This window comes from Paraburkholderia solisilvae (genome assembly GCF_902859875.1).
GTDB lineage: Bacteria > Pseudomonadota > Gammaproteobacteria > Burkholderiales > Burkholderiaceae > Paraburkholderia > Paraburkholderia solisilvae.
In genome coordinates this window covers 115,344-173,014 of record NZ_CADIKF010000006.1, presented here as the reverse complement: position 1 = coordinate 173,014, position 57,671 = coordinate 115,344, and the positions used below count along the sequence as shown (strand labels likewise).

The window sequence follows — 57,671 nt, the reverse complement described above, 5'->3', positions numbered from 1 at the left end:
CACGAAGCTCAATGATGCGCGCTCGCGAGCATCACCTTCGGCTGCTGCGGCGGGGCAACCGCTGCGGTCGCGCTGCCGGGCACCGGTATATTGAGCCCCGCGATTGCCGCAACGATATTCGCGATCGCCTGCTGCCCGCCAAGCGTCGGAAGCGGCTGACTGCTCGGCGCGACGTTCACCTGCGACACCAGCTGGTTCTGCGCATTGAACTCCTGCAAGGTCCCGCCGATTTCCTTTCCATTCGCGTCATAGTTGAAGTTCTCCACTAGCACGTCGCCGTTCTGCAACTGGTCCCGCACTTTTGCCAGTTCGCCACTCGTATTGAAATCCTCCTGCATCGCGGTGACGCCCTGCGTAAGGCCGCTATTGCCGTTGAACGCGTTGATCTGGATGTCGCCGTTGCCGAACACATCGATCGTCTCATCGAAGTTGCCGGTCCCATTCGGGCCGGTAAATTCCTTTACCGAAACAATCTCGCCAGGCTTCAATCCATCAGAGAGACTGAACTCGTAAGAGTCGCCCAGCGTCGTATCGACCGTGCCCGACAACGCCTTACCCGTTTCGTTGGGGCCACTGAACCTGACGTCGATCGACGTCACCAACGATGCCACATCGGGGATGCCAAAGGCCTGGCCGACCTGGCCGACGATCTTCTGGATCGACGCGGGATCGGCGTCAAACACTTCCGAAGTGCCGTCCGTCAGGTCGCTGAGCTGCAAGAGCAGCGTACCCGTGCCGTTCTGTCCCGAGAATTCCCGAACGACATCGTTGTTATTGCCGGACGTGCCTTCCGGGAAGATCACCGTCGAGGTGCCATCCGGATTGTTGGTAATCTGCTCTGGCACCTTCATCGGAGTCATGCCATTGCCTTGAGTGTTAGGTTGCATGTCGTTCATCTTGCGCTCCAGATCAAATGGGAAAAGTACTCGTCCAGGACATTCGGAATTGTGTCGATAATCGCCACAGGAAAATCCTGGAAATAACCACGCGATCAGGTTGCTTTGCCCGATACAAGCGGCGCTGCGCCGTTACGCGTAATCGTTAGTTAAACACCCCCACTCAAATCGATATTCCCGCGCACTAATTAAAATCCAAATGCGGGGCAATAATTCTTCGCCATATCCGTCGATTAACACGAAATTGAAAATTCCGGAAAACCGGAAATATTAATTGCGATTCACACGAAATGATTTCGCATTTCGACGCATAGCGAAATGCACGGCAAAATGAAATGAAACACGTATTCGCATAACGCGGCTCAGTCGCCCGGCAGGCTCCACATGCCTATTTCGCCGAGCCTCGCGGCCAGTTGCAGCCGCGCGGAACGCCAGTCGGTCAGCGCCTGGATGCGCTGCCGCTTCGCGCCCGCCAGCGCGGACTGCGCGTTGAGCAATTCGAGAATACTGCCGACCCCTACCGTATAGCGATGCTGGGCCGCCGCATACGAACGCGTCGAGATATCGAGCAGCATCGCGCTGTTATCGAGGATGTGAGTCGCGGTCTGCAGCGCCTCGTAACTCGTCCACACATCGAGACCGACCTGCTGTCGTGTTTCGTCAAGCGCGTCGCTTTCGAGTTGGGCGCGCGCCTGCTGTTCGCGTACCTGGTATGTCCTCAGGAACCCTGAGAAGATCGGGATCGTCACCTGAAAGCCCACGTACCATTCGCTGCCCGTCGTCGGAAGTTGCGGCTGCCCGATTTCGAAGCTGGTCGGCTCGTTGTTTCTGCTGTACTTCGCGACAAGGCTCACGCTCGGCAAACCTTCGGCACGCGTCTGTTTTATCTTCGCGAGCGCGGCTTCGACGCGCGCCTCGGCCGCCCGCACGCTTGGATGTGTGCGCTTCGCTTCGTCGATCAGATCGGCAATCGATCCATTGAACGCCTGATCCGGCATCACGCCTTCGCCTACGTCAGGCAATGTGATCGGCGCGTTCGGGTCGAGATTCATATCGTTCGCCAGCACGCCAAGTGCGTCCTGCCGGTCGCCCTGCGCTTTCGTCAGATTCACGACCGCCTCGGCATACTGCGTCTGCGCCTGCAATTGATCCGTGATCGGCGCGATGCCCTTGTCCGTGCGCGCGGTCGCTGCCTGCACGCTGTCGTTCGCGGTCCGCTCGATTTGCTGTGCGGCGGCGAGCGCGCCTTGCGCGGCTTGCGCCGCATAGTAGTCTTTCGCGACCTTGGCAAAGGCCATATCGAGCACGGCCTGCTGGTTCGCCTGTGCGGCCGCGAGCAGTTCCGTCTCGCTTTTGAGCGCCGCTGCGCGCCCGCCGAAATCGTAGAGCACCCAGCTCAGCGACACGCTTTCGGTCCGCAGAAAATTGCGGAAGTTCGAGTTGAACTGCGGCAGGTTGTCGATATCGGTCTTCTGATCGTCGCGCACACCCTGCCAGCTTCCGGTGATGTTCGGCAAATACGCGGCGCGCCCCTGCCCCACACGCGCGGCCTCGAGCTTGACTTGCCCCCATGCTTCGCGCGTCCGCGGATTATTGCAGAGCGCACGCTCGACGGCGTCCTGCAAAGGCAATGGGTCCGGCAACGCGCCGAATACGCAGACGTCCGCGGAGCCGTCGCCGAGCATGTTCGCGGCCGCCGTAGGGGGCACCGCAGAACCAGTCAGCAGCGGATCGAAACCCCATGCGGCAGACGAACCGCAGCAGAGCAACAGCGCGAGCGCCCCCCCTCGTCGCATCGACGTGCGGGACACGGTCCTAACGCTCACGCAGGCTCTCCTCGCCGGAACGGACGACGGGGTCCAGAAAATAGTCGGCGACGCTGCGCTTGCCCGTGTGAATCTCCGCGGTCACTTCCATACCGGGCGTCAGATGCACCCACGCGCCGTTCGCGCGAATCCGGTTCGTCGGCAAGTGCACACGCGTGACGAACATCAGGCCGTGCTTTCTGTCCTGCACCGCATCGTTCGAAACCGACACGACCGTCCCGGTCAGATACCCGAAGGTCGTGTATGGAAACGCCTTGATCTTGACGAGCGCGATTTGTCCGGGCCGCACAAATCCAATGTCCTTGTTCTCGATATTGGCCTCGACTTCGAGCGTATTGTCCGGCACGATTTCCATCACCGCCTGCGCGGCCGTCGCGACGCCGCCTAACGTGTGTACCGCGAGTTGCTGCACGGTGCCCGCGACCGGCGCGGTCACGCTCAACAGCTGCTGGCGCGTATCCGCCTTGGTTTCGTCATTGCGACTTTGCCGGTATTGTTGCGTGGCCTTGTCGAGCGCATCGAGCTGCTTGCTGCGAAATTCCGATGTGATCGACGCAAGATCCGCGCGTTGCTCGTCAACAGCGGCCATCAACTCGTGCGCGCTGCTTTCGCGCGCCGCCAGGTCGTGCTCCTGTTCGAGCGCGGCCTGCTCCTTGGTCAGATAGTCGGTTTGCGCGACGTATTTATCCGTCGCGAGCGCGCGATACTGGTTCGCCTGCTGGCGCGCGAGCGGCGCGGTCGCCGACAGCTTGCCGATCTCGACGCGAGTCGTCTGAAGCGCGGCCTCGCGTTTATGAAGCTCCGCCGCGGACGAGTTGAGCTTGTCCTGATACTCGCGATACAAGCCGTCCGCGAAATGCTGCATTTCCGCCTGCTGCACGGCCGACGCGCCATCGACCGGCGGCACCACCGGCGCATGCCCGGCGCTCTGCGCATCGAGCAATGCGCGCGAGCGCGCGGCCGCGAGCGCCGCGTCGATGCGCGAGGTCCGCGCACTGTCGGAATCGGCCGCGGCCTGGGTTGCATCGAGTTGCATCAGCAATTGCCCGGCCTGAACGCGTTGCCCGTCTTCGACAAGGATGCTGCGCACAACGCCGGTAATCGCGGGCTGAATGATCTTCACGCGCTCGTCCGGAATCAGCTTGCCTTCCGCGACCGCGACGATATCGAGCCTGCCGAACACCGCGAGCAGCAGCACCAGCGCGGCAAATGCGACCAGCACGCGCATCGCCCAGCGCGGTGCCGGATGCACGGGCGTTTCGACCAGTTCCAGATTGGCGGGCAGAAACGCGCGCTCATAGGCAAGTTTCGGCTCGCCGTCGAGTTGCGCGCGCATCGACCACGCGGCGCGAAACACCGCGCCGTAGCGTCGCAGCAGATCGCCGAATGCCTGCAATTGAACGAGCTTCATGATCGACCCCGCCGTGTCACGCGTTTTGTAGCGAAATCAGATGCGCGTAATACCCGCCGCGCGCAAGCAATTCCTCATGCGCGCCGCGCTCGACGATGCGTCCATGGTCCATCGCGACAATATGATTCGCATGTCTGACCGATGAAAGCCGGTGCGCGATGATAATCACCGTGCGGCCGTCGCAGATTGCGCGCATGTTCTGCTGGATGACGCGTTCGGTTTCGAAGTCGAGCGCGCTTGTCGCCTCGTCGAAGATCAGGATCCGCGGGTCGGTCATCAGCGCGCGAGCGATCGCAATGCGCTGGCGCTGCCCGCCGGAAAGGTTCGCGCCATGCTCGCCGACCACTGTGTCGTAGCCTTCCGGCATCTCGGAGATAAAGCCGTGCGCGCCCGCGAGTCTCGCCGCATAAATCACGCGATCTAACGAAGTGCCCGGATCGGTCACCGCGATATTGTCGCGAACCGAGCGATTGAAGAGCAGGTTCTCCTGCAGCACGACGCCGATCTGGCGGCGCAGCCACGCGGGGTCGACCAGCGCAAGGTCGATGCCGTCGACGCGCACCTGGCCCGTCTCGGGCATATACAGCCGTTGCAGCAGCTTCGTCAGCGTGCTCTTGCCCGAGCCTGAGCGGCCCACTATTCCGACCACCTCGCCCGCGCGAATCTCGAGCGAGATATCGTGCAGAACCGGCGCGCTGTCGGGCCGGTAGCGAAACCGCACGCTCTGGAAACTGATATGGCCTTTGATCGCGGGCAACGCCTGACGGCTTTGCGCAAGCTCAGTGCGCGTATTGAGCACGTCGCCCAGGCGCGCCATCGAAATGCCGATTTGCTGAAAGTCCTGCCAAAGCTGCGCGAGCCGCAGCACGGGCGCGACGACGCGCTCAGACATCATATTGAATGCAACCAGTTCGCCGACCGACATCTTGCCCTCGATCACGAAGCGCGCGCCGAAAAACAGCAACATCAGGTTCACGAGCTTGCCGACGCCCTGAATAAGCTGTTGCCCGATGTTGCCGAGGTTGCTGACGCGGAATCCGGCCGCCACATAGGCCGCGAGCTGATTGTCCCAGCGCCGTGTGAATTGCGGTTCGACGGCCATCGCCTTGACGGTTTCGGCACCCGACACGGTCTCGACGAGGAACGCCTGGTTATCCGCGCCGCGCGCGAACTTCTCGTCGAGCCGCGCGCGCAGCATCGGCGTGAACGTCATCGAGATGCCCGCATACATCGGCAGCGAAAAGACTACGATCAGCGTAAGCGGCACGCTATAAATCAGCATCACACCGAGAAAGATGACGGAAAAGAACATGTCGATGACGGCTGTGAGCGCTTGCCCGGTCAGGAAGCTGCGAATGTTCTCGAGCTCGCGCACTCGCGCGACCGTATCGCCGACGCGCCGTACCGCGAAATACGCAAGCGGCAACGCCAGCAGATGCCGGAAGAGCCGCGCACCGAGCTCGACATCGATGCGATTCGCGGTATGCGAGAACACATAGTTGCGCAGCCCGGTAAGCAGCACCTCGAACACCGTGCTCACCAGCAACGCAAGACAGACCACGTTCAGCGTGTTGAACGCACGGTTCACCAGCACCTTGTCCATCACCACCTGGAACATCAGCGGCCACACCAGCCCGAAGAGCTGCAGCACGGCGGAGACGATCAGTACTTCGAGCAATAGACGCCGGTACTTGACGACCGCCGGAATAAACCACGAGAAATCGAAACGCGCCATGTCGCCCGCAAGCGACGCGCGCGATGCGAAGACAAGCATCTCTCCGTCGCAGCGGGCGAACACCGTCTCGGGCGCGCTCATGGTCGGCGCGACCGTGCCGTGTTCGAGTATCAACGCCTTTTTACTATCGCAGCCCGCGACGATGAAATGCTGCCCATTCTTGTCGAGCGCGAGCGCAGGAAGTGGCGTCTTTGCGAGCCGGTCCGCGGATACGCGAACCTTGCGAGCCTTCAGTCCGAGCGAACGTGCGGACAGTACGAGGTCACGGTCGTCGAATTGCGTGGACTTCCCGCCCGCCGCGTGCCGAAGCTGTTCCGCTTCCGCCGGCAGCCCATGAAACCCCGCAATGATGATGAGCGCGGCGAGGCCCGGATCCGACTTCGCGTCCGGGTTCGTGCTCGTGTTTGTGCTCGCATTCGTCGGAGCGTGCAGTTGTTCGGTCTCGTCCATAGGTTTTGGAATCCGCGAGCACGCAGTCGATCGATTCGCTGCAAGAGAGACCTCTTCCGCTCATGTGTTTCACACACAACGAAAGAAGCCAACGTTGACAACTATCTTCAATCCACGACCAAAACACTCGTCGGTATGCCACTATTCCGGACTCGTGCGCCGAGCCCACCAGTCGCTCCTTACGAACGCGAAGACGTGAAAGCCGAATAGAATCGACAACGAAGATATGCGGTCATTGCCGAAGCATTGAATCGCGCCGCTTTATCCGTGATTACTGTCGCGCGTGGTTGCGTCGTCAGGAACACAATCGGAAAAAAAGCCCGCGTGTACCGTCACGAGTTGCGCATTCCTACCATCGCGCAACCAGCGAAGTCACGCCGCGCAGATTGCCGCGCTGATTCCAGCCAGGCTGGTCGAGTTCGGGAAGCTCGGGATTGGGCAAACGCTCGAGCAGCACATCAAGCGCCGTCTCGAGTTCGATCAGTGCGAGGCGATAGCCCAGACAGTGATGAATCCCTGCGCCAACCGTCAGCGCGCGCTTCGTCACGTTCGATAAGAAGTCGATCCGGCTGGGTGAATTTCAGCGGATCACGATCGGCCGAACCCGGCATCATAAAAATGTACGAGCCGCGCGCGAGTTCGACGCCATCGACTTCGATACCTTCCAGTGGCGATCGCACGCACGTTTGTACCGACCCATCGCACCGCAGGCACTCGAGCACCGCTTCGGCACTAGCGGCCTGTCGCGCTTCAACAACGCGAGCTGGTCCGGATGACGGTGCAGTGCGATCAGCGTATTGCCGATCATATTGGACGTCGTTTCGCGCCGACGCGCGCCAGCATGAGAAACCAACCTCTGTGAGATTCAGTCTGGTCCACTGCATGTGATCGCCAGCACGACATCGCTTCGCACAACCGTCGGCGGAGCCACCCGGCCCCGCCCCTCACCCTGCGTGTTTAATCCAGGCAGCACAAAACCCCAGCCCCAGCCTTCGAATAAGCTGCAAAGTCCGTGAGCCCCACCTCGCCATTCCGGGTGTAATAAGCAGACCGATCCGCCACAACCAACGGCCAACCGTTCCTAAGACGCTCGACAAGATCCGGATTACCAATATACGGCCGCCCCATCGCAACCAGATCCACTAACCCGGTATCGAGCGCAGCCTGAACCTTCTCAAGGTCCGTAAACCCACCACACCAGATAATCGCCCCCGGAAACGCCGCCCGCGCCTTAGCAAGCACAGCATGGTCGACATGAAGCTCCTTGAACTCGGCGCTCTCCATATTCCCCCGTGGCAGCAACTGATAAAGCACATGAATATAGGCCACCCCACGGCGTGCCAATTGCTCGCAAACGTACAGGAACGTCTCCTCGGCAAGCGGGTCTTCAGGCATCGAGTTATACGCACCGAACGGAGACAGTCGCACGCCTACGCGCCCCGGCCCCAACTCGCGCATCGCAGCGTCAACAACTTCCATCAGAAACCGCGTCCGATCTTCCATACTGCCGCCACCGTAGCGATCCGTGCGAGTGTTATGAACCGAGTTCGTAAACTGCTCGAACAGATAGCCGTTAGCCGCATGAATCTCGACACCATCAAAGCCGACCTCCCACGCATTAGCAAAAGCCTGCGCAAAAGTTCCAACCAAAGCCGACACTTCATCCGTACTGATGCGCCTCGGCGCCCCTGCACGCATATAGCGCAGCTTGCCATCCTCGCCATGCGCGAACACATCCGAATTCTCGGCCGTTTGCTCAGTCACCCCCCAAGGCGCCTCGCCATTCGGCATCAGTGACGGATGAGCCATCCTGCCAACGTGCCACAACTGCACAAATATCGTGCCGCCTTTGCGATGAACTTCATCGGTCACCAACCGCCAGCCCTGCAGCTGTTTTTCGCTGTATATGCCAGGTGTAGAGGCGTAGCCTTTGCTCGACGGCGCCACATCGGTCGCTTCGGTTATGATCAGACCGGCGCCGGCACGCTGTCCGTAATACGTCGCCATCATTGCATTGGGAACGTCACCGTCGGACGTCCGTGTCCGGGTCATCGGCGGCATGACAATGCGATTCTTCAGCGGGACAGTCGCGCCGAGCAGTTGAGGTTCGAACGGGTCTATCATGGATATTCCTTCGGTGAATTTGCTTACCCGCAGCTTATTCGCCTAAAGTCATTTCCATCCACACACGCTTTGGTTAGTGGTACGCGATGAAGATCATCAAGAGACTACCCGGCTTGCCCGTCGAGCGCGCGCTAGCCGTACTTTCTGGACGCTGGAAAGCGGTCATCCTTTACGTGCTGCTGGAAGGCCCGCAACGCACGTGCGAGCTGGAGAATCGCATTGCCGGCATCTCGCAGAAGGTGTTGATCGAGCAACTGCGAGCACTGGAGGAACACGGCATGGTGAGCCGGCAAGCCAGCGCCCGCGAAAGTCAGGGATACCGGCTGACTTCACTTGGCGAAAGCCTGCGGCCCGTGCTGTATTCCTTGATCGAATGGGGAACCCATCACGCTATCGAGCTTGACGAAGCCGATACGCTTCTGCCATGTAGTGCTGTCGTTCGAGATCGCGCTATCCAATAGGTCAGTAGAATCGGTGGGCGCCAACGTTGCATGGCGCGAACTCACCGACTGCACCCAAATCCGTCCTTCGCTTTCTGATCGGTCATCACCTGCGCTGTCATGCCGCTTCATGCTGATCTTCACTTGCTACTAACCAAACGGTGTGTAGAGACAAAGTGTGCCGCAACGTAACATTTCCGACCATAATCAACGGACGGAAGGTGCTTTGATGAACGGAACAGGACCTGGCGTGAATCTGAACGGAATCGACGTCGCAGCGCTCAACGATTTTGTCGAGGACGTGAGAGACAACGACGAAAAAGGCATAGCGGCTTTTAAAGTTAAGACCGAATGGAAGGGGCAGACGAGGACGGTGTCGACCGTGTCCGCATACGAGCTCAACGGCGCGACGTTCAACCGTCACTTTGAAATTCCCGCCGACGAACCGCCTGAACTCCTAGGCAGCAATACCGCAGCTAATCCGCAAGAGCTTCTGATGGCGGCGCTCAACGCTTGCATGTCGGTAGGCTACGCCGCCAATGCGGCGGCGATGGGCATCAAGCTCGACTCGCTCGAAATCGAAACCGAAGGCACGCTTGATCTTCGCGGGTTCCTGGGTCTCGATCCGGCAATCAAGCCCGGCTATGAAGTGGTCCACTACACGGTTCGCATCAAGTCGAATGCCCCGCGCGAGAAGGTGGAAGAATTGCATCAGCTGATCATGAAGACTTCGCCGAACTTCTCGAACTTTGCGACGAGCATCCGCATGGTGCCGAACCTTGTGGCCGAACGCGCGTAAGGCATCATTCCCTGACGTGAGTTTTTCGCAGGAAGAGATCCGTGCGCATCACGTTCAGCGTTACTCGGGTTTAACGGAACCTCACTCAAGGTATCGCCTCGACCGGATTCTCAGCTAGCTGCATGACAAGACTTCAGCGGATATGTTCCACATCGACGATCTGCCGATCCGGCAGATCGTCCGAAGCCGAATGGGCGCCTCGCCGAACCGTCACCGCCCAAAACACCAACGCCAGCAAACTCACCCCCGCCCCCAACGCACACACCCCACCCCAACCACTGCGCGCGTAAATCGAAGTCGACGCAATCGCGCCCAACCCACTCCCGACCGAATAAAACAGCATGTAGCACCCAACGAGCCGCGCATGCAGTTCCGGCCGCGCATTGAAAATCATGCTTTGATTGACGACATGAATGGCCGACCCACCGACGTCCAGCAGAACGATACCGACAATCAACAACGGAATCGATCGTGTCGTAAAGAAAAGAGGCGCCCACGCAGCAAGCAGCATGACGAGTGCGACAAACGTCGTGATCTGCCCATACCCACGATCGGTCAAACGTCCCGCGCGCGCAGCCGCCAACGCTCCCATCGCACCTACCAGCCCAAACGCGCCAATCTCCGTGTGCGACATCGACCACGGTGCAGCGCTGAGCGGTAGCACCAACGCACTCCAGAAGATGCCGAACGCCGCAAACATCAGCATCGCGAGCATGCCGCGTATCTGCAACGTCTTTTCGTGAAGCAGCAGCGAACCCATTGACCGCAGCAACGCGCCATACGCGAGTTGTGCACGCGGCGCATTCGACGCGGGTAGCCTTCGCAACAACGCAACCAGCATAACGACCGCGATGCACGCCGACATGAAGTACACTGCACGCCAACCCGCTACATCGGCAACGCAACCAGCAAGCGTACGCGCAAGCAGCAGACCGATCACAACCCCACCCTGCGCCGCACCCACCACACGCCCGCGCTCCGCCGGCGCCGCGAGGGTCGCGGCATACGCAATCAGACCTTGAGTCATCGCGGTCCCGAGCAGCCCCACGCAGACCATTGCTGCCAGCAGCATCCACGGCGATGACGACATCGCCACGCCAATGCAGGACAACACCAGCAAGATCAACTGCAACAGGATGAGCCGCTTCCGGTCCAGCAGATCCCCCAGCGGAACCACAAAAAGCAGCGCGATCGCGCACCCGAACTGCGTCGCGGTAATGACGCCTCCCACATCGGCATGCGTAATGCGAAAGTCCCGCGCGATGGCATCCAGCAACGGCTGCGCATAGTAGACGTTTGCGACACTTGCGGCACAGCACGCCGCAAGCAGCGCAACCTTTGCGGGAATCAGCGGGCCGTCGCCGAACCCCTGTTCTGTGGAATGTCTTCCTGCGGAAGACGAACGCGGATTACCCATTCTCGTGAATCCTCACACTAGTTGCGATTTGAAACTAGTGTGACTCTAGGTAAACTTGTTCTAAAATGCAACTAGTTTACCGAGGTCAGGATGAGGGAAACGTCGCGGCTCTTGCCGGGCGAGAGCGTGCAAGGTGTTGTGATGGAGAGAACAATGCGCAAAGAGAAACTACCGGGCGGTTCGGCCTGCCCGGTCGCACGGGCAGCCGACCTCGTCGGTGACCGGTGGTCGCTGCTGATCATCCGCGATGCATTCGATGGCGTGCGCCGATTCGGCGATTTCCGCGACAGTCTCGGTGTGTCGAGCAACATCCTGACGCTGCGGCTCAAGATGCTGGTCGACGAAGGAATACTGGAAATTGTGCCGGCGTCGGACGGCACCGCCTATCAGGAATATCGGCTGACAAAGAAGGGACAGGAATTCTTCCCGGTTGTCGTGACGCTTCGTCAGTGGGGCGAAGCCCACCTTTTCCGCAAAGGCGAAAAACACTCGGTGCTCATCGAGCGCGACACGGGCAAAGCCGTAAAGAAGCTCAGCTTGACGCGCAACGATGGGCGATCGTTAAAGGCATCGGAAACCGTCGTGAGAAAGCCGGCATCTGACAGCGACAAAACATAGCCAGTCTGCACGGCTAGACGACGGTGATCGGAAGGGTCCCCTCTGCTTCCAATATTTTCTGGGGAAGATCGGCAGAGCATCCCAAGGCCTTGCATCAAGGCGGCCTCACCCGCACAGCGAGAACGCCTCCCTGCGGGCAATATCTCCGTTTCCGTAAATCCCAACCAACGTGCAGTCCGCCGCAACACACTCGTATGTATTGTCTTGAAACGTCAGCACGAAGTGTCGCCACCCATCGGCAGCCGACGCTTGACCCCAGGTATCCAGCACCAGAGACGAGTTCTCAATCTCATGGGCGCAATATCGACGCAAGCCGTGTTGCGCTAGTGGATGCGCGTCAAGATCGTCGTCGTTGGGCGGCCCGAACTGATGAAACGCGGCTTCCGAAAACACAACGGCACAAAATGGGTCGTCGCCCTCGGCGAACGGTCCGAAGCGCTCGAACTCCGTCTCGTCAATTCGATATGCAACCGCCACTTGCCGTTCGTTCGCAACGACGAAAGGCTCCGACGCATCCGCAGCGGGATGCGGAACGGCGTTCAGCAGGACCGCTACGTCCCGTGGCTGCGTGTCGCTCGCGTGATTCATCTAGTGTTCTGCACTCCCTTATGTCGTCGCCTAAGCACCTGCAGATTGCGGCGCCTGTACACCAGCTGCGTTCTTTGCCGGCGCCTTCTTCGCGCGAACCCGGTTCGCGGCTGCGGGCTTCGTCACCGTTTTGATTGCCACACCCGCGCTTTCGCCGGCAACCTTCACTTTGCTCGCAGCACCATGGGTCAAGCCTAAGCCCTACCCGTGCTTACTGCACAGACGAGAGTCTACTGCGTCCCATGCGACCAGGCTCCACTTTAATGCGCCGAACCCGCGACCGACGCGACCGCGTGCATTCACATGCGTTCACACGAGGTCGAAACTCTTCGGCAACTCGCCCAGTTGTCGAAACACCGCCAGCCAATCCTCCAGATGCCACGTTTGGGCGATCAATCCGTCACGCATCCGGTGAAAAGAATGGATCGCGAAATGGACATGTTTTGACGTCGCCGCGATGCCGAGCAGCGTCCCCGTCTGCGTACCCGTCACCTCGGCGCGGACACCGACACGATCGCCGTGAACAAGAAGATCGAGGATATGAACGTTCATGTCCGGCAATGCGGTCGCGATGTTCTCGAAAATCTTGCTCATCTGATCGGGGCCCGGAACAGCGCCGGGAGGCTCAGGAATGTACTCCCAATCGCTCGTGACCACCTGGCGCAGCAGCGAGATATCTTTTGACGAAAATGCCTGATAGAAGCGCTCAACCGTTTCCTGAGCCGCTTGTTCACTGGGTATAGTCATGTCGTCACTCCATCGAGGACATACAAGATCGCGGCGTACCAGTCGACAGGACTGGCACGCCGCAGTCGGGTGTCGTACCAGGTTCGATCTCGCCAGCATACGCCGCGCCCGGCGCACTTGCAGCGGAGTCACGAATAACGTCGCCTGATAGACACCGACATCACTGTAGCCACGCGCGATCCGGCATATCAACGATGCAACCTGACTCACGCAAGACAGCGGCTAACAAGCCGGCGAACCCGCAACATTGTCGATGAGCAGCAGCAAGGCTTCCTCATCAGGCCGAGTACCCCATCGGCTATGTCCGCACACGGACGCCAACGCAATCCATGAATGAGGCGGAAACCACTCCAATCGAAGCGTGTCCCCGCCGACAATCCGCAGACGGCCGGTGTCACATAAAAACTCTGCGCTAACCATCTCGCCATCAACAGATTTGCTTGCAGTAACCGACATTGAATCGTGCATCCTGTCCTCCGGCATGCTGACTGACAGCCCCTGCTTCGCGAAAAGCGGCGGCGCGTCTCATGAGGTTCTCCGCGTCTGACCTGTTTTCACCGGTTGCAGAGCAGAGGAGATCAGGCGCATTCTAGGGACGACAGATAGAAGCAGGTGCGACGGAACATTCAGTTCTGTAACTGACGGTAACCCGAGACGCACTCCCTGAGGTAGTTGGCGAAAAAAACGCGAGGGACCTTGTATGGAACACGCTGACTTCGTGGCCGCGCTGCGACAACTGGCTGCGGCCGCCGAGATGCTGGCCACGAACGGCCCTGAAAACATGCGCGAAGACGCGTTCGAATGTCACGCATTCTTTCGCCGATTCGAGCAGCCCGGTGTCGGCATCGAACGAGGCAACGCAACTTCTGACGATGCGCTTTTCGTGCAAACGGCACACGCAGCCCTGACGATGGCAGGCCGTAACGAATATGCCGCGTCGCGCGCACTGCTCCAGCAGGCGCAGTCGCTTTTGCTTACTCCGTGACACTTGTACGAAGAAAATCAGGACAATCGCTGTCGCTTCTTGCCTCGTGAAAACGCTGATTCGAAAAGAACTACTGCGTACGTGTGACTTCACACGGCCTCAGTTTCACAGAGCCGACAGCGGTACCCGCACGCCAGAAAAGAAACACCAGCACAGCCACCATCGCTTGCGCACCTAAGACAAACGCCACACATCCCGGCCAGCCCCAATGCCGCCACCAGGGAACTGGCAGAACCGACCCGAGGCTCCCACCGAAGTAGTAAAACGACAGATAAACACCGATCGCCGTCGACCTCACCCCGGCAGCCGTCTGCGAGATAAACGAATTCGCCGACGCCTGCTCGACAAACACCGCTGTCGATCCAAGCGCAAGTCCGATCAGAATCACGCTGACGCTATCGGAAAGCGTCAACAGCGCACCTACGAACGCGAGCACAACCGCGGCAAGCGCAGTATTGCGCGGCCCATGTCGCGCCGCGACGCGTCCCGCAATCGGCGTCACAACAACCGCCACCAGAAACACCGCATAGATCGCCCCAATCTCAACCGTGTTGAAACGAAACGGAGCAGCCGCGAGGCGTAGCCCGACAAACGTGAACGTCGCAATCTGCGACGCGAGCACACACGCGCCGACCAGAAACGCAGCCAGCAACGGACGCCGCGTCAGCATAGCCCATCGTGAGCCACGCGCCCCCTCGTCATCCACACGCGCGACACCCGACGACGGCAAACACATATAAATCATCACACCCGTCGCAAGGCAAAGCAACGCGATCACATCGAGCGCATGACGCCAACCGATCAAGGACGTGAAGAGGTTAGTCACGAATCGCCCCGCGGACCCACCAAGCGTCGTGCCCGCAACAAACAACGCACTCATCTCCGTCGCCTCCTCACGCACAAACATCTCGCCGATATAAGCAATCGAAATTGCAAACACAAACGGCATCAACACGCCTGCGGCAAAGCGCGCCGCGAGAAACGATTCAAATCCCGCGGCATGCGCGGACCAGATAACCGGTAACGCCCCCACCATCGCCGCATACGCAATCACCTTGCGCCGCTCAAACCGTGCAGCGAGCGTGCCCACGAACGGAGCGATAATGGCAACGGCCAGCGTGGTCACGCTCACGCCTTGCCCGGCATGTTCCGCAGTCACGCCGAACGCGGCGGCAAGCTCACGCAAGATGCCTTGCGTCGCATAGAGATTGATAAATGCCGCGCATCCACAAAGAAAGAACGCGAGTCGAACTGTTCTTCTGTTCACTGGTATTGTCCTGCTTGCTAAACGGACAGTCTGACAACCCAGGCTCGCGCACGCCAATACCGTTTCTGTCGTCATTGATACCGGAAAGATAAAAATGCTCGACCTGCGCCGCCTGCGCTACTTCGTGACCGTCGCCGACGAATTGCACTTCGGGCGCGCCGCGTTGCGTCTGCGCATCGCACAGCCGCCGCTGACGCGTCACATCACCGCGCTCGAAGCCGAACTCGGCATTCGCCTGTTCGAACGTTCGACGCGCGCGGTCCGCCTGACGCCCGAGGGCACGCTGTTTCTCGAACAGGCGCGCGCCGTCCTTCGTGCAGTCGACGAAGCGGATTCGACCGCGCGCAAGATGGCGCAAGGCATGGTCGGACGTCTCGTGATCGGTTATGCCAGTTCGATTCCGATGTCCGATGTGTTCTCGGACATCATCCGCAATGTGAGTCGCAATCTGCCGGAAGTGGAGTTGCTGTTTCGGGAAGTGTCGTCGGTGAGTCAAGCCCAGCAGATTGTTGATGGGACGCTGGATATCGGCTTCGGGTGGTCGGCGACAAAAGCAGGCGCACCGGGAATTCAATCGCGGGTCATTGCGCGAGATACGCTTGTCGCGGTGGTTCCGTCGACACGACCTTATGCCGGCAAAGACAAGATCGAGTTCGGTGAACTCGCTAAAGAAGTCTTTCTGACTTATCCGGCGGGATTCGGGTCCGCGTTGGCCGCAGCGCTGGATGCACTGTGCGCGAAGGCAGGCATCGTGCCGCATAGGGGGCCGGCCGCTTCGCAGATTACGACGTTGGTGTCGCTTGTGGCGGCCGAGCGCGGCGTTGCGATCGTGCCGAGTTTCACGTCGGCGCTGCAGCGGTCCGGGGTCGCGTATGTGCCATTGGCTGAACCGTATGTGCTCGAGCAGACCGTTATGTGGCGGGAGCCGTTTTCGTCGAAGAGCGTCGAGCGATTTGCTGAGCTCGCGAAGTCGCTCGTCTCTCGCTAAGAGGCTGGTTTGCGCGCGGAGGTTCGCGCGGTCATCGGCATTCCCGGCGCGAACGCATGCGTCCCGTACCCCAACCGTAATAATCGTCAGCCCTCCGTATTCTTCCAGACGCCCCACACATCATCGCTTGATTCAAATCAATCTGAAACAGGCACTTCAATCACACACTAAACGTATTGAAGCGTCGTCTGTTTCACCGCTTTCGTGACTCCGGCCAATGCGGCCCCGGTCGGCAACAAACGCCGCTCAATACCGTTCAAGCCAACCCAAAGGGTCAAGCACGCATTGCTTCGCTCGCGCGCACGCCGCTCCGCCGCCCGCCACGCCGTCAATGCGTATGCCTGCCCTCGCAAGCTAGAGAGTCCGACATGTCCGACACGAATCTTCCGCTCGCCGGAATCAAGGTAATCGACTTCACCGGCGTGCAAGCCGGTCCCGCGTGCACGCAATTGCTGGCGTGGTTCGGCGCCGATGTGCTGAAGGTCGAGCGACCCGGCGTCGGCGACGTCACGCGTCGCCAGTTGCGCGATTTCCCCGATCTCGACGCGCTGTACTTCACGATGCTCAACAGCAACAAGCGCTCGCTCGAACTCGATACGAAAACGCCCGAAGGCAAGGCGATCATGGAGAAGCTGATCCGCGAAGCGGATGTGCTCGTCGAAAACTTCGGCCCCGGCGCCATGGATCGCATGGGCTTCACGTGGGAACATCTGCAGGAACTCAACCCGCGCCTCGTGTTCGGTTCGGTCAAGGGCTTTAACGAGCAGTCCAGCTACTCCGATATCAAGGTCTACGAAAACGTCGCGCAATGCGCGGGCGGCGCCGCATCGACCACCGGCTTCTGGGACGGTCCGCCGACCATCAGCGCCGCCGCGCTCGGCGACAGCAACACCGGCATGCATCTCGCCATCGGCATCCTGACCGCGTTGATGGGCCGCGCGAAAACCGGCAAAGGCCAGAAGGTGTCGGTCTCGATGCAGGACGCGGTGATCAACCTGTGCCGCGTGAAGCTGCGCGACCAGCAGCGTCTCGAACACGTCGGCTATCTCGAGGAATATCCGCAATATCCGCACGGCACGTTCACCGACGTCGTGCCGCGCGGCGGCAACGCGGGCGGCGGCGGCCAGCCGGGATGGATCCTCAAGTGCAAAGGCTGGGAAACGGATCCGAACGCGTACATCTACTTCACCGTTCAGGAGCAGGACTGGGGCCCGACCTGCCAGGCAATCGGCAAACCGGAATGGGCCGACGATCCGGCCTACGCGACCGCGCGCGCGCGTCAGCCGCACATCTTCCAGATCTTCGACGAGATCGAGCACTGGCTTGCCGACAAGACCAAGTTCGAAGCGGTCAACATCCTGCGCAAGTTCGACGTGCCGTGCGCGCCGGTGCTGAACATGAAGGAAATCGCGTACGACCCGACGCTGCGCGCGAGCGAAACGATCGTCGAGGTCGAACAGAAAAAGCGCGGCAAATTCCTCACGGTCGGCAGCCCGATCAAGTTCTCGTCGTTCACGCCGGCCATTACCGGTGCGCCGCTGCTCGGCGAGCACACCGACGAAGTGCTCGCGCGTCTCGGCTACAGCGCCGGCGACATCGCCAGGCTGCGCGAAAAGAAAGTCGTCTGAGCCCTGGCCCGAGTCTGAGTCCGACCCTGGCCGCGCATGCGGCACCGCCCACGCCCTCCCCGTAGCCGCGGTGAGCGTGCCGCAACGCAGCCCAACCGCGCTTAAACCGCGCGGCTCACCTGATGAGGCATTCCATGGTCACAACCGCAACGGAACCGTCCGCGCAAACCGACGGCTTCCATCTCTTCGTCGATGCGCTGAAGCTCAATCACATCGACACGATCTACGGCGTGGTCGGCATTCCGGTCACCGACCTCGCACGGCTCGCGCAAGCGAGCGGCATCCGCTATCTCGGCTTCCGGCACGAGCAATCCGCCGGCAACGCAGCTGCGATTACCGGCTATCTGACGCAGCGCCCCGGCATCTGTCTGACGGTCTCCGCGCCGGGCTTTCTGAACGGCCTCGTCGCGCTCGCGAACGCGACAACCAACTGCTTCCCGATGATTCTCGTCAGCGGTTCGAGCGACCGCGCGATCGTCGACTTGCAGCAAGGCGATTACGAAGAACTCGATCAGATGAACGCCGCGAAGCCGTATGCGAAGGCCGCGTATCGCGTGAACCGTCCCGAAGATATCGGCATCGCGGTCGCGCGTGCGATCCGCACCGCCGTATCGGGCCGCCCGGGCGGCGTCTATCTCGATCTGCCCGCCGACGTGCTGCGCACGGCGATCGATGCGCAGACCGGCGCGCAATCGCTCGTGCGCATCGTCGATCCGGCGCCGCGGCAATTGCCCGCGCCCGATGCGATCGAGCGCGCGCTCGATCTGCTGCGGCACGCGCAACGGCCGCTCGTCATTCTCGGCAAAGGCGCCGCGTACGCGCAGGCGGACGACACGTTGCGCACCTTCGTCGAACGCACCGGCGCGCCGTTCCTGCCGATGTCGATGGCCAAGGGCCTGCTGCGCGACGATCATCCGCAGTCCGCCGCGTCCGCGCGCTCGTTCGTGCTCGAACAGGCCGACGTGGTCATGCTGATCGGCGCGCGGCTCAACTGGCTGCTCGGTCACGGCAAGGCGCCGCAATGGTCGCCGTCCGCGAAGTTCATCCAGCTCGACGTGTGCCCGACCGAAATCGACAGCAACCGGCCGATCGCCGCGCCGGTGATCGGCGACATCAGATCGTCGGTCGCGTCGCTGGTGGCCCGGATCGAACAGGGCGACGTGCGGCCCGACCCGGCCTGGCTCGACGCAATCGCGCAGCGCAAGACCGCGAACGCGCAGAAGATGGCCGCGCGCCTCGCGGCGCCGTCCGAACCGATGGGCTTCTACAGCGCGCTGCGCGCCGTGCGCGATGTGCTCGCCGATCGCCCCGACGTGTACGTGGTCAACGAAGGCGCGAATACGCTCGACATCGCGCGCAATGTGATCGATATGATCGCGCCGCGCAAGCGTCTCGACGCCGGCACCTGGGGCGTGATGGGCATCGGCATGGGCTACGCGATCGGCGCGGCGGTGCAGTCGGGCAACCCGGTCGTCGCGATCGAAGGCGACAGCGCGTTCGGCTTCAGCGGCATGGAACTCGAGACGATCTGCCGCTACCGGCTGCCGGTCACCGTGGTCGTGTTCAACAACGGCGGCATCTATCGCGGCGACGACGTGAATCGCGCAGGCGGCACCGACACCGCGCCGACCGTACTGATGAAAACCGCGCACTACGAGAAGCTGATCGAAGCGTTCGGCGGCGCCGGCTATCACGTGACCAGCCCGGACAGCCTTGCCGGTGCGCTGCGCGAAGCGCTCGAATCGCGCGCGCCGGCGCTGATCAACTGCGTGATCGATCCGGCGACCGGCACCGAAAGCGGCCACCTGAAGAATCTGAACCCGCAAAGCGCGGTGAAGCCGCACGGCGCGTAGACGAAGCGAAGACCATCCGCACCGGGCGAGGCGCCACCCGCGCAACGGCCCGGCGCGCGATCCACCCCACATCGAACCTCAAACAAACAGGCGGACTTCATGTCACACACTGCGCAGCATGAAGGAAACAGCAAAGGCCCGTTCGACGACCTGCTGGTCATCGATCTCACGCACGTGCTGAACGGTCCGTTCGGCACGACGATTCTGTGCGACCTCGGCGCGCGCGTGATCAAGATCGAGCCGCCGGGCCACGGCGACGACACGCGCACGTACGGCCCGTACGTCGGCGACAAATCGCTTTACTTCAGCTTCGTGAATCGCGGCAAGGAAAGCATCGTGCTCAATCTGAAGCATGATGAAGACCGCGCGATCTTCCTGAACATGGTCCGGCAAGCCGACGTGCTCACGGAAAACTTCCGGCCCGGCACGATGGCGAAGCTCGGCTTTTCGTACGAGGCGCTCGCGGAGATCAATCCGCGCCTGATTTACGCGTCGTCGTCGGGCTTCGGTCAGACCGGCCCGCTGTCCACCTTTCCCGCGTACGACACGATCGTCCAGGCGATGAGCGGCATCATGGACGAAACCGGTTTTCCCGACGGCCCGCCGACACGCGTCGGCACGTCGCTATCCGACTTGTGCGGCGGCGTCTTCATGTTCTGCGGCATCGCGAGCGCACTGTACGCACGGGAGCGAACCGGCCAAGGCGCGCACGTCGACGTCGCGATGTTCGACGCGACGCTCGCGTTCCTCGAGCACGGCTTCATGTCGTATGTGTCGACCGGCAACGCGCCGCAGCGCATCGGCAACCGGCATCCGTTCATGGCGCCGTTCGACGTGTTCGCCGCGGCCGACAAGCCGTTCGTGATCTGCTGCGGCAACGACCACCTGTTCGGTCTGCTGTGCGCGGCGATCGGCCGCCCCGAGCTGGCCGCCGACGCGCGCTTCGCAACGAACGCCGATCGCATCGCGCATGAAGCGCAACTGAAAGCCGAACTCGAAGCGGCGTTGTCCCGCGAAACCGCCGCGCACTGGCTCGAGGTGATTCACGCGGCGGGCGTGCCGGTCGGCCCGGTGCTGAATGTCGAGGAAGCGGCGAAACTGCCGCAAACCGAGGCACGCAACATGCTGATCGAAGCGGGCGGCCTGCGCATGCCGGGCAACCCGGTGAAGATCAGCGGCTATCCGGACCCGCGCGTGCGCACCGGCGCGCCGACGCTCGACCAGCATGGCGCCGCACTGCGCGAAGAATTCAGCGCGTTGCCTTCTGCTCAGCCCACCCCGCCCACCCCGCAAACGGATATCGCACGATGAACACGCCAGCCGAAACTTCACTGGCCGTCCTGTTGCGGCGCGTCGCCGGGCTATCGGCGGTCGCCGGCTACGTCGAAGTAATCGGATTCAAGGACTTCGGCGGAATCTATCCAGGCATCATGACCGGCAATACGGTTCAGCTCGGCCTCACGCTCGCGAAAGCGCAATGGGCGCGCTTCGGCACGATCGGCTTCGCGGTCGGGCTGTTCTTTATCGGCGGCGTGATCTCGAGCCTCGTGCGCTGGCATTTGCGCCGGCCGCCGCTCGAACTGGTGCTGATGGCGGGGCTACTGATCGTCGCGGGCGTCGTGCGCCTGCTTCATCCGGCACAACCGATGTTCGAATTGCCGCTGCTCGCGCTCGCCATGGCGATGCAGGGCGAGACGATCTCGCGGTTCGGCGGCGTGTCGCTGCAAACGATTGTCGTGACCAACAATATGGTGAAGTTTTCCGATGCGCTGGTGGGGCGCTATCTGATTCCCGCCGCGCGGCGCCCGCCGGCAGCCGGCCAGGCGCCGGCGAAGCGCCCGGAACTGAAGGAAGTGCTGATGCCGGGTCTCGCATGGCTCAGCTATAGCATCGGCGCAGGCGCGGGCGCGGAACTCACCGACCTGTTCTGGTTTCCGTTCGTGGTGCCCGCGGCGCTGCTCGTGCTGATCGTCTGCGATCTCCTGTCGACACAGCGCCGTACGGCCAATGCGGTTCAGTGATTATCCGATGCTTAACCCCGCACCGCGATGCTTAACCCCGCACCGCGACGCTTCACCCCCGCACCGCATCGCGAAACCCCGACTCCGCCGCGGCGATCTGCGTGGCGCAGGTCGCATAGGTCCAGCCCGGGCCGCCGTCGCTCGTGTACATGCCGCGGCACATGCCCTTCAGACGGATATGCGTTGCGCCGTCGCTATCGCGCGTTCGTTCCGCCCAGAAATACGCGACGCCGAACTGATGCGGCATTCCGGTCTCGATCGCGGTGTCGCTGATGCGCACGATCCGCGTGGCCGAATGCTGTTCGACGTAGGTCTGTACGCGTTCCCAGGTGCGGTCGCACGCATCCTCGTCCGCGCAGACGAACGACGCCTGTTCGCGCGCCTGTGCGAGTTCGATTTCGGTTTGCCGGAAAGAGGCGGCGCGATTTTGCGCATGAGAGGCGAAGAGCGGCAACGTGCAACCCGTCATGCCTGCCGCGCAGACAGCGCCTGCCAGCACGCGCGCGAAGCCCGCGAGGCGACCACGCCGCGCAAGCGGTTCGCCTGAAACGGACGCTCTGCGAAAGGCGCGCGCCCCGCGCGCCATCCCGGCTACAACGTCCACTCGATTGTCTCCAGCGCGGCAAGCCGGCGGCGTACCTTCGCCGCAAACGCATTGAGCAGCGCGTAGTCGCGCATCGTGTGCAAATCGCGCGCGCTCACCGCGCAGGTCGCAACCGGTGAGATGCGGGCAAGCTGGCTCATCTGCGTAAAGGCCTTCTCGCTGCCGTGGCTGCCTTCGCTGCAAAAGAATGCGACGTGCCGCAACTGCCGCGCGTGCTCCGCGAGCCACGTCGCCACCGGCGCACACGCGCAGTTCGCCCACACCGGCGTGCCGATCACGACAATCTCGTAGCGCGACACGTCGAACCACGACGGCTCCAGTTCCACGCGCCGGCGCCAGACCACATCGGCAATCGACCGCGCAAAGCCGCGCACGCCTTCACGCCGCGCCGGCCCTGCCCGCTCGCGGATCGGCTCGCAATCGGCGGGCAGCATCCCGGCCAGCACGTCCGCAAGCCGGCTGGTGGTGCCGCTTCGCGAGTAATAAACGACCAGCGCCTTCCGATTGACCTGCATCGTGCAATCCCTTCGATAAACACGGGTGCGCCGCCAAGGCATGAGCCGTTCGCGTCGCCGCCTCACAACCGACCCGCGGTGCAAGGCGAATTCAGCCGACTTCGATCACCACCTTCAGCGCGTGCGTGTCCGCCGCGCGGCTGAACGTATCGTATGCATCGAGCGCTTGCGTAAGCGGGAAGCGATGCGTGATCAGTCGCCGCGGGTCGAGCTTTCCGGCGCGCACGGTCTTCAGCAGCATCGGCGTGCTGACCGTATCGACGAGGCGCGTCGTGATCGCAACATTGCGATCCCACAGCTTCTCGAGATGCAAATCCGCCTTCAGGCCATGCACGCCGACATTCGCGACCACACCGCCCGGCGCGACCAGCGACGTGCACAACTCGAACGTCGCCGGCACGCCGACCGCCTCGATCGCGCAATCGACGCCGACGCCGTCGGTCAGCCGCATCACTTCGGCAACCGCGTCCTGCCGGCTCGCATCGATACAACCGGTCGCGCCGAACTGCTGCGCGACTTCGAGGCGGTTCGGGTCGCGATCGATCATCACGATCTGCGCGGGCGAGTAGAACTGCGCGGTCAATAGCGCGGCGAGGCCGATCGGACCGGAGCCGACAATCGCGACGCTGCCGCCGGGTTGCACCTTTCCGTTCAGCACGCCGCATTCGAAGCCGGTCGGCAGAATGTCCGACAGCATCACCAGCGCTTCCTCGTCGAGGCCGGCAGGAATGCGGTACAGGCTCGTCTGCGCGTGCGGAATGCGCACGTATTCCGCCTGCGTGCCGTCGATGCGGTTGCCGAGAATCCAGCCGCCGGTCGTGCAATGCGAATACATGCCGCGCCGGCAATAGTCGCATTGCCCGCACGACGAGATGCACGAAATCAGCACGTGATCGCCAACCGCGAGCCCTTGCACCGCTGCCCCGACGCTATGCACGATGCCGACGCCCTCGTGGCCGAGAATGCGGCCCGGCTCGCAGGTCGGCACGTCGCCCTTCAGGATGTGCAGATCGGTCCCGCAAATCGTCGTGCGCGTGACCTTGACGATCGCATCGGTCGGCGCCGCGAGTTCCGGCATCGGCCGATCGTCGAGCGACTTGTTGTCCGGCCCGTGATAAACGAGTGCTTTCATGACTGGTTCTCCGTTCGCTGAGGTCCATGCAGGTTCATGCACGTTCATGCAGGTGCTGCAGCCAGTGTAGGCCGCACGCGCGCGGCGGCCTTGACCTCGGTCAAACGCGTCCGCCCACGCCGCCGCGCGACCAGCGCGCAAGCGCGCCGCGCCGCAACGGCGCTTGATCTGCGTCAACGCGGCGCGCGCCACGTTACATAGACTCGAATGAAGGCCGGCGGCCGATCCGCCCGGCGCTTGCGACGGAGCCACTGCGATGAGCTACAAGAGCCTTCTCGTCCATCTGGACAACAGCGAACGTACCCCGCGCCGGCTCGATGCCGCGCTGCAACTCGCGCGACATTTCGGCGCGCATCTGACAGGCCTCTACGCGACGTACGAACCCGATTCCCGCGCGTTCTTCGTGATGGCAGGCACCGCCGACTACTACGCGACGCACGAGCGGCGGCGCGAGCAGCAGCGCGGCGCACTCGAACGGGTGTTCCACGCGGAAACGCGGCGCGCGCACATCGATGCGCGCTTCGTCAGCCCGAACCAGCCCGCCAATACAAGCGTGCCGCAACACGCGCGCTACGCCGATCTCGTGATTCTCGGCCAGACCGATCCAGGCGACCCCGAGTCGTATATCGACGACAACTTCGTCGAATACACGGTGATGGCGGCCGGACGGCCGGTGCTGGTGCTGCCGTATGCAGGCACGCCATCGACGATCGGCGAGCGGATTCTGATCGCGTGGGACAGCGGCCGCGAAGCCGCGCGTGCCGCGTATGACGCGGTGCCGTTTCTGTCGCGCGCGAAGAAGTGCACGGTCCTGACGGTGCGCGGCAGCGCCGGGGAGCCGCCAGGCGAGCGTTTTTGCGGCGCGGATATCGCGCTGACCCTGGCGCGCCACGACGCGGCCGTCGACGTGCTCGAAGTCGACACGAACAAGGACACGCCGGTCGGCGACGTGCTGCTGTCGACCGCGCACAACCAGGGCTGCGACATGATCGTGATGGGCGCCTACGGCCACTCGCGCTGGCGCGAGCTGGTGATGGGCGGCGCCACGCGCACGCTGCTGCAAACGATGACCCTGCCCGTGCTGATGTCGCGTTAGACGCGCAATACGCCGCCGGAAAGCGCGGCGAACGGATACGGCAGCCGCATTCCGCATGGAGGGGACCTCATGTATTCAAGCATTCTTGTCGCACTCGACGGCAGCGAAACGTCGCACCAGGCGCTCGATGTGGCGCTGCGCCTCGCGCGCGAAAACCAGGCGCTGCTGCACCCGCTTTACGTGATCGATATGCCGGGCATCGCGTTCGGCACGCCCGGCTTCAATCCAGTGCCGTTGCGCGACGCGCTGCGCGACGACGGCGAACGCGTGATCGCCGACGCGCGCGACCGGATGGCGACGCTGCGCATCAACGGCAACCCGCGCATCGTCGATACGTCGGCGCCCAGCGAAGACATCGCGCAGCGCATCCAGTTGTCGGCGCTCGAATGCCACGCCGATCTGATCGTGATGGGCACGCACGGGCGCCGCGGCTTCCGGCGTCTCGTGCTCGGCAGCGTCGCGGAACGGGTGGTGCGCGACGCGCCGTGCCCGGTCCTGCTGATTCCCGCGGGCGCGCTGCTGCCCGACGGCGGCGACACCGCCTCATCCCCCGCAGAAAAGGAACGCTCATGAGCTACAAGACCTTGCTGGTCCATATCGACGATAGCCGTCGCTGCGCGGCGCGGGTGGCCGTCGCGCTCGATCTCGCGCAGCGCTTCGACGCGCATCTGATCGGGCTCTATGTGGTGAGCCAGGACCTGTTTCAGCCGCTGTTCAGGATGGACGACAGCATGCAGCTATCCACGCTCGAAGAACAGCACATGCAACGGCAATTGCACGCGCAAACCGCGTTTCACGACGCCGCGCAGCGCGCCGGCTGCGACCGCGTCGAATGGCGCGCGCCGCCCGGGCCGGCCGTCGAGATCGCGACGCTGCACGCGCGCCATGCGGATCTGCTGGTGCTCGGCCAGCGCGATCCGGAAGATCCGGCGGCGTATGTCGCCCGGCACTTCATCGAAGACCTGTTGATGGAATGCGGCCGCCCGGCGCTCGTCCTGCCGTATGCGGGCGAGATTGCGACGCTCGGCGAAAACGTCGTGGTCGCGTGGGACGGCAGCCGTGAAGCGGCGCGCGCACTGTCCGACTCGCTCCCGCTCATCAGGCGTGCGCGTTTCGCGACGATCGAGTCGGTCGAGCGGCATGCACACGGCGACGGAACGCACGGCGAACCGCCCGTGTCGATCGACGTGGCCGCGTTCCTCGAGCGCCACGGCATCCGCGCATCGTTCTCGACGACGCCGGCCGTCGCCGGCGTGAGCACCGGCGCGACGCTGCTGAACCGCGTCGCCGACCTGCACGCGGACCTGCTCGTGATGGGCGCATTCGGTCATCCGCGGGCGCAGGAACGCGTGCTCGGCGGCGCGACGCGCACGCTGCTCGAATCGATGACGGTGCCGGTGCTGATGTCGCATTGACGCGCTGAACGATGCGCTGCCGGCGCGCAGCGCATGCGGCTCGCGCGATGACGCGGGCCGCAGGTCACGGCCCGCGAACGCATGATGCAGCGGCGCCCATTGTGGGCGCTTGCGCGTTCGAGGCGGCGCGATACTTGCTGCCGACGTTGCGGACAGTTCACGGTTCACGGTTCACGGTTCACGGTTCACGGTTCACGGTTCACGGTTCACGGTTCGCGGTTCGCGGTTCACGGTTCACGGTTCACCGCTCACGGCGGCACCGCACACCGCGGCAGCGCGCTGGATATTGGCGTACCACAATCAAAAGTGCACAATCCCGCGTGCGCCGCCCGCATGATCGCGATCCCGCTATCCGCCGGCGCCGGCTGATCGAGCGCAGCAATACGGGTGGATCGCCGCATTCCGGTCGACCAGCCGGACACCCCACCGATGGCCGCACATAAGCATGGAGATTCCAGCATGACCCCCGTCATCGTCACGCGGCCAGGCGGCCCGGCCGCGGCCGTTCTGCTGTGCGTGATCGTCGGCGCGTCGATCGCGCTCGGCTCGGCGCTCACGCTCGCGTTCCCGGTGTTCGGCTGCGGCGCCGCGAGCGACGGCGCAGCGTCAGCCGCGCCCTATCTGGCCGCATGCGCCGCGGCAACCGTGCTCGCCGCGCTCGCGCTGTACGTCGCGTATGCCCGTGCGGCCGCCCGCGCGAGCGTCGACACGTCCCGCGACGAGACGCGGATGATGAGCATCGTGCGCGCGTCGATGGAGGCGATCATCACGATCGACGACACGCAGAACATCGTGAACTTCAACCCGATGGCCGAGCGCGTGTTCGGCGTACCGGCCGCGGACGCGCTCGGCACGCCGCTGTCGCGCTTCATCCCCGAACGTTTCAGGGCCGCGCACGCGCAGCACGTCGAACGGTTCGGCGCGACCGGCGTGTCCGAACGGCAGATGGGCAAGCAGCTCGTGCTGTTCGGTCTGCGCGCGAACGGCGACGAATTTCCGCTCGAAGCGTCGATTTCGCAGATTCGCGACGGCGACGGCAAGCTTTATACGGTGATCCTGCGCGACATCACCGAACGGGTGCGCGCGGACGGCGCGCTCAAGCAATCGCGCGAGGAATTGCGCGAGCTGTCCGCGAACCTGCAGCAGGCGCGCGAAATGGAAAAGACCCGCATCGCGCGCGAATTGCACGACGATCTCGGCCAGCAGTTGAGTGTGCTGAAGATCGATCTGGCGACAGTCGGACAGGCGCTGCTGCCGCTGCAGCGCGCACGGCCGGCTACGCCGCTGCTCGACGGGCCGCTCGACCCGCTGCCCGCGGGCGTCCCGCTCGAACAGGCGCTGGTGCGCCTCGACCGCATGAGCCGGCTCGTCGATACGACGGTCGCGTCGCTGCGGCGCATCGCAGCCGACCTGCGGCCGGTGATGCTCGACGACCTCGGGCTGATCGCCGCGATCGACTGGCTCACGCACGATTTCACGTACCGCCACGGCATCCGCATCGAACACCATATCGAACCGGAAGACACGAACTTCACCGCCGAAGCGGCCACCGCGATCTTCCGCATCGTGCAGGAGGCATTGAGCAACGTCGCGCGGCACGCGGACGCTTCGCAGGTGCGCTTGCGCCTGACCACCGGCGCCAACGACTGCGTACTGCAGGTCGCCGATAATGGACGCGGCGCGCAGCACCGCATCGACGGACCGGACGCAAAGAACAAAGCGGACGAAGCGGACGCGACGGACAACGCGGACAACGCGGACAGAACGGACGAAGCCGGCGAGTCGCCGCACGCGGGCGACCACAGAACGTTTGGCCTGCTCGGCATTCGCGAACGCGCGCACATGCTGGGCGGAGTGGTTAACATCGATACTGCGAAAGATCAGGGCTTTACGCTTACTGTTTCCTTTCCGCGCCATGCGGTGCAACAGCAAGAGAACCACTCATGATCAAGGTACTGATAGCCGACGACCACGCAGTGGTACGCGACGGCTTGCGCCACATCCTGCAGGGCGCGAGCGGCTTCGAGGTGGCCGGCGAAGCGTGCGACGGCACGACGACGATCGCGCTCGTGCGCGCGACACCCGCTCAGGTGCTCGTGCTCGATCTGTCGATGCCGGGCCGCCACGGCATCGAACTGATCCGGCAGATCAAGGACGAATTGCCGGAACTGCGCATCCTCGTGCTGACGATGCACGCGGAACAGCAATATGCGGTGCGCGCGTTCAAAGCGGGCGCATCCGGCTATCTGACCAAGGAAAGCGCGAGCGCCGAACTGGTCGGCGCGGTCACGAAAATCGCCGCGGGCGGCGTCTACGTGAGCCTCGCGATGGCCGAGCGATTCGCGCAAAGCCTGAACGAACCGGCGGAGGCACTACCGCATCAGCGGCTCTCCGACCGCGAATTCGACGTGTTCCGCCGCATCGCGGCCGGTCAGACGATTACCGAAATCGCGCAGGAACTCTGCGTGAGCTCGAAGACCGTCAGCACATACAAAATGCGCATCCTCGAAAAGATGCAGATGCCGCACGAAGCGGCGCTGGTCCGCTACGCGATGCGGCACCAGCTATTCGGGGATATGGACGAAGCCTGAGTCCCGCTCAGGCCACTACGCCATCTGTAGGAATTCCCCTACAGCACTTCTCGTCGCCCTACCCGAACTTCAACCGCCACTGATTTAATTTTGAGATAGCAGCGTCGATACTGGTCTGCATGAATACCAGTCAGCCGATCGCCGCCCTCAGGATCTTTCTCGTCGAAGACGCCGCCACCGTGCGCCGCAAGATTGCGCTGCTATTCGGCACGATTGCCGGCGCGCTGATCGTCGGCGAAGCGGAAGACGGCGTCACGGCGCTCGCGGCGATCCGTGAGCGCCGGGCCGACGTCGCGGTCGTCGATTTGCGGCTGGCCACCGGCAGCGGCGTCGACCTGATCGCCGCGCTGACGCAGACCATGCCGTGTGTCGTCACGATCGCGCTGACCAACCATTCCGGGCCTGCGTTCCGCGCCGCGTGCAAGACGGCCGGCGCGCATTACTTCTTCGACAAGACCGCCGAGTTCGACGCGGCCTGCCGGACCATCGAAAACCTCGCCTTGACGCGTTCGCCGCGCGTCGCCGATCAATAAGGAGCCGCGCATGTCAACCGCCACCGTTCAAGAAGCCGCAGCCGCCCTGCCCGTCGCGGCGCGGAAGGCCGTCCACTTTATCCGTGCGATCGACGCGACGCCGTGCGCGGGCGTCGCGCGCCAAGCGTCCGCCGAAGAAAGGCCGTCGAAGCGGCCGGCGCCGGTGCGCTGCTCGGGCTGCTCGATGCGCGCGGTCTGCATGCCGGCCGACCTGACCTCCGCGGAATTCGCCAAGCTGGATTCGATGATCTGCTCGACACGGCATGTGCGGCGCGGCGACGCGCTGTATCGCGCGCGGGACGAATTCCAGAGCATTTACGCGGTGCGCGCCGGCTCGTTCAAGACGATCGTGATGCATCGCGACGGCCGCGAACAGGTGACCGGTTTTCAGATTGCCGGCGAAGCGCTCGGGCTCGACGGCGTCTGCACCGGCCATCACAACGCCGATGCGATCGCGCTGGAAGACAGCGTGGTCTGCGTGATTCCGTTCGCGCAGCTCGAGACCGTTTGCCGGGAGATCCGCTCGATGCAGCATCACGTGCATCAGATCATGAGCAGCGAGATCGTGCGCGAGTCGTCGCTGATGATGCTGCTCGGCACGATGAGCGCCGAACAGCGCGTCGCCGCGTTTCTGCTCAATCTGTCGCAGCGCTTCAAGGCGCTCGGCTATTCGGCCGCGGAGTTTCACCTGCGCATGACGCGCGAGGAAATCGGCTGCTATCTCGGCATGAAGCTCGAAACGGTCAGCCGGATGTTCTCGCGGTTCCAGCGCGACAAGCTCGTCGATACGCGCGGCAAACAGATTCGCATCGTCGATCCGGAAGGGCTCGCGCTGGTGTGACTGCGATGCGGATGCGCGCCGCAGCGGGGCGTGGTGCTGGTGCGCGCATTCATCATGCCAATTCGATGCACCTGATGCTCGAGACTCTACGCCGCACCGCACGCCACGCGTGAACGTCAGCACGTTTGACATGCGTCAACAACGCGTGGCTCGCCAAGGTTACAGTGTTCCTTAACGGAGCCTGCATCATGACCTCATCGACGCAACGCCTGATCGCGGTCTGCATCGCCGCATCGACGGCGCTCGCATATGACCTCGCCGCCGCGCAACGCGACGAACCGACCGCGCTCGTCGATCAGCAGCATTGCATGTTCTGCCATACGTCCGATGCGCCGTTCCTCGCACCCGCGTTTCATCAGATCGCGCAGCGCTATCGCGACAAGCCCGACGCGGCGTCGATGCTCGAACACAAGTTGCGTGTCGGCGGCCGCTCGCACTGGGGCGATATGGCGATGCCGCTCGCGCCCGAGCGCGACGCTCCGCCGCTTTCCGCTGAAGACGCGCACACGTTGATTCAGTGGGTGATGAGCCAATGATCACCCAGCGCCGCGGGTGTGCGGGCGCTGTGCGCCACCCGGGGCGAGACCGCCATGCCGAACAGGGAGCCAGCGATGCGCATCACCGTCCATCTCGACACGTTCAACTGCTCCGAGCCGTCGACGTACGCAATTCTGTGGCTCGACACGCACGCACGCAAATGGTCGCGCGAAGGTCACGCCGGCATCGACCTGCCGGAATGGGGCCGTTATAGCTGCGCGAGCGGCAACACGCGCATCGCGGGGCAGCACGGCGGCGCGTCGCAATGCGTGCTCGAAGGGCTGGACCTGAGCGCATCGGCCGGTCCATTCGAAGGCGAAAGCGGACGCGCGTTATGGCATCCGTGCGCACCTCACGCCGCGGTACAGGGTCAGTGGCACGTGCAATGTATCGACGAAACTGTCGAACCGCCGGAAAGCAGCGTATTCGCCGACGACGAGTTCGTGCCGGACAATCCGTTCGGGTTGACGTAGCGGCGGGGCAGTAGCGAAGACGCGGCGTGTCTGTGCGCGTCTGTGCGCGTCTGACCTCGTCCGCTCTCGTCTGCACTCAATCGCCGCGCCCATCCGTGCTCCGCGCGGGTGCCGTCGCCATCTGCCCGGTCATCTGTCCGGCAATCGTCTGCAATTCGCGCTCGGCCGCGTCGAACGCGCGGCGTATCGCCTCCTGAGCGTTCTCATGCGAACAGCGCGCAACCGGTCTGAACCGGTCCGCGCACGCGAGCAGCCGCAGATCGAGCCGCGCATCGTACATCGGCGGCACACCGATCGCATGCATCGCCTCGATCGCGAGGCGGCATGCGGACAGAATCGCACTGTAGCGTTCGAGCCGCACCAGTTGCGCGCCTGCTTCGCCTTCGAGCGCGCGCGAGCCGGCAAAGCCGAGATAAACGATTTGCATGCCGACTCCCATGGGGACTCCTCGCTCGCGGCGCACGCGGGCACGCTCGCCGCCGGCGCCGCAACAGTGTTGTCGCCGGCCGCTTTGCCGCCGCTTCACCACCGCTTGTCTAACGTGTTCTGTTTTGCTCGCCGGCCGTTGCTTACGCGGCAATCGCGCATGCCGGCGCCGGTCCTCGTCCGCCTCACATCGCCGGAATGACGACCGGAAACGCCAGATGGCTCTCGACGCCCTTCACGCCCGACACGCGTTCCGCCGCGACGCAGATCGCCCGCCCCTCCTGCTCCGATTCGATCACGCCCCACAGATGCACGATGCCGTCCTTCACGAATACCGAACCCTTCGGCAACGCCCAGCGATAGCCGGCAAGCGCGGCGACGATCGCATCGCGCAGCGCGGCATCGTCGTAAGAATCCGCATCCGTGTCGGGTTGCGAGAGGGCCGCAAGCGCGCGAATCAGGTTCGAGCGGCTGACGATGCCAACCAGCCTGTCCTCTCTCAGCACCGGCACGCGTTTGATGCGATGCCGCTCGAGCAGGTCCGCGATTTCCTTGAGCGGCGTGCTTTCGTGTATCGAGATCACGTTTTCGCTCATCACGTCGCCGACCTTGTGGCCGTGCTCTTTCACATATCGGGCGGCCAGCTCGCGCGTGCCGGCGACGAAATCGAGCCACCACGAACGGCGTCCGGCATCGGTGCCGGTTTCGACGCGATGCAGCAGGTCGCCTTCGCTGATGATGCCGACCACATTGCCGGCCGCGTCGAGCACGGGCATGCCGCTGATGCGGTGATCCGCAAGGAGTTTCGCCGCTTCGTGGATCGTCGTGTCCGGCGTGGTGGTCACGACCGGCGTAGTCATGATGTCGAGTGCGCGCATGGCGGTGTCTTCCATGGGTCGCGACAGGTCCTCATGGGTCGCACCTGTCGCGGTTTCGGCGGTCGCACCGGCACATTCGTCAGTGCCGGGTGCTGAGGCATTCGGTCGGGCTCCTGCGAGCCTTGTGTTTTATCTTCCGCTCTCCAGCGCGCGGCGGCTTGACATGGGTCAACGGCGTGCGCCGCCGCATTCCGCTTTTGTGCGCGCGACGTCCTCGCGAATTCAAACCCCGCCGCGCTTGATGCAAATCAGCATCGCGCGCGAATGCGTGTGTAAGAGTGAATTCGACGTGCTGCGCAACGCATCGCATGGCGGGAACGGCATCACGCGTTCACGACTTCGCGCACGACGCACGACGCAACATTTCGCGCCGCCGCACGGTTGCCGTTCGAGTTCGACCCGACTTCAAGGAAGCCCGATGAACGTACGCCTGAAACGTGTGGCCGCCGGCGCCCAAACCGCGACGGCCGGCGCGACGATCGCACCGCTTGCTCTCGCGCAAACGCAGCCCGCCGCCGCACCGCCTGCGCGCGCCCTCCCCGCGACGCAACCACCCAACCCCTACCGCACGCTCGATTACGCGAAAGAAGCACTGATCGCGCGGATGACCGGCGGCCTGTCGCCGGCCGCGCTGACGCTCGCGCTGGCGGACTGGCTGATCCACCTCGCCGCCGCACCCGGCAAGCGCATGGAACTCGCCGCGCTCGCACTCGAGCAGGCGCGCGCGCTCCTCGCATACGGCTGGCCGAGCTACGCACTGCCCGGCGCCACCCCGCCCGAACCCGTATCGTCCGACGATCGCCGCTTCACCTCGCCGTCGTGGCAGAACGAACCGTTCCGGCTGTGGCAGTACGCATTCCAGCTGAACGAACAATGGTGGAACGCCGCGACCCGCGATGTGCCGGGCACCACGCGGCATCACGAAGACGTCGTATCGTTCGCCACACGGCAATGGCTCGACGTATTCGCACCGGCGAACTTCGCGGCAACCAACCCGGATGTCGTGCGGCGCACGTTCGAAAGCGGCGGCATGAATTTCGTGCAAGGCGTACGCAACGCGCTCGACGACCTGTCGCGCAGCGCGACAGGCCGCCCGCCCGCGGGCATCGAGCACTTCGAGGTCGGCAAGGATCTCGCCGCGACACCGGGCAGCGTCGTGTACCGCAACCGGCTGATCGAGCTGATCCAGTACAGCCCGAGTACCGCCGCGGTCAGCGCGGAGCCGGTGCTGATCGTGCCCGCGTGGATCATGAAGTACTACATCCTCGATCTATCGCCGCACAATTCGCTGATCCGCTATCTGGTCGACGCCGGCCATACGGTGTTCTGCATCTCGTGGCGCAACGTCGACGAGGACGACCGCGATCTCGGCTTCGACGACTACCGCACGCTCGGCGTGATGGCCGCGCTGGACGCGATCTCCCAGATCGTCCCCGATCGCAGGATTCACGCGACCGGCTATTGCCTCGGCGGCACGCTGCTCGCGGTCGCGGCAGCCGCGATGGCCAATGCGCGCGACGACCGGCTCGCATCGGTCACGCTGTTCGCCGCGCAAACCGACTTCACCGAACCGGGCGAACTGCAACTCTTTATCGACGACAGCCAGGTCTATTTCATCGAAAGCATGATGTGGGAGCGCGGCTATCTGGCCGCAAACCAGATGGCCGGCTCGTTCCAGCTGCTGCAGTCGAACGACCTGATCTGGTCGCGCGTCGTGCACGACTATCTGCTCGGCGAACGCACATCCGCGAACGACCTGATGGCATGGAACGCCGACGCGACCCGCATGCCGTACCGGATGCACTCGGAGTACCTGCGCAAGCTCTTCCTCGACAACGACCTCGCGTGCGCGCGCTACGAAGTGGATGGCCGCCCGGTCGAACTTGGCAATATCCGCGTGCCGATGTTCGTCGTCGGCACCGAGCGCGATCACATCGCGCCATGGCGTTCGGTCTACAAGATCCACTATCTGACCGATACCGCCATCACCTTCGTGCTGACGAGCGGCGGCCATAACGCGGGCATCGTCAGCGAACCCGGGCATCCGCACCGGCATTTCCGGATGCGCGCGCAAGCGGCAGACGATCTGCACATCGGCCCGGACGACTGGCTCGCCGCGACCGCGCCGCACGACGGCTCGTGGTGGCCCGCATGGCACGCGTGGCTCGCCGCGCATTCGTCCGCGCAGAGCGTCGCGCCGCCGCGCATCGGCTTGCCCGGCGTCGCGCAGCCCGTGCTCGCCGCCGCACCCGGCACCTACGTGTTCCAGCAATAGGAGACCGGCATGAACGACTCGCTGTTGCACAACCGCCCGTTCGACGAACTGAAAGTCGGCGAAATGGCTTCGCTCGTGCGCACCGTGCAGCGCGACGATATCGCGCTGTTCGCGGCCGCGTCCGGCGACATGAACCCGGCGCATATGGACGCCGCGTTCGCCGCGCAAGACATGTTCGGCCACATCGTCGTGCACGGCATGTGGACCGGCGCGCTGATCTCCGCGGTGCTCGGCACGCAGTTGCCGGGACCGGGCACCATCTACCTCGACCAGACGCTCGAATTCAGGCATCCGGTCGTGCCCGGCGACACGATTACAGCGACCGTCAGCGTCGCCGAAAAGCGGCCGGAAAAGCGCATCGTGCTGCTCGATACACAGTGCACGAACCAGCGCGGCGAAACCGTGCTGCGCGGCGTCGCGACAGTGATCGCGCCGGCCAGCCCGATTGTGTGGCCGCGCATGCCGGCGCCGGATGTCGCGGTGCGCCGCCACGACCGCTACGACGCGTTTATTCGCGCGGCGCGCGCGCGGCCGCCGCTGCGCACCGCGATCGTGCATCCCTGTTCGCCGCAGGCGCTGCGCGCCGCGGTGGAGGCACGCGACGAACATCTGCTCGACCCGCTGCTGATCGGCCCGGAAGCGAAGATTCGCGCGGCAGCCGACACGGCTGGCGTGAGCCTCGACGGCATCGAGATCGACGCGGTCGAGCACAGCCATGCGGCGGCCGCGCGCGCGGTCGAGCTCGGCGCGGCGGGCAAGGTCGCGGCGCTGATGAAAGGCAGCCTGCACACCGACGAACTGCTCGCCGCGGTGGTCGCATCATCGTCGGGGCTGCGCACCGAGCGGCGCATCAGCCACGTGTACGCGATGGACATCCCCGCGTATCCGAAACCGCTTGTGATTACCGACGCGGCGATCCATATCGCGCCGACGCTCGAACAGAAACGCGACATCTGCCAGAACGCAATCGACCTGCTGCGCGCGATGGGCGTCGATACGCCGCGCGTCGCGGTGCTCGCGGCCGTCGAAACCGTCAATCCGCGCATGCCGTCCACCGTCGATGCCGCGGCGCTCGCGGTGATGGCCGCGCGCGGCCAGATCAGCGGCGGCATCGTCGACGGCCCGCTCGCGTTCGACAACGCGATCAGCCTCGCGGCGGCGCGAACCAAAGGCATCGAGTCGACCGTCGCGGGCCACGCGGACATCCTGCTCGTGCCGGATCTCGAAGCCGGCAATCTGCTCGCGAAACAGCTGATGTATCTGGCCGGCGCCGATGCGGCCGGGCTGGTGCTCGGCGCGCGCCTGCCGATCATCGTGACGAGCCGCGCGGACACGCTGCGCGTACGGCTCGCGTCCGCGGCGCTCGCGAAGCTCGTCGCCGAACGCCAGTCGCGCGAACAGCCGGGCGAACTGCCGGGCGACCGGCCGATAGCGCCCGGCTTCCTGAGCGAACGCTGATCTGCGTCAACGGGCACGGCGCACCGCCGTGACTTAATCAAGACTCTTATTCAAGATTCCTCACCACGCGGAGCTTCATCATGAGCCATCCCGCAGAACATCTGAGCGGCACGCCCGCTGCGCAGCCCGCGCAGAACACGCAAGGCGTACCGGCCACCGCCGCGCAGCCGCGCAAACTGCCGCTGCCGTTACTGACCGCGCTCGTCATCGGCTCGATGATCGGCAGCGGCATCTTCTCGCTGCCGCAGAACATGGCCGCCGGCGCCAGCGCCGGCGCGATCCTGCTCGGCTGGCTGATCACCGGCGCCGGCATGCTGATGCTGTCGCTGTGCTACCAGACGCTCGCGCTGCGCAAACCCGAACTCGACAACGGCATCTACGCGTATGCGCGCGCGAGCGCCGGCGAGTTCGTCGGGTTCAACTCCGCATGGGGCTATTGGGTCAGCGCGTGGATCGGCAACGTCGGCTACCTCGTCATCGTATTCGGCACGCTCGGCTACTTCTTTCCGATCTTCGGCGACGGCAACACGCGTGCGGCCATCGTCGGCGCATCGATCGCGCTGTGGGTCATGCACGCGATGATCCTGCGCGGCATGCGCAGCGCCGCGATCGTCAACGCGCTGACCACCGCCGCGAAGATCGTGCCGCTGCTGCTGTTCGTGGTGCTCGCCGCCGCCGCGTTTCACGGCGTCCAGTTCCGCACCGACTTCTGGGGCGATGCGAAGCTGCCCGGCGTGATCGAACAGTTGAAAAGCACGATGCTGGTCACGGTATGGGTGTTTATCGGCATCGAAGGTGCGAGCGTGCTGTCGGCGCGTGCGCAGCACCGCCAGGACATCGGCCGCGCAACCGTGCTCAGCTTTATCGTCGTGCTCGCGCTGCTGATGGCGGTGTCGCTGCTGTCGCTCGGCATCGTCGGCCAGCCGGAGCTCGCGCAGATGAAAAACCCGTCGATGGCGGGCGTGCTCGCGAAAGCGGTCGGCGCGTGGGGCGTGGTGCTGATCGGCATCGGTCTGCTGGTGTCGGTGGGCGGCGCGCTGCTCGCATGGACGCTGCTCGCCGCCGAAACGCTGTTCACGCCCGCGGCGGGCGGCGTGATGCCGAAGTTTCTCGCGCGTGAAAACGCGCGCGGCGTGCCGGTGGCCGCGCTCTGGGTGACGAACGGGCTGGTCCAGCTGTTCCTGATTCTGACGCTCGTGTCGAACGCGACCTACCTCGCGCTGATCTCGCTCGCGACGTCGATGATCCTCGTGCCGTATCTGTTCTCGGCCGCCTATGCATCGCTGATCGCGCTGCGCGCGGACGGCTACGAAGCGGGCGACCGCACGCGCGGCCGCGACCTGCTGATCGCCGGCCTCGCAACGCTGTACTGCTGCTGGCTGCTGTATGCGGCCGGCCCGAAATACCTGCTGCTGAGCGCGCTGCTCTATGCGCCGGGTGTCGTGTTCTATGCATGGGCGAAACGCGCGCGCCGCGCGACGCTGTTCCGTCCGTTCGAGCTCGTGTTGCTGATCGCGCTGCTCGCGCTGGCCGCCGTCGCGGCATTCCTGCTCGCGACCGGCCGCCTCGGTCTTTGATGCTACTGGGAGATTCGCGATGGGATTCGGCGTTTTTTCGGAAGTCGGCACGCTGCGCAAGGTGCTGGTGTCGCGGCCCGGTCTCGCGCAGGCGAGGCTCACGCCGCTCAACTGCGGCGAACTGCTGTTCGACGACGTGCTGTGGGTCGCGCAGGCGAAGACCGATCACTTCGCGTTCGTCAACACGATGCAGGAACACGATATCGAAGTGTTCGACGTCCACGATCTGCTGGCCGAAACGCTGCAGTCGGACGCCGCGCGCGAATGGCTGCTGGACCAGCAGTTGACGCCCGCGCGCGTCGACGCGGAGATCGCCGCGCAACTGCGCCCGTGGCTAGACGAAATGAAGCCCGCCGAGCTCGCGACGCGCATGATGGGCGGCCTCGTCGTGAACGAATTGCCGTTTCCCGCAGCGGGGCTGACCGCACCGTGCGTCGCGCGCGACGGCTTTCTGCTCGCGCCGCTGCCCAACGCGATGTTCACGCGCGACTACAGCTGCTGGATCAACGATGGCGTCGCATTCGGCTCGATGTACTGCCGGCGCGGCGCCAGGAAACGCTGCTCGCCGCGGCGATCTACCGGTTTCACCCGTTCTTCGAAGGCACCGCGCCGATCTGGTTCGGCGACCCGGACAACGCGGCGCCGTACGGCACGCTCGAAGGCGGCGACGTGATGCCGCTCACACCCGAACTCGTGCTGATCGGCATGGGCGAGCGCACGTCGCCGCAAGGCGTCGCGCAACTGGCGCGCGCGCTGTTTGCGCGCAAGACCCGGGACGGCAAGGGCATCACGCGCGTGATCGCCGCGCAGCTGCCGCGCTCGCGCGGCGCGATGCATCTGGACACCGTGCTGACGTTCTGCGACCGCGATCTGGTCACGGTCTTTCCGGAGATCGTCGACGGCATCCGCAGCTTCAGCCTGCGTCCGGGCGAACGCGACGGCGAGCTCGACGTGCGCGAGGAAACCCGGCCGTTCCTGCAAGTGCTCGCCGACGCGCTCGGCCTCGCCGCGCTGCGCACGGTCGCGACCGGCGGCGACCTGTGGGAAGCCGAACGCGAGCAATGGGACGACGGCAACAACGTGATCGCGCTCGCGCCGGGCGTAGTGGTCGCGTACAACCGCAACGTCTATACGAACACGCTGCTGCGCAAGGCCGGCGTCGAGGTGATCACGATTCCGAGCAGCGAACTCGGCCGCGGCCGCGGCGGCGGTCACTGCATGACCTGTCCGCTCGAACGCGATCCGCTGCCGCTCTGACGCGCGCCGCGCTGACGCATGCCACCCGGACGCGCGCCGCGCAGACGAATCCGCGCGAGGAAGCAGCACTCAACGAAACGACCATCGAGGCTTTCATGTCATTCAATCTCCGTAACCGCAGCCTGCTGAACATGCAGGACTTCAGCCCGCGCGACATCCGCTTCCTGCTCGATCTCGCCGCCGAACTGAAGCGCGCGAAATACGCGGGCACCGAAGTGCCGAGACTCTCCGGCAAGAACATTGCGCTGATCTTCGAAAAAACGTCGACGCGTACGCGCTGCGCATTCGAAGTGGCGGTGCACGATCAGGGCGGACACGTCACGTATATCGATTCGTCGGGCTCGCAGCTCGGCCGCAAGGAATCGCTGAAGGACACCGCGCGTGTGCTCGGCCGGCTGTACGACGGCATCGAGTATCGCGGCTTTCATCAGAACATGGTCGAGGAACTTGCGCGCTTTTCGCATGTGCCGGTGTGGAACGGCCTGACCGACGAGTTTCATCCGACCCAGGTGCTCGCCGATCTGCTGACGATGCGCGAGTTCGGCGAAAAGCCGCTGTCGCAGCTATCGTTCTGCTATCTCGGCGACGCACGCTTCAATATGGGCAACTCGTTGTTGATCGGCGGCGTGCAGATGGGCATGGACGTGCGCATCGCGGCGCCGCGCGAACTCTGGCCGTCGGAACTGCTCGTCACGCAGATGCGGCGCCTCGCACAAAGCACCGGCGCGCGCATCCAGCTGCTCGACGAGCCGCACGAAGCGGTCGCGGGCGTCGACTTCGTGTACACCGACGTGTGGGTGTCGATGGGCGAAGCGGCCGACGTCTGGGGGCATCGCATCCGTCTGCTGCAACCGTACCAGGTCAATGCGCAACTGATGCGCGCGACCGGCAACGCGCGTACGCGCTTCATGCACTGTCTGCCGGCATTCCACAATCTCGAAACGGAAACCGGGCGCGACATTCACGAACGCTTCGGCCTGACCGAGATGGAGGTGACCGACGAAGTGTTCGAATCCGACGCGTCGATCGTGTTCTCGCAGGCGGAAAACCGCATGCACACGATCAAGGCGGTGCTCGTCGCGACGCTCGGCTGACGCGGCGAGGAGCCACAGGATGCGCATTCTCGTCGCACTGGGCGGCAACGCACTGTTGCGTCGCGCCGAGCCGCTGACCGCGGCCAACCAGCTTGCCAATATTCGCGCCGCCGCGCGGCAGATTGCGAAGATCGCCGGCGGCAATCAGCTGATCGTCGCGCACGGCAACGGCCCGCAAGTGGGCCTGCTCGCGCTGCAGGCCGCGGCGCCCGGCGTGCCCGGCTCGATGCCGCTCGACGTGCTCGACGCGGAATCGGAGGGCATGATCGGCTATCTGCTCGAACAGCAGCTGGCCAACGCGCTGCCGCCCGACCGCGCGGTCGCGACGCTGCTCACGCGCGTCGAAGTGGATGCGGCCGATCCGGCGTTTCAGCACCCGACCAAGCCGATCGGCCCGCTCTATTCGCATGAAGAAGCGCGCAGTCTCGCCGCACGCGAAGGCTGGCAGATCGCGCCCGACGGCGCGGGGTCGCGGCGCGTGGTCCCGTCACCGCGGCCGCTGCGCTTTGTCGAACCGCAGCCGCTGCGCTGGCTGCTCGAACACGACGCGGTGGTGATCGCGGCGGGCGGCGGCGGCATCCCGATCGTGCGCGATGCCGACGGAGGCGCCTGCAGCGGCGTCGAAGCCGTGATCGACAAGGATCTGGCGAGTGCGCTGCTCGCCCGCGAACTCGACGCCGACCTGCTCGTTATCGCGACCGACGTCGACGCGGTGTATCTCGACTGGCGCACGCCTCAGCAGCGCGCGCTAAGCAACGCGAGCGCCGCGCAACTGCGCGAAAAACTGAGCAAAGCCGCGTTCGCCGCCGGCTCGATGGAGCCGAAGGTGGCCGCGGCCTGCGAATTCGCCGAGCAGACCGGCCGTGCGGCGGTGATCGGCTCGCTCGAACGGATCGACGATATGGTGGCGGCCCGCGCCGGCACCCGTATCACCCGCTAGCGCGGCAAGCGGGACACCCGCCCCGCCGGTTCGCCGGGCCCGTACGCGCGCTTGCGCCGCGCACCGCGGCAGTCTCCCCTCTTCCATCCCGAAGCCCCGCCGCACGGGCCTTTCCCAGCCGAATTTCCTTCTTTGCGCCGCTGCACCGATAATACGGATGCCCGGTCGGCGACCGGGCGGCAACGATTGCGCTGTGCGAACCGGCTTCCATCGATCTGGCGAGTCCGACTCGTTCGCACGTACCCGGCGCAAGCGCGGCGAAAACTTCGCGGCACACGTCGCGGCGAACCTCGCGGAGAACCTGGCCGATGGCTTCATCGAACGAGCGCGTGCCCGGCGACCAGCCGGCGCCGCTACCCGAAATCGCAATTGAAGACCGTCATCACCTGCTGATCGAAGCGGTGCACGACCACGCGATCTTCATGCTCGATCCGGACGGCCACGTGACGAGCTGGAACACCGGTGCGCAGCGCATCAAAGGCTATGCACCGGACGAAATCATCGGGCGCCACTTCTCGGCTTTCTATACGCCGGACGACATCGCGGCCGGCAAGCCGGCGCGCGAGCTCGAACTGGCCGGCGCCGCGGGCCGCGTCGAAGACGAAGGCTGGCGCGTGCGGCGCGACGGCTCGCGCTTCTGGGCGAATGTCGTGATCTCCGCGGTGCGCGACGAATCCGGCGTGCTGCGCGGCTTTGCGAAAGTGACGCGCGACATGACCGAGCGCATGCGGCTCGCCGCGCTCGAACGGGCGAGCGAAGTGTCGACGCAGATGCAGGTCGCCCGCGAAAACGAACAGAAGCGCATCGCGCGCGAACTGCACGACGACCTCGGGCAACAGCTGACCGCGCTGAAAATGAGCGTCGCACTGCTTGAAGCACGCTTGAAAACGCGCGACGAGCCGGCCGCACCACTCGGCGAAACGCATGAATTGCAGGCGCAGATCGACGCGATGGCCGCATCGCTGCGGCGCATCGCGGCGGACCTGCGTCCGCCGCTGCTCGACGACCTCGGCCTGTGCGCGGCGCTCGACTGGCTCGCCGACGACTTTACCCGCCGTTACGGCGTGCGAGCGACCGTGCGGATTTCCGAAAACGCCGGCGATATCGCCGAATTCTCGGCCACGACGATTTTCCGCATCGTTCAGGAAGCACTCACCAATGTCGCGCGGCATGCACGCGCGCGCACGGTGGACGTCGACGTGGTGCGTACCGGTGCCGGATGCTCGATCACGATCGTCGATGACGGCGTCGGCGCGCAACTCGACGCCGCGCCCAACGCGCGATCGTTCGGCCTGCTCGGCATGCGCGAACGCGTGCGGCAGCTCGAAGGCAGCATCGCATTTCACAGCACACCGGGCGCCGGGTTCAGAATCGAAATCGACGTGCCGGAGCGGTCTCTGCTGGCCGGCCCGAACGACATGGATGCGTCCGCGCGTTGATGCGCGACAGGATGGCGGGGTGCCGGATTGTCGGATTGTTGGATTGTTGGATTGTCGCCGCAACGGTGACCGGCAAACCTGTCGGACAGCACCTGATCTCCTTCATCTCGCTGACGCACGCGGATAACCGTCAGTCCTTCGTATCTCACCCGCAACAACCGCATCAATGCTCGCCTCAAATCAATCTGAACCAGTCGCATCAATCACACACTAAATGCACTGCAGCGTCGATCTGTTTGAGCACACTTGCGACGCCTGGCCCATCGCAACAGCACTAACAAATGCCGCTCGATACCGTTCAAACCGTCTCGAAGAGAGTCATGCATCCATTGCCGCGCGCATTCATCGCACTCCCTGCAATTCACCATTCCAGCATCGCACGATGAGCACGCCTGCCGAAACATCCTTACTCGCCCTGCTGCGGCATGTCGCCGGATTATCGGCAATCGCAGGCTACGTCGAAGCGATCGGATTCAGCGACTTCAGCGGAATCTATCCGGGCATCATGACCGGCAACACGGTCCAGTTCGGCCTCACATTCGCGAAAGCGCAATGGGCGCTGTTCGGCACGATCGGCCTCACGGTCGGACTGTTCTTTATCGGCGGCATCCTGGCGAGCCTCGTACGCTGGCATTTGCGCCGGCCGCCGCTCGAACTGCTGCTGATGGCGGCACTGCTGATCGTCGCAGGCTTCGTACGTCTGCTGCATCCCGCGCAACCGATGCTCGAATTGCCGCTGCTCGTGTTCTCGATGGCGATGCAGGGCGAGACGATCTCGCGGTTCGGCGGCGTGTCGCTACAGACAATCGTGGTGACCAGCAACTTGCTGAAGTTCTCCGATGCGCTGGTCGGCCGCTATCTGATCCCCTCCGCACGGCACGCGCCTCGCACGGGTCAATCACAATCGGCAACACAGCGGCCGGAACTGAAAGAAGTGCTGATGCCGGGTTTCGCGTGGCTCAGCTATGGCATCGGCGCGGCCGCCGGCGCCGTGCTCATACACCGTTTCTGGTTTCCGTTGGCCGTGCCTGCGGTGCTGCTCGCGTTGATGGTGTGCGATCTGATGGCGACGCGCCCTCACACGGCCGATGCGTTTCGCTGACGCGGGCTGACGCTGCGCCATTGTCGCCGCGCCGGCGACGAAGCGTTTCCGCCCGGCGGGTTTATCTCGGCTCGGGCCGTACGGATACTGTCGGCATGAACAAGGTGCCGGATGCCGGCCTATTCCGGCGCCCTGACACCCTCACTCATTACCGTAAGCCGACCCGCCATGCTGTCACGCGACGCCCTTCGCTCCGGTGCCTACCTCGATAGCTTCCGCGACCTCCCCGCGGAGTCGCTATGGAGCGCCGCCCGCATTGAAGCCTCGCTCGAAGCTACGCTAGCGCAGCGCCCCGGTATCGGCCCGGTCTGGATCTTCGCCTACGGCTCCCTGATGTGGAACCCGCTGATTCACTTCGATACCCGAGCGCCCGCCACCCTGTACGACTGGCATCGCAGCTTCTGCATCCGCCTTGTCGCCGGCCGCGCCAGTCCGGACGCGCCCGGCCGCATGCTCGCCCTCGAACCCGGCGGCAGCGCGGCAGGCGTCGCGCTCAGGCTTGCGCCGGAATCAGCAAGCGAAGAACTGCGCCTCATCTGGGTTCGCGAAATGGTCGCGGGCTCCTATCGGCCGACATGGGCGCCGGTCACGTTCGCCGATGGCACGCGCACGCATGCGATCGTGTTCGTCGCCGATCGCCGGCAGCCGCACTACCAGTCCGACGCATCGGTCCACACGGTCGCCCCGTTGATCGCCGCCGCGCGCGGCCATGTCGGCACCAATCAGGACTACGTGCTCGATCTCGAAGCCGCATTGGCCGAAGCAAACCTGCAAGACCGTTACATCGAACAGTTAGCCGGCGCAATCAGAACCCTTTCGCTGCGTGCAAGCTCCGTGGAGGAATAAAACGTGGACAAACTCCAGGCCATGCAGGTCTTCACACGCGTCGTCGATCTGAACAGCTTCTCGGGCGCCGCCGACGCGTTGGACATGACCCGCTCTTCAGTCACGACGATCATCCAGAACCTCGAAGCGTTTCTCAAGGTCCGCCTGCTGAACCGCACGACACGCCGCATCAGCCTCACGCCCGACGGCGCCGCATACTACGAACGTTGCGCGCGCATCCTTGCCGATATCGAAGAAGCGGAACACGCGCTGGCTGAAACGTCGCGCGCGCCGCGCGGCCGTTTGAAAGTCGACATGCCCGGCGCGATCGGCCGCATGGTGATCGTGCCGGTGCTCGACGACTTCCACACGCGCTACCCGGACATCGACCTGATGCTGGGCGTCGGCGACAAGCCGATCGATCTCGTCGCCGACAGCGTCGACTGTGCAATCCGCATGGGCCCTTTGCAGGACTCGACGCTCGTCGCGCGGCGTGTCGGCACATCCGAATTCGTGACGGTGGCGAGTCCCGCTTACCTCGCGCATCACGGCATGCCCGCGACACTCGAAGACCTCGAGCAACACGTCGCGGTGAACTACTTCTCGAGCCGCAACGGCCGCATTGTCGAGATGGACTTCGTGGTCGACGGCAAGCCCGTCGACGTGCGCATGCACTCGAAGCTCGCCGCGAACGACGGCGACGCGTATCTGCAATGCGGAATCGCCGGCCATGGCCTGATCCAGATTCCGCATTTCATGGCATTGCGCCACCTGCAAAGAGGCGAACTGGTCGAAGTGCTGCCCCAATGGCGGCCGACATCGCTGCCCATTTCCGCTGTATATCCGCAGCACCGACACCTGTCGCCGCAAGTGCGCGTATTCGTCGACTGGATCGCGGAAGTGTTCGAACGCTGCTATCTGCTGCGCAGAAACGACGCGCTGCCCGCCTCGATCACGCAATACCTGAACGCGGATGCAGACGCGCGCACAACGGCCGCATCGGCTCATACCGCGTCACAGGATGCGGACATTTCGCTCTGACCGAATTGTCTTATCGGTATGGCGGTGATGATCTGCACAGGCAGCGGACGGACAATGCGTGCATCGACATTCGCATCGCATTCGCCACACCGTGCAAGCCTTCTCCTCCGACGCGCCGCTGCAAATCGACGACGTCACCATTGACGGGCATCGGCAAAACATCACGCTGCGCACCTATCGCCCTCGCGCACGCAAGCCGACGCCGCTCCCCGCCGTGCTCTATTTCCACGGCGGCGGTTTTGTCGGCGGCAGCATCGACGACGCACACCAACCGGCCTCGTTGCTCGCGCAACGGTTGCCCGCGTTCGTCGTCGCGGTCGGCTACTCGCTCGCGCCCGCGTTTCCCTTTCCCGCCGCGGTCGAAGACGCTTACCTCGCATTCGAATGGACAGCCGCCTACGCGCGCATGCTGCGTATCGATCCATGCCGAATCGCCGCAGTCGGTCATGACGCGGGCGGCAACGTCGCCGCTGCGCTTGCCGCCATCGCACGCGACCGCGGTACGTACAAACTCGCCGCAGAGGCGCTGCTCGGTCCGCTGCTCGACCCAAGCCTGACTCGTCTGACGGACGCGCCGGCTTCGAACGCGGCGCTCCGCGCGCAACGTTGTGCGCGCCACTATCGCGCGTATCTGCCGCACGCCGCACAACGGATGCACCCGTACGCGGCGCCGCTCGAATCGTGCCGTCTGCACGCATTGCCGCCGACACTGATCGCGAGCGCCGAGCACGACGCGCTGCGCGCCGACGGCGAGGCCTATGCAAAAGAACTGATTTCCGCAGGCGTGCCGGTACAAGTCACCCGCCACGCCGGCATCGCACACGACGACCTGATCACCCACGCGCCGGTCCTCGACGACGTCACGGCGTTCCTGCGCCGGCACTTCGACCCGGCGCCCTGACTGTATCCGGCGAGGATACAAAGCGTCGCCGGCCGCCATCTTTATCACCGTCAAGGCGTCAACCATACTGCTGCCAACGCTTGAGACCGTTGCCGACTGGCTGTGCAACGGCCTTCCCGCGGCGGCTGGCTGAGTTCGCTCATCAACCACGCGTTACGAAACAGTTCCATTTATTCAGGATCACTAGTCATGTCGAATAACTCGAAAAACCGCAAACGGCTCTCTGTTGCAATCGGTGCGCTGTTCGTCGCCGGCGCCGCCGCGGGAATCGGCCTCATGCTGCATGAGCGCGATGCCGGTCCCGTCTCCAGCGCCCGTGCGGCGGATGCGCCGCCGCCGGCTGCGCAAGTGGACGTCGCCACCGTGCTGAATGAATCGATTACCGACTGGCAGAGCTATTCGGGCCGCCTCGAAGCCATCGACCATATCGACGTGCGCCCGCTCGTCCCCGGCACGATCGTCGCGGTGCACTTCAAGGACGGCGCGCTGGTCAGGAAAGGCGACGCGCTGTTTACGATCGATCCGCGTCCGTATCAGGCTGAAGTCGACCGCGCCGCCGCGCAACTCGCCGCCGCGAAAGCACGCGCTCTCTACACGTCGACCGACGCCGCCCGCGCCGATCGGCTGCTCGCCGACAATGCGATCGCGAAACGCGACTACGACGAAAAGCAGAACGCGTCGCGCGTAGCCGATGCCGGCGTAAAAGCCGCACAGGCCGCGCTCGAAGCAGCGCAGGTCAACCTCGGTTACACGACCATCGCCGCGCCGGTCTCCGGCCGCGTGTCGCGTGCGGAACTGACGCCCGGCAACGTCGTATCGGTGGGCGCCAATGCACCGGTGCTCACCACGCTCGTCTCCGTGTCGCCGATCTACGCATCGTTCGACGTCGACGAACAAACCTATCTGCAATACCTCGGGCACGAGCGCAACGCGAAGGTGCCGGTGTCGCTCGGCCTTGCCGACGAAACCGGCTACTCGCGCTACGGCGAGATCGCGTCGGTCGACAACCGCCTCGATACGTCGTCGGGCACGATCCGCGTGCGCGCGAGCTTCGACAACGCGGACGGCACGCTGGTGCCCGGCCTCTATGCCCGCCTGAAGGTCGGCGGCGGCGCGCCGCATCCGGCGATTCTCGTCGACGACGCGGCCATCGGCACCGATCAGGCAAAGAAATACGTGCTGGTCGTCGATGCATCGAACAAGGTCCAGTACCGCGAAATCCGGCTCGGCGGCCTGCATGGCAACTTGCGCGCGGTCGCCTCCGGTCTCGACGCCGGCGAGCGGATCGTCGTGAACGGCATCCAGCGCGCCCGTCCGGGCGACAGCGTCACCCCGCACGCCGTGTCGATGAGCGACGCGGCGAAGTCCGCTTCATAACGCGCCCGACGGCCTGACCCGGGAAGCCCATCATGAACATCTCCAGATTCTTTATCGACCGGCCCATCTTCGCGGGTGTGCTGTCGGTCATCATCCTGCTTGGCGGCATCATCGCGCTGTCGATACTGCCCACTTCGGAGTATCCGGAAGTCGTGCCGCCGTCCGTGGTGGTCCGCGCGCAGTATCCGGGCGCGAACCCGAAGGTGATCGCGGAAACGGTCGCGTCGCCGCTCGAAGAGAAAATCAACGGTGTCGAAAACATGCTGTACATGCAGTCGCAGGCCAATAGCGACGGCAACATGACGACCACCGTCACCTTCAGGCTCGGCACCAATCCGGACCTCGCGACGCAACTCGTGCAGAACCGTGTGCAACAGGCGCTGCCGCGCCTGCCGGAAGATGTGCAACGGCTCGGCGTCACCGTCGTGAAAGCGGCGCCGACGCTCGTGATGGGGGTGAACCTCGTCTCGCCGAATGACCGCTACGACATGACGTATCTGCGCAACTACGCGCTGATCAACGTGAAGACGCGGCTCGAACGCATTCCCGGCATCGGCGAAGTCGTGCTGTGGGGTTCCGGCGACTACGCAATGCGCGTGTGGCTCGACCCGACCAAAGTCGCGCGCCAGAACATGACCGCGTCGGACGTCGTCAAGGCGATCCGCGAGCAGAACGTGCAAGTGGCGGCCGGCCTCGTCGGCGGTCCGCCGATGACGGAAAACGTGCCGATGCAACTGAGCATCAACGCACAAGGTCGGCTCAAGTCTGAAGAGGAATTCCGCAACGTCGTGCTGAAGACATCGGCGGACGGCGCGGTCACGCGTCTTGGCGATGTCGCTCGCGTCGAGCTCGACGCGCAGGAATACGGACTGCGTGCGCTGCTCGACAACAAGGCATCGGCGCAACTGATCATCTATCAGCAACCGGGCGCGAACTCGCTGCAGATTTCCGATGCGGTGCGCGACACGATGAAGGACCTGAAAGCGGACATGCCCGATGGCGTCGACTATCGCATCGTCTATGACCCGACGCAGTTCGTGCGCGAAAGCATCGACGCGGTCGTGCATACGCTGATCGAAGCGATCGTACTGGTGGTGATCGTCGTTATCGTGTTCCTGCAAAGCTGGCGGGCGTCGATCATTCCGTTGCTCGCGGTGCCGGTATCGATTGTCGGGACGTTCTCGCTGATGCTCGCGTTCGGCTTCACCATCAACGCACTCTCGCTGTTCGGGATGGTGCTGGCGATCGGCATTGTCGTCGACGATGCGATCGTGGTGGTCGAAAACGTCGAACGGAACATCGCCGCGGGCCTGAAGCCGCTCGCGGCCACCTACGCGGCAATGCGCGAAGTCAGCGGGCCGATCATCGCGATCGCGCTGACGCTGGTTGCCGTGTTCGTGCCGCTGGCGTTCATGTCGGGCCTCACCGGCCAGTTCTACAAGCAGTTCGCGATGACCATCGCGATCTCGACGGTGATCTCCGCGTTCAATTCGCTGACGCTGTCGCCCGCGCTCGCCGCGCTGCTGCTGCGTGACCATCGCGCGCCGAAAGATGCGTTGACGCGCGTGATCGACCGCCTGTTCGGGCCATTCTTCCGCGTCTTCAACAAGGTGTTCGCGCGCGGCTCCGAGTCGTACGGCAAAGGCGTCGGCAAGGTTATCGGTCACAAGGTCGCGATGCTCGTGATCTACGGCGTGCTGCTCGCGGCGGCCGGCCTGATGGCGAAGATCGTGCCGGGCGGCTTCGTGCCCGCGCAGGACAAGGACTACCTCGTCAGTATCGTGCAACTGCCGAACGGCGCGTCGCTCGAGCGCACCGAAAAGGTGATCCGCGACATGGCCGACATCACGCTGAAGCAGCCGGGCGTCGAAAGCGCGGTCGAGTATCCGGGGATGTCGGTAAACGGCTTTATGAACTCGTCGAGCGCCGGCGTGCTGTTCGTCGTGCTGAAGCCGTCGAAGCTCCGTCATGCAGGCGAAACCGCGAACGAGATCGTCGCCGCGCTCAATACGAAGTTCGGCGCGATCAAGGACGCGCAGATCGCCGTGTTCCCGCCGCCGCCGGTACTCGGCCTCGGCGCACTCGGCGGCTTCAAGCTGCAGATCGAAGACCGCGGCGCGCTCGGCTACGAGGCGCTGAACAGCGCGACGCAAGCGTTCCTGAAAAAGGCCGCGCAAGCGCCTGAACTCGGACCGTCGTTCTCGAGCTACCAGATCAACGTGCCGCAACTGAACGTCGATCTCGACCGCGTGAAAGCGAAGCAACTCGGCGTCGATATCACCGACGTGTTCGACACGATGCAGATCTATCTCGGCTCGTTGTACGTGAACGACTTCAACCAGTTCGGCCGCGTATTCCAGGTGCGTGCGCAGGCGGATGCGCCGTTCCGCGCAACCGCGAACGACATTGGCCAGTTGAAGACGCGCAATGCCGCGGGTGAGATGGTGCCGCTGTCGTCGCTCGTGAAGGTCACGCCGACGTACGGCCCGGAAATGGTCGTGCGTTACAACGGCTACACCGCCGCCGACATCAACGGCGGTCCGGCGCCCGGCTATTCGTCCGGCCAGGCGCAGGCGGCGGTCGAGCGCATCGCGAAGGAAACGCTGCCGCGCGGGATGAAGTTCGAATGGACCGATCTCACCTATCAACAGGTGCTGGCCGGCAACTCCGCACTGTGGGTATTCCCGATCAGCGTGCTGCTGGTGTTCCTCGTGCTGGCCGCGATGTACGAAAGCCTCACGCTGCCGCTCGCCATCCTGCTGATCGTGCCGATGACGCTGCTGTCCGCGCTGACCGGCGTATGGCTCACACGCGGCGACAACAACATCTTCACGCAGATCGGCCTGATGGTGCTGGTCGGGCTGTCCGCGAAGAACGCGATTCTGATCGTCGAATTCGCCCGCGAACTGGAGATGCAGGGACGCTCGATCGTGCAGGCCGCAATCGAAGCCAGCCGGTTGCGGTTGCGTCCGATCCTGATGACGTCGATCGCTTTCATCATGGGTGTGGTGCCCCTCGTGATCTCGACCGGCGCCGGCGCCGAGATGCGCCGCGCAATGGGTATTGCGGTGTTCTTCGGGATGCTCGGCGTGACGCTCTTCGGGCTGATGCTCACGCCGGTGTTCTACGTGCTGCTGCGCAAGCTCGCGGGCGGCAAGCATCTCGAAGCGAAGCATGGCCACCATCCGCACATCCACGGCCCCGATGACGACGGCGGCAGCGATACCGCACAGGGCAAGTCCGCTGCTGCCGTCCGGTTGCCGGAACCGGCTTACGAAGACTAAGGAGAACATGATGAAACGACTGATGACGAGAGGCGCCTTCACCGGCTCGATGCTGCTCGGCGCATTGCTGGTGCTCGCAGGCTGCTCGCTTGCGCCGACTTATGACGTGCCGTCGGCATCGACGCCGGCGGCGTTCAAGGAAACCGTGCAGACCGCGCTGCCCGCCTCGGAAGCGGGCAGCTGGAAGACCGCGCAGCCGTCCGAAGCCGTACAGCGCGGCGCATGGTGGACCGTATTCGACGATCCGAAGCTCGACGCACTCGAGCAGGAAGCGCAGAACGCGAATCAGAATCTGAAGGCGGCGGCCGCGCGTGTGAAGGAAGCGCGCGCATTGAATCAGGCCGCCCGCGCGGGATTGTTCCCGACGCTCGATGCCGGCTTCGGACCGACGCGCCAGCAAGTGTCGGCGGCATCGCAGTTCCAGCCGGACGGCACGCGTATCCCGCAGCAGACCTTCTGGCGCGCGCAGGCGAGCGCGTCGTATGAAGTGGATCTGTTCGGCCGGGTCGCATCGACAGTCGACGCGGCGAAGGCGGATACGCAGCAAAGCGAAGCGTTGTACCGTTCGGTGCTGCTCGCGCTGCAGGCGGACGTCGCGCAGAACTACTTTGCGCTGCGCGAACTGGACGCGGAAACCGAGGTGTTCGATCACGCGGTCGAATTGCGCGAGCAGGCATTGAAGCTGGTTCAACACCGTTATGCGGAAGGTGACGTGACCCGGCTCGATGTGTCGCGTGCGCAAGCGGAACTGGCGAGCGCGCGTTCGGATGCGATGACCGTGCAGCGGCTGCGCGCCGCGTCCGAGCACAGCCTCGCCGTGTTGCTCGGCAAGGCGCCATCCGGGTTTTCGATGGCCGCCGATCCGTTGCAGCCGGTGAATCTGCGCGTGCCGCCAGGGCTGCCTTCGTCGCTGCTCGAGCGGCGTCCGGATATCGCCGCGGCGGAGCGCGCGATGGCTGCGGCGAACGCGCGGATCGGCGTCGCGAAGGCGGCGTTCTTCCCGTCGCTCACGCTGACCGGCACCGGCGGCTTCGAATCGGCTACGCTCGGCGATCTCTTCAAATGGAGTAGCCGCGCATTCCTGCTCGGCCCGCTTGCGGGCACCGCGCTGAATGTGCCGGTCTTCGACGGCGGCCGCCGCAAAGGCAATCTCGCGAACGCGCGCGCCGTGTATGAAGAGGATGTCGCCAACTACCGGCAGCAGGTGCTGACCGCGTTCCGTGAAGTCGAAGACAATCTCTCGGATATGCGCATACTCGAAGAGCAAACGAAGACGCAGCAGGACGCCGTCGACGCGTCGCAGCAGGCCGCGGACTTATCTCGCACGCAGTACACGGAAGGGGCGGTCAACTATCTGGACGTGATCGATGCGCAACGCACCGTGCTGCAGGCAAAGCGCGCAGCCGTCCAGTTGCAGGGCGTGCAGGCCGCGGCCACCGTCAACCTGATTCGCGCACTGGGTGGCGGTTGGGGCGATGTCATGCCGGATGCCGCGATTCCTCCCCTCGCGCAGAAGTAGCAAAGCGTCCGGCCCGTGCGGGCCGCATCGAGAAACGCCCAGCCGATGTCGGGATGAATCGGATGGGCGTTTTACATTTGATCGCGTGCGCAGCGTGTTCGCTTTCGATTTCAGCGGTGCGGCGGCTCACGCAAACTTTCCGCCAGATGATTGAGCACCGCCCGCGTCCTGGCGGTCATTTTCTGCCCCAGCGGAATGATCGCGTGTACCGGCGGCCCGTCGACGGCCGCGTGCGGCAGCAGATGCACGAGCCGCCCTGCGTGCAGGTGCGGCAACGCGACGCGATCGAAAATCTGCGCAATGCCGCAGCCTGCGATGGCCGCATCCACCAAGGCCTGTCCGTCCGCCAGCACGAGTGTCGAAGGCATCGACAGTTCGCGCCTGTGTGTGCCGTCCTGCAACGCCCATGGCCGCAGCCGCCCGCCTGGGCCGCGAAACACGACCGCGTCGTGCGCCGCGAGATCGGCGATGGTGTCGACCGGCCCTTTGCGCGCGAGATACGCGGGCGCTGCATAAAGGCCAAGCTTCAGATCGCATAGCTTGCGCACCGTCATCTCGCTGTCAACCGGCAACTCGCCGATCCGCACCACGATATCCCAGCCCTCGCCGACCGGATCCGACATGCGGTCCGTCAACGCGACTTCGAGCGTGATCTTCGGGTGCTTGCGACGCAACGTTTCGAACGCCGGCAACAGCAGGCGGCCGAACCCGGCGGGCAAGTCGAGCCGTACGCGGCCGATCGGTTCCGACCGTCGCGCCGCCAATTGTTGTTCGGCTTCGCGCAACCCGTCGAGCGCGGCTTGCGCGGCCAGCAGATAGGTTTCGCCGTCTTCGGTCAGACGCACGGCTCGCGTCGTGCGCTGGAAAAGGCGCGTGCCCAGACGTGCTTCGAGCCGCTGCACCGCCTTGCCGACATTCGATTTGCTCGTGCCGAGTTCTTCGCCGGCACGGGTGAAGCTGCCGGTCTGCGCGACGGCGACAAAGCATGCGATATCGGATACGGAAGGTTCGCCACGTTCGGCCATATGCTCGCCTTGTCCGCGAAATGGGCGCGGTGATCGATCGATTGACACGGCTCGCAGACCGGCAAAGCCCGGGACGCGATGTCCCGGGCTTCTTCTGCCTGAGCCGCTTTACCGGAAGCGGAACAGGTTGCTTATGCGACGGCGGAGTCCACGACCCGCGGTTTCTCGAGTTTCCTGTCTGCCGTGCGCGGCTCGCCGCGATCCTCGTCCCGCGGTCCGGTGCGGTTCAGAAATACAAAGGCCGCCAACGCCGACAACACCGTCATGACGATCAGCACGTGCAGCAGACTGGTGAAGGCATGCGTGTAGCCGAGCGTCAACGCATGATGCGAAATTTCAGGCAGCGCGTGCGCCGCGTGTGTCATATCGCCGGTGGTCAGCCGTTGCGCGGCTTCGGACAGGCGCGCGGCCAGCGCGGCATCGACACGGCCCTGCACGCCATGCATGCTTTGCGAAAGATTCGAATAGGATAGCGCGGCGAGAATCGCGGTCACGATCGCGAGCGCAATGCCTTCTCCCGCCACGCGCGTCGTACTGAAGATTCCCGATGCCATGCCGGCGCGCTCCTTCGGCACCACGCTCACCGACAAGCCATCCATCAAGCCCCACGGCATGCCCGCGCCGATACCGATGACGATCATCGGCATGACGATTGCATCTTTCGACGCGCTCATGTCGACGAGGCTCATCCAGTAGAGGCCGGCCGCCGCAATCAGAAAGCCGATGCCGGACAACACACCCGCAGCGAGCCAGCGCGTCAACATCGCGGCCAGCGCCGGCACGACGAGCATCGGCGCCGACAGCGCGATCATCAGGATACCCGCGTCCATTTCGCTGAGCCCTTCGGCGCCGATAAAGCGCAGCGGCAGCATCACGATCAGCACGATATAGCAGTAACAGGTGCCGACCGGCAGCATCTGCACGCCGACAAAGCGCGGATAACGGAACAGGCTCAGTTCGAGCATCGGCCGCTTTACGCGGCGCTCGATCGCGATAAACGCGCCCAACAGCAGCGCCGACGCGCACAACGACCCGACCACCAGCGGACTGCTCCAGCCGCTTTCCGGCGCCTGAATCACGCCGAACGTGAACAGCGCAAGCGTGCCGGTAAACGTGATGGTGCCCGGATAGTCGAGTCCCGCCGCACCGGGGTCGCGCGTCTCGCGCATCCTCGGCACGCCGAACGCGAAGGCGGCCGCGCCGATCGCCGCGATCACGATGAAAATCGAACGCCAGCCGAATTGCGTGATCAGCGCGCCGGCCATCAGCGGACCGAACGCGAGGCCGATGCCGAAGCTCGTGCCGAGCATGCTGAATGCACGCGTGCGCGCGTGTCCGTCGAATTCCTGCGCGAGCGACGCGGAACCGCTCGACAGCGACGCGGCCGCGGCAACGCCTTGCAGCGCGCGCAGGATATCGAGCGCGACCACCGATGTCGCGAAGGCCATCGCAAACGACGTGACGATAAAGCCGCCGAGTCCAAGCACGAACAGACGCTTGCGGCCGAACTGGTCGGCAAGCGCGCCGGCCGCCATCAGCAGGCTGCCGAAGCTGAGCATGAACGCATTGGTGACCCAGGTCAGAGCGGTCGCATTGCCTTCCAGGTCGCGGCCGATTGCGGGTGTCGCGACCGCGCCGCCGGAAAAGGCGAGCGGCAGCACGAGGGCGGACAGGCATATGGCAAGCAGAATCAGCAGCTTGCTGCGGTCCGGCGACCGTTGCGGCATCTGGGTATTCATTGAGGACCTTCCACGGGTGGGCGGCGGCGCGCGCGAATGCCTGCGAATGCAGGCTCGCGCAATCGCCGGGCTGCAAAGCGCATCATTTTGCGAGCACGTGTGCAGCCGATAAACCGCCCGATCGTGGTCAGTCCGTCTCCCGCGCGGCGACAATCCGGCGCACCGGCTTCTGCGCCGGTTTGCGCGCACCCGCAGGCGCGGCTGTGACGGCTTTCCGGGGTTCGTCCTTCAGAAAGTCGGCCAACCGGTTGAGCACCACGCGCGTTCGTAACGGCATTTTCTGGCCTGATGGAATCATCGCGTGCACCGGCAGGCCGTCGACGTCCGCGTCGGTGAGAATGCGTTGCAGCCGTCCCGCTTCGACGTGCGGCTGTGCAATGCGGTCGAGCAGTTGCGAAATGCCGAGCCCGTTGATCAGCGCGTCGTTCAGCGCCTGACCGTCTTCGACGACGACAGTCGCTTCCGGCGAGAGGGAACGGATCTCGCCGCCGTCGTTGAGCGCCCACGGCCGCAGCCGGCCCGACGGACCGCGAAAGATCACCGCGTCGTGCTGCGCGAGATCCGCAATCGTGCGAACCTCGCCGCGGCTCGCGAGATACGCCGGCGACGCGTACAGCCCGAAACGCGTATCGCATAGCTTGCGCACCGTCATGTCGCTTTCTTTCGGCAGCTCGCCGATGCGCACGACCAGGTCCCAGCCGTCGGCGACCGGGTCCGACATCTTGTCGCTGAAGCCGAGTTCGAAGGTGAGCTTCGGGTGCTGCTGCCGCAACTCGAGAATGGCCGGGAAAAGCAGCCTGCCGAACGACGCCGGCAAATCGAGCCGTACCCGGCCCACGACTTCGTCGCGGCGCGCGGCCAGTTCCTGCTCGGCTTCGCGCAGCCCGCCGAGCGCCGATTGCACCGCGAGCAGGTAGGTTTCGCCGTCTTCGGTCAGACGCACCGCGCGCGTCGTGCGTTGAAAGAGCCGCGTGCCGAGGCGCGCCTCGAGCCGCTGCACCAGCTTGCCGACATGCGATTTGCTCGTACCGAGCGACTCGGCCGCCTTCGTGAAGCTCCCCGCCACACCAACCGCCTCGAATGCGGAAATCTCAGATATCGAAGCGTCCGCGCGCTCGACCATGGCAGTTCCCCGGCAACCTGTCATGCGGCACCGTCCGGCCGCATCGAACGACACTGTAACTGCAAGTGGGGGTGAAGATAAAGACAGGGCGAACACGGCGTCGACGGCGCCATGCGAAGCGTGCAATCGACGCGAGCGCCGCCATGCTCGCGGCCACGCCGGCCGCGTTTATGCACGCCCGCGCCAGCGGATTCGCGAGGCCCGTATGACACTTACCCGCCTGCCGGCCTAACTGCGCGCCGCGCGGCAGTTCGCCTATCATCGGTGACAAAGCGCGGGAAGCCCGGCGTCGCAACGCATTGCATCACGCCGCCACGCATCCCGCGCAATCCACACCTGAGCATCAGGAGGCAACCTTGCCGCAAGTAAAAATTCCGGCCGTCTACATGCGCGGCGGCACCAGCAAAGGCGTCTTCTTCCGTCCCGACTGGCTGCCCGCCGACCCCGCGCAACGCGACCGTATCCTGCTGCGCGTAATCGGCAGCCCCGACCCCTACGGCCAGCATATCGACGGCATGGGCGGCGCCACCTCCAGCACCAGCAAGATCGTGATCGTCGGCCCATCATCGCGCGCGGACTGCGACGTCGACTATCGCTTCGGGCAAGTGGCGATCGACAAACCGGTAGTCGACTGGTCCGGCAACTGCGGCAATCTGACTTCCGCGGTCGGCCCCTTTGCGATCGCGCAAGGTCTCGTCGATGCGCCGCGCGACGGCATCGCGACCGTGCGCATCTGGCAGGCGAACATTCACGCGAAAATCGTCGCGCATGTGCCGATGCGCGATGGCGAGGTCGTCGAAGCAGGCGATTTCGAACTGGACGGCGTGACGTTCCCGGCCGCCGAGATCAAGATCGAATTCC

Annotated in this window: 49 protein-coding genes and 2 pseudogenes (1 of these 51 only partly in view); 33 read left to right on the top strand and 18 right to left on the bottom strand. The window is 64.3% G+C overall.

Annotated features, from left to right (window positions below; genetic code table 11):
- Positions 1-8 precede the first annotated feature (8 nt).
- The 6 genes from HV675_RS06300 to HV675_RS06275 form a co-directional block, all read right to left on the bottom strand.
- Positions 9-860, bottom strand: coding sequence for a hypothetical protein (locus HV675_RS06300; RefSeq protein WP_175109979.1), 852 nt, complete (start codon positions 858-860; stop codon positions 9-11).
- Between the two features lie 398 nt (positions 861-1,258).
- Positions 1,259-2,722: a TolC family protein gene (locus tag HV675_RS06295; protein WP_246270118.1), complete on the bottom strand. Its 1,464-nt coding sequence runs from the start codon at positions 2,720-2,722 to the stop codon at positions 1,259-1,261.
- Positions 2,712-4,133 carry an HlyD family type I secretion periplasmic adaptor subunit gene (locus tag HV675_RS06290; RefSeq protein ID WP_175109977.1) on the bottom strand — a complete coding sequence of 474 codons (1,422 nt, stop codon included), beginning with the start codon at positions 4,131-4,133 and terminating at the stop codon, positions 2,712-2,714. Before HV675_RS06290 ends, HV675_RS06295 begins: the two co-directional genes overlap by 11 nt.
- A gap of 16 nt (positions 4,134-4,149) precedes the next feature.
- A complete protein-coding gene (locus tag HV675_RS06285) occupies positions 4,150-6,318 on the bottom strand; it encodes a type I secretion system permease/ATPase (protein ID WP_175109975.1) in 2,169 nt (722 codons plus the stop codon).
- Between the two features lie 349 nt (positions 6,319-6,667).
- Positions 6,668-6,865, bottom strand: a complete 198-nt coding sequence (locus HV675_RS06280) for a hypothetical protein (protein ID WP_175109974.1) — start codon at positions 6,863-6,865, stop codon at positions 6,668-6,670.
- A gap of 410 nt (positions 6,866-7,275) precedes the next feature.
- A complete protein-coding gene (locus HV675_RS06275) occupies positions 7,276-8,442 on the bottom strand; it encodes an alkene reductase (RefSeq protein ID WP_175109972.1) in 1,167 nt (388 codons plus the stop codon).
- A gap of 86 nt (positions 8,443-8,528) precedes the next feature.
- Here HV675_RS06275 and HV675_RS06270 point away from each other — a divergent pair, with 86 nt between their 5' ends.
- Both HV675_RS06270 and HV675_RS06265 read left to right on the top strand, forming a co-directional pair.
- Positions 8,529-8,903, top strand: a complete 375-nt coding sequence (locus HV675_RS06270; RefSeq protein WP_175109970.1) for a winged helix-turn-helix transcriptional regulator — start codon at positions 8,529-8,531, stop codon at positions 8,901-8,903.
- Between the two features lie 208 nt (positions 8,904-9,111).
- On the top strand, positions 9,112-9,681 hold the full coding sequence (locus tag HV675_RS06265; RefSeq protein ID WP_175109968.1) for an OsmC family protein: 570 nt from the start codon (positions 9,112-9,114) through the stop codon (positions 9,679-9,681).
- 133 nt (positions 9,682-9,814) lie between these two features.
- On the opposite strand, the gene HV675_RS06260 is transcribed toward HV675_RS06265, so the two are convergent.
- On the bottom strand, positions 9,815-11,098 hold the full coding sequence (locus HV675_RS06260; protein WP_175109966.1) for an MFS transporter: 1,284 nt from the start codon (positions 11,096-11,098) through the stop codon (positions 9,815-9,817).
- 153 nt (positions 11,099-11,251) lie between these two features.
- On the opposite strand from HV675_RS06260, the gene HV675_RS06255 reads away from it, so the two are divergent.
- Positions 11,252-11,716: a winged helix-turn-helix transcriptional regulator gene (locus tag HV675_RS06255; protein WP_175109964.1), complete on the top strand. Its 465-nt coding sequence runs from the start codon at positions 11,252-11,254 to the stop codon at positions 11,714-11,716.
- Between the two features lie 105 nt (positions 11,717-11,821).
- On the opposite strand, the gene HV675_RS06250 is transcribed toward HV675_RS06255, so the two are convergent.
- The gene (locus HV675_RS06250; RefSeq protein WP_175109963.1) at positions 11,822-12,304 is read right to left on the bottom strand and encodes a hypothetical protein; all 483 of its coding nucleotides are present in this window, start codon (positions 12,302-12,304) and stop codon (positions 11,822-11,824) included.
- Between the two features lie 309 nt (positions 12,305-12,613).
- Positions 12,614-13,051: an ester cyclase gene (locus tag HV675_RS06245; RefSeq protein ID WP_175109961.1), complete on the bottom strand. Its 438-nt coding sequence runs from the start codon at positions 13,049-13,051 to the stop codon at positions 12,614-12,616.
- A 700-nt stretch (positions 13,052-13,751) separates the two neighbouring features.
- On the opposite strand from HV675_RS06245, the gene HV675_RS06240 reads away from it, so the two are divergent.
- Positions 13,752-14,036: a hypothetical protein gene (locus tag HV675_RS06240; RefSeq protein WP_175109959.1), complete on the top strand. Its 285-nt coding sequence runs from the start codon at positions 13,752-13,754 to the stop codon at positions 14,034-14,036.
- Positions 14,037-14,106: 70 nt separating this feature from the next.
- Here the strand turns inward: HV675_RS06240 and HV675_RS06235 are convergent, their stop codons facing one another.
- Positions 14,107-15,303, bottom strand: a complete 1,197-nt coding sequence (locus tag HV675_RS06235) for an MFS transporter (protein ID WP_175109957.1) — start codon at positions 15,301-15,303, stop codon at positions 14,107-14,109.
- A gap of 94 nt (positions 15,304-15,397) precedes the next feature.
- On the opposite strand from HV675_RS06235, the gene HV675_RS06230 reads away from it, so the two are divergent.
- The 5 genes from HV675_RS06230 to HV675_RS06210 all read left to right on the top strand — a co-directional run bounded on the left by HV675_RS06230 (position 15,398) and on the right by HV675_RS06210 (position 21,793).
- Positions 15,398-16,291, top strand: a complete 894-nt coding sequence (locus HV675_RS06230; protein WP_175109955.1) for a LysR family transcriptional regulator — start codon at positions 15,398-15,400, stop codon at positions 16,289-16,291.
- A gap of 368 nt (positions 16,292-16,659) precedes the next feature.
- Positions 16,660-17,919, top strand: coding sequence for a formyl-CoA transferase (gene frc, locus HV675_RS06225; protein ID WP_175109953.1), 1,260 nt, complete (start codon positions 16,660-16,662; stop codon positions 17,917-17,919).
- 134 nt (positions 17,920-18,053) lie between these two features.
- Entirely contained in the window at positions 18,054-19,772 is a 1,719-nt protein-coding gene (gene oxc, locus HV675_RS06220) for an oxalyl-CoA decarboxylase (protein WP_246270116.1), read from the top strand.
- 99 nt (positions 19,773-19,871) lie between these two features.
- On the top strand, positions 19,872-21,083 hold the full coding sequence (yfdE, locus tag HV675_RS06215; protein ID WP_175109948.1) for a CoA:oxalate CoA-transferase: 1,212 nt from the start codon (positions 19,872-19,874) through the stop codon (positions 21,081-21,083).
- A complete protein-coding gene (locus HV675_RS06210) occupies positions 21,080-21,793 on the top strand; it encodes a YoaK family protein (RefSeq protein WP_175109947.1) in 714 nt (237 codons plus the stop codon). Before yfdE ends, HV675_RS06210 begins: the two co-directional genes overlap by 4 nt.
- 52 nt (positions 21,794-21,845) lie before the next feature.
- Here HV675_RS06210 and HV675_RS06205 read toward each other — a convergent pair whose 3' ends face one another.
- From HV675_RS06205 to HV675_RS06195, 3 genes are all read right to left on the bottom strand, one after another.
- Positions 21,846-22,397: a hypothetical protein gene (locus HV675_RS06205; protein WP_246270115.1), complete on the bottom strand. Its 552-nt coding sequence runs from the start codon at positions 22,395-22,397 to the stop codon at positions 21,846-21,848.
- Complete coding sequence (locus HV675_RS06200) at positions 22,385-22,912, bottom strand: flavodoxin (RefSeq protein ID WP_175109945.1); 528 nt, start codon at positions 22,910-22,912, stop codon at positions 22,385-22,387. Before HV675_RS06200 ends, HV675_RS06205 begins: the two co-directional genes overlap by 13 nt.
- A 91-nt stretch (positions 22,913-23,003) precedes the next feature.
- Positions 23,004-24,044, bottom strand: coding sequence for a zinc-dependent alcohol dehydrogenase family protein (locus tag HV675_RS06195; protein WP_175109943.1), 1,041 nt, complete (start codon positions 24,042-24,044; stop codon positions 23,004-23,006).
- A gap of 256 nt (positions 24,045-24,300) precedes the next feature.
- Between HV675_RS06195 and HV675_RS06190 the strand changes: the two genes are divergently transcribed.
- The 9 genes and pseudogenes from HV675_RS06190 (at position 24,301) to HV675_RS06150 (ending at position 31,530) form a co-directional block, all read left to right on the top strand.
- Positions 24,301-25,140, top strand: a complete 840-nt coding sequence (locus HV675_RS06190; RefSeq protein ID WP_175109942.1) for a universal stress protein — start codon at positions 24,301-24,303, stop codon at positions 25,138-25,140.
- A gap of 69 nt (positions 25,141-25,209) precedes the next feature.
- Entirely contained in the window at positions 25,210-25,713 is a 504-nt protein-coding gene (locus HV675_RS06185; protein ID WP_175109940.1) for a universal stress protein, read from the top strand.
- The gene (locus HV675_RS06180; protein ID WP_175109938.1) at positions 25,710-26,555 is read left to right on the top strand and encodes a universal stress protein; all 846 of its coding nucleotides are present in this window, start codon (positions 25,710-25,712) and stop codon (positions 26,553-26,555) included. Before HV675_RS06185 ends, HV675_RS06180 begins: the two co-directional genes overlap by 4 nt.
- Before the next feature lie 543 nt (positions 26,556-27,098).
- Positions 27,099-28,502: pseudogene (locus HV675_RS06175) on the top strand (PAS domain-containing sensor histidine kinase); the annotation flags it as partial.
- Positions 28,499-29,146 carry a response regulator gene (locus tag HV675_RS06170; RefSeq protein WP_175109935.1) on the top strand — a complete coding sequence of 216 codons (648 nt, stop codon included), beginning with the start codon at positions 28,499-28,501 and terminating at the stop codon, positions 29,144-29,146. The pseudogene HV675_RS06175 and the gene HV675_RS06170, both read left to right, overlap by 4 nt.
- Positions 29,147-29,265: 119 nt before the next feature.
- Positions 29,266-29,679 (top strand): response regulator, encoded by a 414-nt coding sequence (locus tag HV675_RS06165; protein WP_175109933.1) that lies wholly within the window; start codon positions 29,266-29,268, stop codon positions 29,677-29,679.
- A gap of 10 nt (positions 29,680-29,689) precedes the next feature.
- A complete protein-coding gene (fnr, locus tag HV675_RS06160) occupies positions 29,690-30,520 on the top strand; it encodes a fumarate/nitrate reduction transcriptional regulator Fnr (RefSeq protein ID WP_175109932.1) in 831 nt (276 codons plus the stop codon).
- 188 nt (positions 30,521-30,708) lie between these two features.
- Positions 30,709-31,056 (top strand): c-type cytochrome, encoded by a 348-nt coding sequence (locus tag HV675_RS06155; protein WP_175109930.1) that lies wholly within the window; start codon positions 30,709-30,711, stop codon positions 31,054-31,056.
- A 75-nt stretch (positions 31,057-31,131) separates the two neighbouring features.
- A complete protein-coding gene (locus HV675_RS06150) occupies positions 31,132-31,530 on the top strand; it encodes a DUF3564 domain-containing protein (RefSeq protein ID WP_175109928.1) in 399 nt (132 codons plus the stop codon).
- A 76-nt stretch (positions 31,531-31,606) separates the two neighbouring features.
- Here HV675_RS06150 and HV675_RS06145 read toward each other — a convergent pair whose 3' ends face one another.
- Together HV675_RS06145 and HV675_RS06140 are read right to left on the bottom strand one after the other, a co-directional pair.
- Positions 31,607-31,957 (bottom strand): calponin homology domain-containing protein, encoded by a 351-nt coding sequence (locus HV675_RS06145; protein ID WP_246270114.1) that lies wholly within the window; start codon positions 31,955-31,957, stop codon positions 31,607-31,609.
- Between the two features lie 184 nt (positions 31,958-32,141).
- A complete protein-coding gene (locus tag HV675_RS06140; protein WP_175109997.1) occupies positions 32,142-32,834 on the bottom strand; it encodes a CBS domain-containing protein in 693 nt (230 codons plus the stop codon).
- Positions 32,835-33,252: 418 nt separating this feature from the next.
- Between HV675_RS06140 and HV675_RS06135 the strand changes: the two genes are divergently transcribed.
- The 14 genes and pseudogenes from HV675_RS06135 to HV675_RS06070 all read left to right on the top strand — a co-directional run bounded on the left by HV675_RS06135 (position 33,253) and on the right by HV675_RS06070 (position 52,923).
- The gene (locus tag HV675_RS06135; protein WP_175109924.1) at positions 33,253-35,109 is read left to right on the top strand and encodes a PHA/PHB synthase family protein; all 1,857 of its coding nucleotides are present in this window, start codon (positions 33,253-33,255) and stop codon (positions 35,107-35,109) included.
- Between the two features lie 9 nt (positions 35,110-35,118).
- Entirely contained in the window at positions 35,119-36,567 is a 1,449-nt protein-coding gene (locus HV675_RS06130; RefSeq protein WP_175109922.1) for a bifunctional enoyl-CoA hydratase/phosphate acetyltransferase, read from the top strand.
- An 80-nt stretch (positions 36,568-36,647) separates the two neighbouring features.
- A complete protein-coding gene (gene arcD / locus HV675_RS06125) occupies positions 36,648-38,144 on the top strand; it encodes an arginine-ornithine antiporter (protein ID WP_175109920.1) in 1,497 nt (498 codons plus the stop codon).
- Positions 38,145-38,163: 19 nt separating this feature from the next.
- Positions 38,164-39,401, top strand: a pseudogene (locus tag HV675_RS06120) (arginine deiminase).
- Between the two features lie 95 nt (positions 39,402-39,496).
- Positions 39,497-40,495 (top strand): ornithine carbamoyltransferase, encoded by a 999-nt coding sequence (gene argF, locus HV675_RS06115; RefSeq protein ID WP_175109918.1) that lies wholly within the window; start codon positions 39,497-39,499, stop codon positions 40,493-40,495.
- Between the two features lie 19 nt (positions 40,496-40,514).
- Entirely contained in the window at positions 40,515-41,435 is a 921-nt protein-coding gene (gene arcC, locus HV675_RS06110; protein ID WP_175109916.1) for a carbamate kinase, read from the top strand.
- A gap of 308 nt (positions 41,436-41,743) precedes the next feature.
- Positions 41,744-42,874: a PAS domain-containing sensor histidine kinase gene (locus HV675_RS06105; protein ID WP_175109914.1), complete on the top strand. Its 1,131-nt coding sequence runs from the start codon at positions 41,744-41,746 to the stop codon at positions 42,872-42,874.
- Positions 42,875-43,256: 382 nt separating this feature from the next.
- The gene (locus HV675_RS06100) at positions 43,257-43,976 is read left to right on the top strand and encodes a YoaK family protein (protein WP_175109912.1); all 720 of its coding nucleotides are present in this window, start codon (positions 43,257-43,259) and stop codon (positions 43,974-43,976) included.
- A 111-nt stretch (positions 43,977-44,087) separates the two neighbouring features.
- The gene (locus HV675_RS06095; RefSeq protein ID WP_246270113.1) at positions 44,088-44,822 is read left to right on the top strand and encodes a gamma-glutamylcyclotransferase; all 735 of its coding nucleotides are present in this window, start codon (positions 44,088-44,090) and stop codon (positions 44,820-44,822) included.
- A 3-nt stretch (positions 44,823-44,825) separates the two neighbouring features.
- On the top strand, positions 44,826-45,842 hold the full coding sequence (locus HV675_RS06090) for a LysR family transcriptional regulator (RefSeq protein WP_175109910.1): 1,017 nt from the start codon (positions 44,826-44,828) through the stop codon (positions 45,840-45,842).
- 58 nt (positions 45,843-45,900) lie between these two features.
- The gene (locus HV675_RS06085; RefSeq protein ID WP_246270112.1) at positions 45,901-46,743 is read left to right on the top strand and encodes an alpha/beta hydrolase; all 843 of its coding nucleotides are present in this window, start codon (positions 45,901-45,903) and stop codon (positions 46,741-46,743) included.
- A gap of 189 nt (positions 46,744-46,932) precedes the next feature.
- Positions 46,933-48,120 (top strand): efflux RND transporter periplasmic adaptor subunit, encoded by a 1,188-nt coding sequence (locus tag HV675_RS06080; protein WP_175109909.1) that lies wholly within the window; start codon positions 46,933-46,935, stop codon positions 48,118-48,120.
- Between the two features lie 32 nt (positions 48,121-48,152).
- A complete protein-coding gene (locus tag HV675_RS06075) occupies positions 48,153-51,404 on the top strand; it encodes an efflux RND transporter permease subunit (RefSeq protein ID WP_175109907.1) in 3,252 nt (1,083 codons plus the stop codon).
- 10 nt (positions 51,405-51,414) lie between these two features.
- Entirely contained in the window at positions 51,415-52,923 is a 1,509-nt protein-coding gene (locus HV675_RS06070) for an efflux transporter outer membrane subunit (protein WP_175109993.1), read from the top strand.
- Between the two features lie 110 nt (positions 52,924-53,033).
- Here HV675_RS06070 and HV675_RS06065 read toward each other — a convergent pair whose 3' ends face one another.
- The 3 genes from HV675_RS06065 to HV675_RS06055 form a co-directional block, all read right to left on the bottom strand.
- Positions 53,034-53,948 carry a LysR family transcriptional regulator gene (locus HV675_RS06065; protein ID WP_175109905.1) on the bottom strand — a complete coding sequence of 305 codons (915 nt, stop codon included), beginning with the start codon at positions 53,946-53,948 and terminating at the stop codon, positions 53,034-53,036.
- Between the two features lie 131 nt (positions 53,949-54,079).
- Positions 54,080-55,687, bottom strand: a complete 1,608-nt coding sequence (locus tag HV675_RS06060; protein ID WP_246270111.1) for an MFS transporter — start codon at positions 55,685-55,687, stop codon at positions 54,080-54,082.
- 127 nt (positions 55,688-55,814) lie between these two features.
- A complete protein-coding gene (locus HV675_RS06055; RefSeq protein WP_175109904.1) occupies positions 55,815-56,810 on the bottom strand; it encodes a LysR family transcriptional regulator in 996 nt (331 codons plus the stop codon).
- A 356-nt stretch (positions 56,811-57,166) separates the two neighbouring features.
- Between HV675_RS06055 and prpF the strand changes: the two genes are divergently transcribed.
- On the top strand, positions 57,167-57,671 hold the 5' end (the start) of the coding sequence (gene prpF, locus HV675_RS06050; RefSeq protein ID WP_175109902.1) for a 2-methylaconitate cis-trans isomerase PrpF. The gene runs 674 nt beyond the window's last position; the window shows 505 of its 1,179 coding nt (coding positions 1-505); its start codon is at positions 57,167-57,169; the stop codon falls past the right edge of the window.

Coding starts and splice junctions, on each gene's coding strand:
- HV675_RS06055 (WP_175109904.1), bottom strand. CDS start 56,810: ATGGTCGAGCGCGCGGACGCTTCGATATCTGAGATTTCCGCATTCGAG.
- HV675_RS06290 (WP_175109977.1), bottom strand. CDS start 4,133: ATGAAGCTCGTTCAATTGCAGGCATTCGGCGATCTGCTGCGACGCTAC.
- oxc (WP_246270116.1), top strand. CDS start 18,054: ATGGTCACAACCGCAACGGAACCGTCCGCGCAAACCGACGGCTTCCAT.
- HV675_RS06260 (WP_175109966.1), bottom strand. CDS start 11,098: ATGGGTAATCCGCGTTCGTCTTCCGCAGGAAGACATTCCACAGAACAG.
- HV675_RS06105 (WP_175109914.1), top strand. CDS start 41,744: ATGGCTTCATCGAACGAGCGCGTGCCCGGCGACCAGCCGGCGCCGCTA.
- HV675_RS06155 (WP_175109930.1), top strand. CDS start 30,709: ATGACCTCATCGACGCAACGCCTGATCGCGGTCTGCATCGCCGCATCG.
- HV675_RS06180 (WP_175109938.1), top strand. CDS start 25,710: ATGAGCTACAAGACCTTGCTGGTCCATATCGACGATAGCCGTCGCTGC.
- HV675_RS06070 (WP_175109993.1), top strand. CDS start 51,415: ATGAAACGACTGATGACGAGAGGCGCCTTCACCGGCTCGATGCTGCTC.
- HV675_RS06275 (WP_175109972.1), bottom strand. CDS start 8,442: ATGATAGACCCGTTCGAACCTCAACTGCTCGGCGCGACTGTCCCGCTG.
- HV675_RS06255 (WP_175109964.1), top strand. CDS start 11,252: ATGCGCAAAGAGAAACTACCGGGCGGTTCGGCCTGCCCGGTCGCACGG.
- HV675_RS06100 (WP_175109912.1), top strand. CDS start 43,257: ATGAGCACGCCTGCCGAAACATCCTTACTCGCCCTGCTGCGGCATGTC.
- HV675_RS06190 (WP_175109942.1), top strand. CDS start 24,301: ATGAGCTACAAGAGCCTTCTCGTCCATCTGGACAACAGCGAACGTACC.
- arcC (WP_175109916.1), top strand. CDS start 40,515: ATGCGCATTCTCGTCGCACTGGGCGGCAACGCACTGTTGCGTCGCGCC.
- HV675_RS06135 (WP_175109924.1), top strand. CDS start 33,253: ATGAACGTACGCCTGAAACGTGTGGCCGCCGGCGCCCAAACCGCGACG.
- HV675_RS06250 (WP_175109963.1), bottom strand. CDS start 12,304: ATGAATCACGCGAGCGACACGCAGCCACGGGACGTAGCGGTCCTGCTG.
- HV675_RS06075 (WP_175109907.1), top strand. CDS start 48,153: ATGAACATCTCCAGATTCTTTATCGACCGGCCCATCTTCGCGGGTGTG.
- arcD (WP_175109920.1), top strand. CDS start 36,648: ATGAGCCATCCCGCAGAACATCTGAGCGGCACGCCCGCTGCGCAGCCC.
- HV675_RS06170 (WP_175109935.1), top strand. CDS start 28,499: ATGATCAAGGTACTGATAGCCGACGACCACGCAGTGGTACGCGACGGC.
- HV675_RS06060 (WP_246270111.1), bottom strand. CDS start 55,687: ATGAATACCCAGATGCCGCAACGGTCGCCGGACCGCAGCAAGCTGCTG.
- HV675_RS06095 (WP_246270113.1), top strand. CDS start 44,088: ATGCCGGCCTATTCCGGCGCCCTGACACCCTCACTCATTACCGTAAGC.
- HV675_RS06065 (WP_175109905.1), bottom strand. CDS start 53,948: ATGGCCGAACGTGGCGAACCTTCCGTATCCGATATCGCATGCTTTGTC.
- HV675_RS06230 (WP_175109955.1), top strand. CDS start 15,398: ATGCTCGACCTGCGCCGCCTGCGCTACTTCGTGACCGTCGCCGACGAA.
- HV675_RS06300 (WP_175109979.1), bottom strand. CDS start 860: ATGACTCCGATGAAGGTGCCAGAGCAGATTACCAACAATCCGGATGGC.
- HV675_RS06265 (WP_175109968.1), top strand. CDS start 9,112: ATGAACGGAACAGGACCTGGCGTGAATCTGAACGGAATCGACGTCGCA.
- HV675_RS06270 (WP_175109970.1), top strand. CDS start 8,529: ATGAAGATCATCAAGAGACTACCCGGCTTGCCCGTCGAGCGCGCGCTA.
- HV675_RS06165 (WP_175109933.1), top strand. CDS start 29,266: ATGAATACCAGTCAGCCGATCGCCGCCCTCAGGATCTTTCTCGTCGAA.
- HV675_RS06195 (WP_175109943.1), bottom strand. CDS start 24,044: ATGAAAGCACTCGTTTATCACGGGCCGGACAACAAGTCGCTCGACGAT.
- HV675_RS06240 (WP_175109959.1), top strand. CDS start 13,752: ATGGAACACGCTGACTTCGTGGCCGCGCTGCGACAACTGGCTGCGGCC.
- fnr (WP_175109932.1), top strand. CDS start 29,690: ATGTCAACCGCCACCGTTCAAGAAGCCGCAGCCGCCCTGCCCGTCGCG.
- HV675_RS06200 (WP_175109945.1), bottom strand. CDS start 22,912: ATGCAGGTCAATCGGAAGGCGCTGGTCGTTTATTACTCGCGAAGCGGC.
- HV675_RS06210 (WP_175109947.1), top strand. CDS start 21,080: ATGAACACGCCAGCCGAAACTTCACTGGCCGTCCTGTTGCGGCGCGTC.
- argF (WP_175109918.1), top strand. CDS start 39,497: ATGTCATTCAATCTCCGTAACCGCAGCCTGCTGAACATGCAGGACTTC.
- HV675_RS06150 (WP_175109928.1), top strand. CDS start 31,132: ATGCGCATCACCGTCCATCTCGACACGTTCAACTGCTCCGAGCCGTCG.
- HV675_RS06130 (WP_175109922.1), top strand. CDS start 35,119: ATGAACGACTCGCTGTTGCACAACCGCCCGTTCGACGAACTGAAAGTC.
- HV675_RS06140 (WP_175109997.1), bottom strand. CDS start 32,834: ATGCGCGCACTCGACATCATGACTACGCCGGTCGTGACCACCACGCCG.
- HV675_RS06285 (WP_175109975.1), bottom strand. CDS start 6,318: ATGGACGAGACCGAACAACTGCACGCTCCGACGAATGCGAGCACAAAC.
- HV675_RS06080 (WP_175109909.1), top strand. CDS start 46,933: ATGTCGAATAACTCGAAAAACCGCAAACGGCTCTCTGTTGCAATCGGT.
- HV675_RS06245 (WP_175109961.1), bottom strand. CDS start 13,051: ATGACTATACCCAGTGAACAAGCGGCTCAGGAAACGGTTGAGCGCTTC.
- frc (WP_175109953.1), top strand. CDS start 16,660: ATGTCCGACACGAATCTTCCGCTCGCCGGAATCAAGGTAATCGACTTC.
- HV675_RS06145 (WP_246270114.1), bottom strand. CDS start 31,957: ATGCAAATCGTTTATCTCGGCTTTGCCGGCTCGCGCGCGCTCGAAGGC.
- HV675_RS06185 (WP_175109940.1), top strand. CDS start 25,210: ATGTATTCAAGCATTCTTGTCGCACTCGACGGCAGCGAAACGTCGCAC.
- yfdE (WP_175109948.1), top strand. CDS start 19,872: ATGTCACACACTGCGCAGCATGAAGGAAACAGCAAAGGCCCGTTCGAC.